At 43.2% G+C, this 57,671-nt stretch carries 50 protein-coding genes, 5 tRNA genes, 1 pseudogene and 1 riboswitch (1 of these 57 running past the window's edge); of the genes and pseudogenes, 33 read left to right on the top strand and 23 right to left on the bottom strand.

What is annotated here, in order from left to right; translation table 11 throughout:
- Positions 1 to 445, bottom strand: the 5' portion of a protein-coding gene (locus QZ106_RS09675) for a LemA family protein (protein ID WP_295976621.1). Its footprint begins 137 nt before the window's first position; 445 of the gene's 582 nt are visible here — the first part of the coding sequence; its start codon is at positions 443 to 445; the stop codon falls past the left edge of the window.
- Positions 446 to 547: 102 nt separating this feature from the next.
- Positions 548 to 1,603, bottom strand: a complete 1,056-nt coding sequence (ompA, locus tag QZ106_RS09670; protein WP_295976620.1) for a porin OmpA — start codon at positions 1,601 to 1,603, stop codon at positions 548 to 550.
- A 407-nt stretch (positions 1,604 to 2,010) separates the two neighbouring features.
- Here ompA and QZ106_RS09665 point away from each other — a divergent pair, with 407 nt between their 5' ends.
- Genes QZ106_RS09665 through tpx form a run of 4 tightly spaced genes read left to right on the top strand, consistent with a single transcriptional unit; the run spans position 2,011 to position 7,124 of the window.
- Positions 2,011 to 5,100: an FAD-binding and (Fe-S)-binding domain-containing protein gene (locus QZ106_RS09665; protein ID WP_295976619.1), complete on the top strand. Its 3,090-nt coding sequence runs from the start codon at positions 2,011 to 2,013 to the stop codon at positions 5,098 to 5,100.
- A gap of 7 nt (positions 5,101 to 5,107) precedes the next feature.
- Entirely contained in the window at positions 5,108 to 5,530 is a 423-nt protein-coding gene (locus QZ106_RS09660; RefSeq protein ID WP_295976618.1) for a hotdog fold thioesterase, read from the top strand.
- Positions 5,523 to 6,584, top strand: coding sequence for a ferrochelatase (hemH, locus tag QZ106_RS09655; RefSeq protein WP_295976617.1), 1,062 nt, complete (start codon positions 5,523 to 5,525; stop codon positions 6,582 to 6,584). The genes QZ106_RS09660 and hemH overlap by 8 nt, the downstream gene beginning before the upstream one ends.
- A gap of 39 nt (positions 6,585 to 6,623) precedes the next feature.
- A complete protein-coding gene (gene tpx, locus QZ106_RS09650; protein ID WP_295976616.1) occupies positions 6,624 to 7,124 on the top strand; it encodes a thiol peroxidase in 501 nt (166 codons plus the stop codon).
- Positions 7,125 to 7,474: 350 nt separating this feature from the next.
- On the opposite strand, the gene nagA is transcribed toward tpx, so the two are convergent.
- The 6 genes from nagA to QZ106_RS09620 all read right to left on the bottom strand — a co-directional run bounded on the left by nagA (position 7,475) and on the right by QZ106_RS09620 (position 13,005).
- Positions 7,475 to 8,620 (bottom strand): N-acetylglucosamine-6-phosphate deacetylase, encoded by a 1,146-nt coding sequence (gene nagA / locus QZ106_RS09645; protein WP_295976615.1) that lies wholly within the window; start codon positions 8,618 to 8,620, stop codon positions 7,475 to 7,477.
- Positions 8,621 to 8,670: 50 nt separating this feature from the next.
- Positions 8,671 to 9,474 (bottom strand): glucosamine-6-phosphate deaminase, encoded by an 804-nt coding sequence (gene nagB / locus QZ106_RS09640; RefSeq protein WP_295976614.1) that lies wholly within the window; start codon positions 9,472 to 9,474, stop codon positions 8,671 to 8,673.
- 147 nt (positions 9,475 to 9,621) lie between these two features.
- Positions 9,622 to 10,500, bottom strand: coding sequence for an N-acetylneuraminate lyase (gene nanA / locus QZ106_RS09635; protein WP_021615789.1), 879 nt, complete (start codon positions 10,498 to 10,500; stop codon positions 9,622 to 9,624).
- Positions 10,501 to 10,513: 13 nt separating this feature from the next.
- Positions 10,514 to 11,386, bottom strand: a complete 873-nt coding sequence (locus QZ106_RS09630; protein WP_295976613.1) for a MurR/RpiR family transcriptional regulator — start codon at positions 11,384 to 11,386, stop codon at positions 10,514 to 10,516.
- Between the two features lie 21 nt (positions 11,387 to 11,407).
- Positions 11,408 to 12,286 (bottom strand): N-acetylmannosamine kinase, encoded by an 879-nt coding sequence (locus tag QZ106_RS09625; RefSeq protein ID WP_295976628.1) that lies wholly within the window; start codon positions 12,284 to 12,286, stop codon positions 11,408 to 11,410.
- A gap of 17 nt (positions 12,287 to 12,303) precedes the next feature.
- Positions 12,304 to 13,005: an N-acetylmannosamine-6-phosphate 2-epimerase gene (locus tag QZ106_RS09620; protein ID WP_295976612.1), complete on the bottom strand. Its 702-nt coding sequence runs from the start codon at positions 13,003 to 13,005 to the stop codon at positions 12,304 to 12,306.
- 249 nt (positions 13,006 to 13,254) lie between these two features.
- Here QZ106_RS09620 and QZ106_RS09615 point away from each other — a divergent pair, with 249 nt between their 5' ends.
- From QZ106_RS09615 to nagE, 4 genes are all read left to right on the top strand, one after another.
- Entirely contained in the window at positions 13,255 to 14,241 is a 987-nt protein-coding gene (locus QZ106_RS09615; RefSeq protein WP_295976611.1) for a sialic acid TRAP transporter substrate-binding protein SiaP, read from the top strand.
- A gap of 69 nt (positions 14,242 to 14,310) precedes the next feature.
- Positions 14,311 to 16,161, top strand: coding sequence for a TRAP transporter large permease subunit (locus QZ106_RS09610; RefSeq protein WP_295976610.1), 1,851 nt, complete (start codon positions 14,311 to 14,313; stop codon positions 16,159 to 16,161).
- A gap of 115 nt (positions 16,162 to 16,276) precedes the next feature.
- Positions 16,277 to 17,410 (top strand): N-acetylneuraminate epimerase, encoded by a 1,134-nt coding sequence (locus tag QZ106_RS09605; protein ID WP_295976609.1) that lies wholly within the window; start codon positions 16,277 to 16,279, stop codon positions 17,408 to 17,410.
- A gap of 195 nt (positions 17,411 to 17,605) precedes the next feature.
- A complete protein-coding gene (gene nagE / locus QZ106_RS09600; protein ID WP_295976608.1) occupies positions 17,606 to 19,072 on the top strand; it encodes an N-acetylglucosamine-specific PTS transporter subunit IIBC in 1,467 nt (488 codons plus the stop codon).
- 129 nt (positions 19,073 to 19,201) lie between these two features.
- On the opposite strand, the gene QZ106_RS09595 is transcribed toward nagE, so the two are convergent.
- Positions 19,202 to 19,543: a carboxymuconolactone decarboxylase family protein gene (locus QZ106_RS09595; RefSeq protein ID WP_033002463.1), complete on the bottom strand. Its 342-nt coding sequence runs from the start codon at positions 19,541 to 19,543 to the stop codon at positions 19,202 to 19,204.
- A 113-nt stretch (positions 19,544 to 19,656) separates the two neighbouring features.
- On the opposite strand from QZ106_RS09595, the gene QZ106_RS09590 reads away from it, so the two are divergent.
- A complete protein-coding gene (locus QZ106_RS09590; protein WP_295976607.1) occupies positions 19,657 to 20,565 on the top strand; it encodes an AraC family transcriptional regulator in 909 nt (302 codons plus the stop codon).
- 79 nt (positions 20,566 to 20,644) lie between these two features.
- On the top strand, positions 20,645 to 22,489 hold the full coding sequence (locus QZ106_RS09585) for an ABC transporter ATP-binding protein (protein ID WP_295976606.1): 1,845 nt from the start codon (positions 20,645 to 20,647) through the stop codon (positions 22,487 to 22,489).
- A gap of 614 nt (positions 22,490 to 23,103) precedes the next feature.
- Here the strand turns inward: QZ106_RS09585 and QZ106_RS09580 are convergent.
- From QZ106_RS09580 to QZ106_RS09570, 3 genes are all read right to left on the bottom strand, one after another.
- Positions 23,104 to 24,093, bottom strand: coding sequence for an amidohydrolase family protein (locus QZ106_RS09580; RefSeq protein WP_290521519.1), 990 nt, complete (start codon positions 24,091 to 24,093; stop codon positions 23,104 to 23,106).
- Positions 24,094 to 24,348: 255 nt separating this feature from the next.
- Positions 24,349 to 26,088, bottom strand: coding sequence for a DUF3413 domain-containing protein (locus QZ106_RS09575; RefSeq protein ID WP_295976605.1), 1,740 nt, complete (start codon positions 26,086 to 26,088; stop codon positions 24,349 to 24,351).
- A 6-nt stretch (positions 26,089 to 26,094) separates the two neighbouring features.
- A complete protein-coding gene (locus tag QZ106_RS09570) occupies positions 26,095 to 26,316 on the bottom strand; it encodes a YejL family protein (protein WP_021615186.1) in 222 nt (73 codons plus the stop codon).
- 125 nt (positions 26,317 to 26,441) lie between these two features.
- Here QZ106_RS09570 and yejK point away from each other — a divergent pair, with 125 nt between their 5' ends.
- The 4 genes from yejK to cpxA all read left to right on the top strand — a co-directional run bounded on the left by yejK (position 26,442) and on the right by cpxA (position 30,149).
- Positions 26,442 to 27,464, top strand: a complete 1,023-nt coding sequence (yejK, locus tag QZ106_RS09565) for a nucleoid-associated protein YejK (RefSeq protein WP_295976604.1) — start codon at positions 26,442 to 26,444, stop codon at positions 27,462 to 27,464.
- A 65-nt stretch (positions 27,465 to 27,529) separates the two neighbouring features.
- A complete protein-coding gene (gene bamE, locus QZ106_RS09560; RefSeq protein ID WP_295976603.1) occupies positions 27,530 to 27,946 on the top strand; it encodes an outer membrane protein assembly factor BamE in 417 nt (138 codons plus the stop codon).
- A 31-nt stretch (positions 27,947 to 27,977) separates the two neighbouring features.
- Positions 27,978 to 28,676, top strand: coding sequence for a response regulator (locus tag QZ106_RS09555; protein WP_209363288.1), 699 nt, complete (start codon positions 27,978 to 27,980; stop codon positions 28,674 to 28,676).
- Between the two features lie 45 nt (positions 28,677 to 28,721).
- Entirely contained in the window at positions 28,722 to 30,149 is a 1,428-nt protein-coding gene (cpxA, locus tag QZ106_RS09550) for an envelope stress sensor histidine kinase CpxA (protein WP_295976602.1), read from the top strand.
- Between the two features lie 67 nt (positions 30,150 to 30,216).
- Here the strand turns inward: cpxA and galU are convergent, their stop codons facing one another.
- The 5 genes and pseudogenes from galU to uspA form a co-directional block, all read right to left on the bottom strand.
- A complete protein-coding gene (gene galU / locus QZ106_RS09545; protein ID WP_295976601.1) occupies positions 30,217 to 31,107 on the bottom strand; it encodes a UTP--glucose-1-phosphate uridylyltransferase GalU in 891 nt (296 codons plus the stop codon).
- Between the two features lie 165 nt (positions 31,108 to 31,272).
- Positions 31,273 to 31,546, bottom strand: a pseudogene (locus tag QZ106_RS09540) (phosphomannomutase CpsG); the annotation flags it as partial.
- 89 nt (positions 31,547 to 31,635) lie between these two features.
- On the bottom strand, positions 31,636 to 31,821 hold the full coding sequence (gene csrA / locus QZ106_RS09535; RefSeq protein ID WP_021615192.1) for a carbon storage regulator CsrA: 186 nt from the start codon (positions 31,819 to 31,821) through the stop codon (positions 31,636 to 31,638).
- A gap of 139 nt (positions 31,822 to 31,960) precedes the next feature.
- Positions 31,961 to 34,585 carry an alanine--tRNA ligase gene (gene alaS / locus QZ106_RS09530; RefSeq protein WP_295976600.1) on the bottom strand — a complete coding sequence of 875 codons (2,625 nt, stop codon included), beginning with the start codon at positions 34,583 to 34,585 and terminating at the stop codon, positions 31,961 to 31,963.
- Positions 34,586 to 34,797: 212 nt separating this feature from the next.
- Entirely contained in the window at positions 34,798 to 35,223 is a 426-nt protein-coding gene (uspA, locus tag QZ106_RS09525) for a universal stress protein UspA (RefSeq protein ID WP_021615195.1), read from the bottom strand.
- A 312-nt stretch (positions 35,224 to 35,535) separates the two neighbouring features.
- Between uspA and QZ106_RS09520 the strand changes: the two genes are divergently transcribed.
- The 11 genes from QZ106_RS09520 (at position 35,536) to QZ106_RS09470 (ending at position 42,163) form a co-directional block, all read left to right on the top strand.
- Positions 35,536 to 35,612: transfer RNA gene (locus QZ106_RS09520), tRNA-Met, on the top strand.
- A gap of 5 nt (positions 35,613 to 35,617) precedes the next feature.
- Positions 35,618 to 35,702, top strand: a tRNA-Leu gene (locus QZ106_RS09515).
- Between the two features lie 28 nt (positions 35,703 to 35,730).
- Positions 35,731 to 35,805: transfer RNA gene (locus QZ106_RS09510), tRNA-Gln, on the top strand.
- Positions 35,806 to 35,915: 110 nt separating this feature from the next.
- Positions 35,916 to 36,003: riboswitch (TPP riboswitch) on the top strand.
- 127 nt (positions 36,004 to 36,130) lie between these two features.
- Positions 36,131 to 36,940: a bifunctional hydroxymethylpyrimidine kinase/phosphomethylpyrimidine kinase gene (gene thiD, locus QZ106_RS09505; protein ID WP_295976599.1), complete on the top strand. Its 810-nt coding sequence runs from the start codon at positions 36,131 to 36,133 to the stop codon at positions 36,938 to 36,940.
- A 21-nt stretch (positions 36,941 to 36,961) separates the two neighbouring features.
- Positions 36,962 to 37,966, top strand: coding sequence for a thiamine ABC transporter substrate binding subunit (thiB, locus tag QZ106_RS09500; RefSeq protein WP_295976598.1), 1,005 nt, complete (start codon positions 36,962 to 36,964; stop codon positions 37,964 to 37,966).
- A gap of 8 nt (positions 37,967 to 37,974) precedes the next feature.
- Positions 37,975 to 39,618 (top strand): thiamine/thiamine pyrophosphate ABC transporter permease ThiP, encoded by a 1,644-nt coding sequence (gene thiP / locus QZ106_RS09495; RefSeq protein ID WP_295976597.1) that lies wholly within the window; start codon positions 37,975 to 37,977, stop codon positions 39,616 to 39,618.
- Positions 39,602 to 40,246 carry a thiamine ABC transporter ATP-binding protein gene (gene thiQ / locus QZ106_RS09490; RefSeq protein WP_295976596.1) on the top strand — a complete coding sequence of 215 codons (645 nt, stop codon included), beginning with the start codon at positions 39,602 to 39,604 and terminating at the stop codon, positions 40,244 to 40,246. Before thiP ends, thiQ begins: the two co-directional genes overlap by 17 nt.
- Positions 40,247 to 40,309: 63 nt before the next feature.
- Positions 40,310 to 40,618 (top strand): type II toxin-antitoxin system RelE/ParE family toxin, encoded by a 309-nt coding sequence (locus QZ106_RS09485; protein WP_295976595.1) that lies wholly within the window; start codon positions 40,310 to 40,312, stop codon positions 40,616 to 40,618.
- Complete coding sequence (locus tag QZ106_RS09480) at positions 40,615 to 40,905, top strand: addiction module antidote protein (RefSeq protein WP_021615201.1); 291 nt, start codon at positions 40,615 to 40,617, stop codon at positions 40,903 to 40,905. Before QZ106_RS09485 ends, QZ106_RS09480 begins: the two co-directional genes overlap by 4 nt.
- 15 nt (positions 40,906 to 40,920) lie before the next feature.
- Positions 40,921 to 41,925, top strand: coding sequence for a biotin synthase BioB (gene bioB, locus QZ106_RS09475; RefSeq protein WP_295976594.1), 1,005 nt, complete (start codon positions 40,921 to 40,923; stop codon positions 41,923 to 41,925).
- Positions 41,926 to 42,093: 168 nt separating this feature from the next.
- A tRNA-Cys gene (locus tag QZ106_RS09470) sits at positions 42,094 to 42,163 on the top strand.
- A 632-nt stretch (positions 42,164 to 42,795) separates the two neighbouring features.
- Here the strand turns inward: QZ106_RS09470 and QZ106_RS09465 are convergent.
- Together QZ106_RS09465 and typA are read right to left on the bottom strand one after the other, a co-directional pair.
- Positions 42,796 to 42,872: transfer RNA gene (locus QZ106_RS09465), tRNA-Ile, on the bottom strand.
- A 133-nt stretch (positions 42,873 to 43,005) separates the two neighbouring features.
- Positions 43,006 to 44,859, bottom strand: a complete 1,854-nt coding sequence (gene typA, locus QZ106_RS09460; RefSeq protein WP_295976593.1) for a translational GTPase TypA — start codon at positions 44,857 to 44,859, stop codon at positions 43,006 to 43,008.
- A 304-nt stretch (positions 44,860 to 45,163) separates the two neighbouring features.
- Between typA and glnA the strand changes: the two genes are divergently transcribed.
- The 3 genes from glnA to QZ106_RS09445 all read left to right on the top strand — a co-directional run bounded on the left by glnA (position 45,164) and on the right by QZ106_RS09445 (position 48,864).
- Entirely contained in the window at positions 45,164 to 46,573 is a 1,410-nt protein-coding gene (gene glnA / locus QZ106_RS09455) for a glutamate--ammonia ligase (RefSeq protein WP_295976592.1), read from the top strand.
- A gap of 169 nt (positions 46,574 to 46,742) precedes the next feature.
- Positions 46,743 to 47,276, top strand: coding sequence for a DUF5358 domain-containing protein (locus tag QZ106_RS09450; RefSeq protein WP_232209088.1), 534 nt, complete (start codon positions 46,743 to 46,745; stop codon positions 47,274 to 47,276).
- A gap of 67 nt (positions 47,277 to 47,343) precedes the next feature.
- A complete protein-coding gene (locus QZ106_RS09445) occupies positions 47,344 to 48,864 on the top strand; it encodes an iron ABC transporter permease (protein ID WP_295976591.1) in 1,521 nt (506 codons plus the stop codon).
- A 26-nt stretch (positions 48,865 to 48,890) separates the two neighbouring features.
- On the opposite strand, the gene murQ is transcribed toward QZ106_RS09445, so the two are convergent.
- From murQ to pssA, 3 genes are all read right to left on the bottom strand, one after another.
- Positions 48,891 to 49,805, bottom strand: a complete 915-nt coding sequence (gene murQ, locus QZ106_RS09440; protein ID WP_295976590.1) for an N-acetylmuramic acid 6-phosphate etherase — start codon at positions 49,803 to 49,805, stop codon at positions 48,891 to 48,893.
- Entirely contained in the window at positions 49,802 to 50,932 is a 1,131-nt protein-coding gene (locus tag QZ106_RS09435) for an anhydro-N-acetylmuramic acid kinase (protein WP_295976589.1), read from the bottom strand. Before QZ106_RS09435 ends, murQ begins: the two co-directional genes overlap by 4 nt.
- A gap of 100 nt (positions 50,933 to 51,032) precedes the next feature.
- Positions 51,033 to 52,400 (bottom strand): CDP-diacylglycerol--serine O-phosphatidyltransferase, encoded by a 1,368-nt coding sequence (pssA, locus tag QZ106_RS09430; protein ID WP_295976588.1) that lies wholly within the window; start codon positions 52,398 to 52,400, stop codon positions 51,033 to 51,035.
- 171 nt (positions 52,401 to 52,571) lie between these two features.
- Between pssA and QZ106_RS09425 the strand changes: the two genes are divergently transcribed.
- Entirely contained in the window at positions 52,572 to 53,648 is a 1,077-nt protein-coding gene (locus QZ106_RS09425; protein WP_295976587.1) for a tRNA/rRNA methyltransferase, read from the top strand.
- A gap of 59 nt (positions 53,649 to 53,707) precedes the next feature.
- On the opposite strand, the gene QZ106_RS09420 is transcribed toward QZ106_RS09425, so the two are convergent.
- Positions 53,708 to 53,968, bottom strand: a complete 261-nt coding sequence (locus QZ106_RS09420) for a YfhL family 4Fe-4S dicluster ferredoxin (RefSeq protein WP_295976586.1) — start codon at positions 53,966 to 53,968, stop codon at positions 53,708 to 53,710.
- A 66-nt stretch (positions 53,969 to 54,034) separates the two neighbouring features.
- Between QZ106_RS09420 and QZ106_RS09415 the strand changes: the two genes are divergently transcribed.
- The 4 genes from QZ106_RS09415 to QZ106_RS09400 all read left to right on the top strand — a co-directional run.
- Complete coding sequence (locus QZ106_RS09415) at positions 54,035 to 54,730, top strand: ribonuclease T (RefSeq protein WP_295976585.1); 696 nt, start codon at positions 54,035 to 54,037, stop codon at positions 54,728 to 54,730.
- A 137-nt stretch (positions 54,731 to 54,867) separates the two neighbouring features.
- Positions 54,868 to 56,031, top strand: a complete 1,164-nt coding sequence (pgk, locus tag QZ106_RS09410) for a phosphoglycerate kinase (RefSeq protein ID WP_295976584.1) — start codon at positions 54,868 to 54,870, stop codon at positions 56,029 to 56,031.
- Between the two features lie 125 nt (positions 56,032 to 56,156).
- A complete protein-coding gene (gene fbaA, locus QZ106_RS09405) occupies positions 56,157 to 57,236 on the top strand; it encodes a class II fructose-bisphosphate aldolase (protein ID WP_295976583.1) in 1,080 nt (359 codons plus the stop codon).
- A gap of 67 nt (positions 57,237 to 57,303) precedes the next feature.
- On the top strand, positions 57,304 to 57,671 hold a 368-nt coding region (locus tag QZ106_RS09400), incomplete at its 3' end, for a transposase (RefSeq protein ID WP_295976582.1).

Genomic DNA, 57,671 nt, shown 5'->3' with positions numbered 1-57,671 from the left:
CATTGAATTTATTACGCGCAACGTTAATGCGATTTTCGGTACCTTCCAATTGCGCTTGTAAGTTCATAAAACCTTCGTTCGCACGCAATTCAGGATAATTCTCTACGCTCACCAATAAACGGGACAAGGCTGAACCTACTTCATTTTGGCTTTGTTGGAATTGGGTTAATTGCTCTTCCGTTAAATGAGACGGATCAATTTTGGTTTGCGTTGCTTTTGCACGCGCTTCAACAACACCGGTCAAGGTTTCTTTTTCAAAGTTTGCCTGGCCTTTTACGGTATTCACCAAATTCGGGATCAAATCGGAACGACGTTGATAAGTCGATTCAACATTTGCCCATACGGAATTAATTTGTTCTTCCGCGGCAACCAAGCCGTTATAACTTGGAATTAAGGCCATAGCCGCAACAACGGCAACAATAATCAGAACAAGCCATTTTTTCATTTTTTTTCCTTACAATCATTAAACTTAGCTAAAAAACAAAAGACCTAAACATAGGTTTAGGTCTTTTTTATCTTTATCTGAAAATAATTAACAAAATGCTAATTATTTAGTACCGCTAACTGCGATTTCTACACGACGGTCATCAGCTAAACAAGCGATAAGCGCTTTACGGCCTTTAACTGCGTCACATTTGTTACCAGTAACTGGATTTGCTTTACCATAACCGGTTGCAGAAATATCGTGTTGAGAAACACCTTTGGACACTAAGTAGTTAGCAACGCTTTCAGCACGTTTTTGAGATAATTTTTGGTTGTAAGCGTCAGAACCGATACGGTCTGTGTAACCTGCAACTTTAACGTTCGCATTGCTAACTTGTGCGATTTCGCCGTAGATACCATCTAATACGCCACGAGCTTGTGGTTTTAAGTCAGCTTTGCCGAATGCGAAAGTCACATCAGAGTTCAAGTTGAAAGTTTTGTTTACAACTTTCGCTTCAGGTGCCGGCATAGGTGCTTGACCTTGACCGAAACGGTAAGATAAACCTAAAGCAACAGTACCCATGTTTGGAGAGAACTCTGCGTGACGTCCACGTGGAGCCGGACCATTTTTAACAAGAGCTTTACCTAAGTTACCTACACGAGCAGTCCATTGGTATTCTAAACGTGCTGCTAATTCTGGAAGAATTGCATATTCAACACCTGCTGCTAAAACCGGAGATACTTTGAAGTTGTGAGCTTTTAATTTACCGCCTGCCACTGGAGCTTTGTAATCGCTACGGATTAATGCTGCACCAACACGGCCATAAACGTCTAAATCGGCTAATACAGGGTAGCTTGCTTTAAGTGCTAAAGTAGTACCGTGAGCAGTGTGTTTAGCTTCAGTTTTGTCTTGGCGGCTTTTGATTTTAGAACCACCGAAATATTCATAGCCAACTTCTGCTGCTAAGTTATCAGTGATTTGGTAACCACCGAACACACCGTAGTTTACAGAGTGACGGTTTACATCATAACCCGCATTACGAAATTGGGTGAAACCGTTGTGGGAAGAAGTCCAACCGGCTTTTGCGCCAGTATAGAAAGTGTTAGCTTGTGGTGCAGCTTGTGCTACAGTTGCTGCTGCTAAACCAGCGATAGCTAATGCGATTGCAGTTTTTTTCATTTTGATGATCCTCTTAAATGTAGTCATCTATTTAAATTAAAACAAGTATCAGCTGATGTAGCTGAAAACCAACACAAAGGAATTGTGCTACCTGCTATCTTAACCTGTTCGATCTAAAAAGTCATCTCAAGGCAAAGATATTACATCAATAGAGCAAACTTGCTCTACTCTGTCTTTTGGCAATTCATATCCTTATGTGAAGGACTGTCCAAAAGTTCGCGTATTATCCTACCTAAAAAATGGAAAATCAAATCATCGATCACTCTTTTGCTCAAAATTTAAACAAAAAAGACCTTTTTATTGACAATTTTTTAATCAACTTCCTGATTTTATGACATAAATATCGTCGCCCTTGCGTTCTATGTTACACTTTGACGACTTTTAGCTTAAATAGAGAATGGTGCAACATGCTACCCCGCTTAACAAAGATCCCTCAACTTTCTCCATTAGTCAGTGATTATTTAGATGCGCTACGATTGCAACATTTTGAAGGAGATATTGCCTCAAATTATGCCGATCGTCTTAGCCTCGCCACCGACAACAGCGTTTACCAACAACTTCCGCAAGCCATTTTATTTCCGAAAAACATTGCCGATGTGGTACGTCTAACGAAACTCGCACAACAGGAAAAATACCTTTCGCTGACGTTTACGCCACGTGGTGGTGGCACCGGTACGAACGGGCAATCCATCAATAACAATATTATTGTTGATCTCTCTCGCCACATGACAAAGATTTTAGAACTCAATGTAAAAGAACGTTGGGTGCGCGTGCAAGCCGGCGTGGTGAAAGATCAGCTTAATCAATTTCTAAAACCGCACGGTTTATTTTTCTCGCCGGAACTCTCCACCAGTAACCGCGCCACCTTAGGGGGAATGATCAATACGGATGCGTCAGGACAAGGATCTTTACAATACGGGAAAACCTCCGACCACGTGCTCGGTTTACGCGCTGTGCTCATCAATGGCGAAATTTTAGAGACAAGTGCGGTCAAATCTGACGACGTTTTTCGCTATACAGAAGAAAGCTCTCTCTCTGCCAACGTGAAAAAAATCCATCAAGAGATTTTTCAACGTTGCAAAGACAAACGCTCACAAATCCTGAATGATTTGCCCCAATTGAACCGTTTTCTGACCGGTTACGATTTAAAAAATGTGTTTAACGATGATTTAAGTGAATTCAATTTAACCCGCATTTTGACAGGTTCTGAAGGCTCACTTGCTTTTATTTGCGAAGCCACATTGGATTTAATGCCGCTGCCACAACATCGCACATTAATTAACATTAAATACAATTCTTTTGATGCGGCATTGCGCAACGCGCCTTTTATGGTCAAAGCCAATGCACTTTCTGTAGAAACTGTCGATTCCAAAGTGCTGAATTTGGCTAAACAAGACATTATTTGGCACTCCGTCAAAGAACTGTTAACAGAAGACGCACAACATCCTATTCTTGGCTTAAATATAGTGGAATATGCCGGCAATAATCAGGCATTAATTGAAAAACAAGTGGCGCAGTTATGTGCACAATTGGATCAAAAAATTGCTGAAGGCAAAGATCATATTATCGGTTACCAAGTTTGCGATCATTTGCCGTCCATTGAACGTATTTATGCCATGCGGAAAAAAGCCGTAGGGTTACTTGGCAATGCCAAAGGCGCGGCAAAACCCATTCCTTTTGTAGAAGACACTTGTGTGCCGCCGGAAAATCTGGCGGATTACATTACCGAGTTTCGCGCTTTATTAGATAGCCATAATCTACAATACGGTATGTTCGGTCATGTGGATGCGGGCGTGTTGCATGTTCGTCCTGCATTAGATTTATGCGATTTGGAGCAAGTGAAATTATTCAAACAGATTTCCGACGAGGTGGCAGAACTCACCCGTAAATACGGCGGATTAATTTGGGGTGAACATGGCAAAGGAATGCGCTCGCAATACGGCGAAAAATTCTTTACACCCGAATTATGGCGTGAATTACGTTACATCAAATTCTTATTTGACCCACAAAATCGCCTCAATCCAGGGAAAATCTGTACGCCGTTAAACAGCGAACAAGCACTTTATTCCATTTTATCGCCAATGCGAGCCGACCTTGATCGCCAAATTCCCGTTCAAATGAAAGAAGAATTTATCGGTGCCATGAATTGTAACGGTAACGGGCTATGCTTTAACTTTGACGTCCACAGCACCATGTGCCCGTCTATGAAAGTGAGTAAAAATCGTGTATTTTCACCGAAAGGCCGCGCCGCCATGGTGCGTGAATGGTTGCGTTTATTAGCGAACGAGCAAGTTACCCCGGCGCAATTGGATTTCAAACAGTCCACGATAAAACTCACGGATATCGTGCATAAAATCCAAAACAGCTATCAAAAACGCCGTGGCGAATACGATTTTTCCCATGAAGTGAAAGCGGCAATGGATACTTGTCTGGCGTGTAAAGCTTGCGCCAGCCAATGCCCGATTAAAATCGACGTGCCGAGTTTCCGCGCGAAGTTCTTCCATTTTTACCACCAACGTTATCTGCGCCCAATCAAAGATTATGTAGTGTCCAACGTGGAATACGTTGCGCCGCTAATGGCAAAACAAGCGAAGCTCTTTAATTATTTTACAGCGACTAAATTTAGCCAAAAGGTGGCAGAAAAATGTTTAGGCATGACGGATTTACCCTTGCTCTCAACACCCAATCTGCAACAACAACTCATTCAACTTGGTCATCAAAACGCCTCATTAGAGCAATTAGAACGCTTAAGTGCGGTGGAAAAACAACGTGTTTTGCTTATCGTGCAAGATCCATTCACCTCTTATTATGATGCCAAAGTTGTTGCCGATTTTGTGGCGTTAACCCAAAAACTGGGCTTTAAGCCTGTGGTATTGCCATTTAAACCGAACGGCAAAGCACAACACATTAAGGGCTTTTTAACCCGTTTTGCAAAAACCGCAAAAAATCAGGCTGAGTTCCTTAATCGTATGGCAAAACTGGGTATGCCTTTGGTCGGTGTGGATCCCGCCATTGTGTTGTCGTATCGTGACGAATACAAAGAAATTCTTGGTGCTGAGCGCGGTAATTTCCATGTGCTGACCGCCCACGAATGGCTCAAGCAACAGTTGGATAACGGCATCTTGTTATCCGCACAAAACACTGAAAAAACCGACCGCACTTTTGAGTCGCATCAGTGGTATTTATTCCCACACTGCACAGAAACGACTGCGATGCCAAACAGTGGCAAAGAATGGCAACACATTTTTGCAGCCTTCGACCAGCAGTTGCAGGTTGAAAGTGTCGGCTGTTGCGGCATGGCTGGCACTTTCGGGCACGAAACCCAGCATATTGAAATGTCGAAAGCCATTTATGAAGCCTCATGGGAGAAAAAACTGCAATATAAAGATCCAAACTTCTGTTTGGCAACCGGGTATTCCTGTCGTAGCCAAGTAAAGCGTTTCACCCATTATCAGCCGAAACACCCTGTACAAGCTTTATTAACTTTATTGAAATAACAACACCATGAGCATTTGGAAGAAACACCTCACGCTACAACAACTAAATGACTTCTGCCAACACTGTGCCGTAGCACATTTAGGCATTGAATTTACCGCACAGGGCGATGATTGGCTGGAAGCCCGTATGCCGGTGGATCACCGTACTACTCAACCCATGGGATTTTTACATGGTGGCATTTCCGCGGCACTTGCGGAAAGCGTTGCTTCCACTGCCGCTTTTTGCTGTGTAGAAGCCAATCAGGCTGTCGTTGGTTTGGAGATCAATGCAAGCCATTTACGCCCGGTAAAACAAGGCTATGTTTGCGCTAAATCAAGCCCGATTCGTTTAAGTAAAAATGTACAGGTTTGGCAAATTGACATTCGAGATGCACAAGATAAACTGTGCTGCGTTTCACGTTTAACTCTTTCTATTATCACACATGACTAATTTAAAAATCGGCGTCATTCTTGCCAATTTAGGTACGCCAGACTCACCAAGTCCTAAGGATATTTCCCGTTATTTATGGCAATTTTTAACGGATCCCCGCGTGGTCGATTTGCCGCGTTGTAAATGGTATCCGTTACTTAAAGCCATTATTTTGCCGTTGCGTTCAAAACGTATTGCCAAAAATTATCGTTCAATTTGGACGGAACAAGGTTCTCCGTTAATGGTGTTCACCGAACAACAAAAACAAGGCTTAATCGACTTTTTCCAACAACAGCAACTGGATGTGGAAATCGAAATCGGTATGACTTATGGCAATCCGTCCATGCCAAGTGCGGTGCAAAAACTATTGGAAAAACAAGTGGAACACATCATCGTACTCCCGCTCTATCCACAATACAGCAGTAGTACAACAGGCGCGGTGTTCGACTCTTTTGCTGAAGCATTGAAACAACAACGTGGCATTGTGCCCTTTGATTTTATTCATTCATATCAATTAAATAAAGATTACATCGCCGCCTTAATCGAATCCTGCAAAGTGCGGTTAAAATCCGATGAGTTTTTGCTATTTTCCTTCCATGGCATTCCATTGCGTTACGAAAACACCGGCGATTACTACCGCACACATTGCCAACAAACCGCCGCCGCGGTGGCACAAGGGTTGGGCTTAAATGAAAAACAATGGGGTTTAACCTTCCAATCCCGTTTTGGTAAAGAAGTGTGGTTGCAACCTTATACCGATGGATTTATTTCTAATGCAGCACAACAAGGTATCAAAAAAATGGCGGTGATCTGCCCGGGCTTTGCGGCAGACTGCTTGGAAACCTTGGAAGAAATTTCGGAAGAAAACAAAACGTTATTTTTAACCCACGGCGGAGAAAGCTTTCAATATATTCCTGCCCTCAACGCAGAACCGGCACACATTGAAATGTTAGGCAAATTGGTGATGAGCCAAGTAGCGAAAATGAAATGCAATAACTGCAATTCGCCAAATATTGATGTGATTCCAACTATTTCTGTGCCAACTACAAGCCATTTAAGCAGTCGTTGTCATTAATCTTGACAACCTTTTTACTTCATATTTAAGGAGAGCATTATGAATAACGTCACTTTAGCAGGCAATCCAATCGATGTTGCAGGCCGCTTCCCACAAATTGGCGACCGACTCAATGAACTCACGTTAGTGAATAATGAATTGGGCGATGTAACCCTAAACACCTTTGCCGGTCAGCGCAAAGTGTTAAACATTTTTCCAAGTATCGACACCGGTGTTTGTGCCACCTCCGTGCGGAAATTCAACGAAAAAGCCGCAACATTGGCTAACACCGTTGTACTTTGCATTTCCGCTGACTTGCCTTTCGCGCAAATCCGTTTCTGTGGTGCTGAAGGCATCGACAAGGTACAAACCCTTTCCACGTTCCGCCACCACGAGTTACACAAAACCCTCGGCGTTGACATTACATCTGGCCTTCTCGCCGGCCTAACCGCCCGCGCCGTTATTGTGTTAGATGAACATAACAACGTGTTACACAGCGAATTAGTGTCTGAAATTAAAAACGAGCCGAATTACGACGCTGCACTTGCCGTGTTGGTCTAATCACGAATAAAGCAAAGTGCGGTGGTTTTCTCTGTGTGTTAAAAACACTTGGAAACTCCACCGCACTTTTGTTTTCAGAGCATTCGATGGCGCGCGCTTCACAGCGATGTCGATAATCCGTTGATATTAAAAGGCATGCGTCAGGAAACGCGTGCCATCAAAAAGGCGTAACTCACGATTTCATACGTAGCGTGTATCTTGATGCATGACCAGACCACGCAAGGAACGTTATTTAACCCTTTCGAATATTCACGATTTCGTGCAACAAGTTGCACGCTACGATTCTTTTGTTTTCAGAGCGTTATTTATAAAACGCTGTCCTACCCATTAGACAACAAGCTCATACCTGATTAATTCGCTTTCCACTCGCCGTTCACGACAGTACCAACGACGTGGTAATCGTTCGTGAAGACTGCAAGGTTAGCGACTTTGCCGGCTTCAACGGAACCCAAACGGTCATCGACACCGATGGCGCGTGCCGGATAAAGGTTACTCATACGAATCGCTTCGGCAAGAGGAATCTCAACATACTCCACCGCATTTTTGATGGATTCCATCATGGTGATAGAAGCACCTGCGATCGTGCCGTTACCGTCATAGCAACGGCCGTCTTTCACATAAATGGTTTTACCCACGAAGGTGAAGGTTTCTAGTTCAGGGCCTGCACCGGCAGCCGCTAAAGAATCGGTCACAATACAAAGTTTGTCGCCTTTCACTTTTTTATCCAAACGCACATTACCAAAATCCACATGTACGCCGTCCACGATAATGCCGGTGTAAACGTCAGAATCCAATACTGCACCCACCACGCCCATGGCACGACCGGAACTGATCGGCGACATGGCATTGTGTAAGTGCGTTGCGAAAGTTGCGCCTTTACGGAAAGCCGCTTTTGCCACGTCATAGGTGGCGTTAGAGTGACCAACTGAAACCACGATGCCACTTTTTACAAAATCAGGCGTGTAGTTGATGGTTGGGTTTTCCGCGGCAATAGTGAGTTTCGTGATCACATCGGCGTTTTCACACAAGAAATCTTTCATTTCAGGTGAAATTTCACGGATATATTCCGGACGGTGTACGCCTTTTTTCTCTACGCTCAAATACGGCCCTTCAATATGCAAACCCAGTGCTTGGTTTTTATGTTTATTCAAATATTCACGCATAACTTTCACCGCACTTTTGATGCCCTCATCCGGTGCCGTAATAAAGGTTGGCAAGAAGCTGGTGCAGCCGGATTTCAGGTTGGTCGCTTGCATGATTTCTAAGGTTTCTACACTGGTTTGGTCGTTGAACATCACACCACCACAACCGTTTAATTGCAAGTCAATAAAACCGGCAGTGAGGTTATGCCCCTCTAAATCAAGGGTCTTAATGCCGCTTTCCAATTCGCTTTGTGGAATCACTGCTTCAATGTGTTCGCCATTCACGACCACCGCGTAATCCCGAAGGATTTCATGTTTGGTGTAAATGACGGAATTAATTAATGCATATTTCATAATCGTACCTTTAAATAATCTAAAAATTCACCGCACTTTTGCGCTAAACATTACAACACGCTATGAATAGCGTGACTTTCCAAGTCGGTGAAATATTTCACGGTTTTCACTTTCAATTCTTGCAACGCCGGCTCATCACACACCAACACAAAATGGCGATGTAATTGCAATGCGCTGACCGTCCACATGTGATTTACTGCGCCTTCAACAGCGGCTTGCACAGCGAGCGCTTTGGAATGCCCTGTTGCCAAAATCATCACTTCTTCTGCGTCTAACAAGGTGCCAACCCCAATGGTTAAGGCATATTTCGGCACTTTATTGACATCATTATCAAAAAAGCGGGAATTGGCGATGATCGTATCCGGTGTTAAGGTTTTAATACGGGTGCGAGAGCTTAACGAAGAAGCCGGCTCGTTGAAGGCAATATGGCCATCTACGCCAACGCCGCCCATGAATAAATGAATTTTGCCGTAAGATTTGATTTTTTCTTCGTAACGGCGACATTCTTCATCATGATCGTCCGTATTGCCGTCTAAAATATTGATGTTTTGCGGCTGAATATCAATGTGGTTGAAAAAATTGTTGTGCATGAAGCTGTGATAGCTTTCCGGGTGTTCTTTCGGAAGGCCCACATATTCATCCATGTTGAATGTGACCACATGTTTAAAACTCACCTCACCGGCTTGATTTAAGCGGATAAGTTCTTGGTAAGTTTTAAGTGGTGTTCCGCCGGTAGGTAAACCCAATACAAACGGGCGTTCTTCGGTGGGATTAAAACGATTGATTCTCTCAACGATATGACGTGCTGCCCAACGGCTAACTTGTTGTTCGTTATGTAGAGGGATAAGGCGCATAATAAACTTCCTTTATTGTGACCGCACTTTACAATCATTTTGTAGGAACAGGCGTTATGCCTGTCCCATTTATGTCATAAAGAGAATTTAGGACAGGCACAACGCCTGTCCCTACACCAGAAAAGTGCGGTCTCTTTTTCCATTAAATTAAAGATATTTCGCTTTTAATTCTTTTGCTTTGGCTAATTGTGCTTCGGTCGCTTTTGCCGTCATGGGTTCACGACAATAGCCGGCATCCACACCTTCCAATTTCAACAATTCTTTGATGGTTAAATATAAACCATTCGCTAAGATACCTTCGATTAAATCGTTGGTCACATGTTGAATTTCACGCGCTTCAGCCAGTTTGCCTTGTTTGGTCAAGTCAAAAATTTGTCTTGCACGAACACCGTTTACGTTGAATGTACTACCGATAGCACCATCCACCCCTAAAGCCACCGCCGGCAACATCATTTCATCGAAGCCGGCCCAAATTAAGTGGTTTGGATAGGCTTTTTGTAAACGTTCTAATAAGTAGAAGTCACCTGCGGTAAATTTCACACCAAGCACTTTCGGGTTTTTGTAAAGTTCACCGAATTGCTCTACGCCCATGTTTACGCCGGTTAAGAACGGAATGGAGTAAACGATCATGTTGTTACCGGTTTCCGCAATAATGGTGTCATAGTAGTGTTTGATTTCAGGGAAGCTGAATTTGTAGTAGAACGGTGTTACCGCAGAAAGGCAGTCATAGCCTAATTCAGTAGCATATTTACCTAATTCCACCGCTTCGTGTAAATTCACGCTACCCACTTGTGCGATTAACGCCACTTGGTCTTTCGCTTCATCTTTTGCAATACGGAAGATTTGTTTTTTCTCTTCGGTAGAAAGCATGAAGTTTTCACCGGTAGATCCGCCGACATACAAACCATTGACTTTCATTTTGTCGATATTGTGGCGAATAATTTGGCGTAAGCCTTTTTCATTAATAGAGCCATCTTCGTTAAATGACACTAATAACGCACTGAAAATACCTTTTAAATCACGCATTGTTTTCTCCTGTTTAGTATTTAATACGTTGTTCTAAAATGACATTAAGAGTTTTCTCTTTTATCTTAATCGCTTTTTCATGCTCCGCTTGAACCAGCAAAGCATAAATTAAATCTAGAACGAATAATTGCGCCGTTTTGGTACCAATGGAATCCCCTTGCAGTTTCCCTTGTTTATTACCATTGACCAACACAAAATCCGCATATTCGGTTAACGGGGAACGCATACTATGGGTCAATGCTACCGTTGTTGCGCCGTTTTCCTTGGCAATTTTTAATGCATGCGCCGTTTCTTGCGAATAGCCGGAGTGACTGATGCCAATCGCCACATCATTGCGTTGTAATAACGCCACCTGCATATACATAAAATGGTTGTTGCCGCTCGCATCCACTTGAATGCCAATCCGCATGAATTTGTTCTTGGCTTCTTCTGCCGTTACGCCGGAGGATCCAACCCCAAAGAGAAAAACTCTGTTCGCACCTCGAATGGCGTTTACAACCACTTCTAACTGATGAAAATCCAACAAATTAATCGTTTCGTTCATCACTGAATTAATGGCTGACTGCAATTTATGTGCAATCGTTTGTGAATCATCGTTAGGCAAGATCTCCGTTTCTAGCACCGTATCATCTCGACCTTCCCGTGTTTTCGCCAGCTCAATCGAAAACGCCAACTTAAAATCACTAAATCCTTTAAACCCCAGTGTACGGCAGAAACGCACAAGTGTCGCCTCTCCGACATCTAAACGCTCGGCAAGCTGCGCCAAGGAATACTGCATAATACAATCAGGCGATTGGGTAATGACATCCGCAATTTTTTTCTCCGTCTTCGTCAGGCTTTGATAAAGCGAACTGAGGGAGTTAAGTACATTTCCGTTTCCCACCATAAACAACCCTAATCATGTAATTTAGCCATGTAATTGAGTAAGCGCCCATGCAGCCGCGCCGATAAGTCCGGCATCTTGCCCTAATTGAGCCGCATCCAACGGACAACGATAAATTTCCGGCATTTGCGCCAAATATTGTTTCACCAAAGGCAAATAGCCTTCAGCCAACCCAACGCTACCGCCAATGACCACGTATTGTACGTCCATACCAATCACTAAATCCGCCACTAAATTGGCAATCGCTTTTGCTGAACGAGACACAAGTGCGGTGGCTTTTTCATCCATTTTTCTAAAACGGGCAAAGACTTCTTTGGGATCGCAAGGATCGTCCCATTGTTTAGAAACCGCTTCAATGGCGCGTCCCGCTGCGATGGCTTCCACACAACCGACTCGACCACAGCCGCACACAGGGCCATTGGGATCCGCCAGGGTATGTCCAATATGACCGGCAATGCCGTTCGGTTCGGTGAGTAATTGGTGGTTTAAAACTAACCCGCCACCTACGCCCGTAGAGACGGTAATAAAAGCAAAGTTTTGAAGATTATTTTTATCTTGCAGTTGATATTCCGCATAAGTCGCTGCCTGCGCATCATTCAATAAATACACGGGCGTTGACGTATGCTGAGAAAGGCTTTGTTTTAATGGGAAATAAGCCAGTCCGCCTAAATTTTTCGGGTTAAGTGCGGTCAATATTCCTTTATTGATGATGCCTGTGGAGGCAACCGCAACATAATCAAATTGCCCCGCATAATCCGAAAGTAATTGTGCGAGCGTTTGATGCATTGCCTCCACTACGTTTTCTTGTGGTGTGTGGATTTGTTGACGTTGTGTCACTTGGTTCCCTGACACAATGGCTGAGGCGATTTTAGTTCCGCCGATATCTAAGGCTAAGCAACGCATCATGTTTCCCCTCTTAATTATTTATTTGCAGAATTAACCGCACTGGAGAACCAGCTAACGATATGTTCTAAACGGGTTAATGCGGAACCTACGGTCACGAAATCCGCACCGATCTCAATGGCGGTTTTGGCAAGTTCCGGTGTGTTGTAACGTCCTTCTGCCATCACTTTGCAACCGGCAGCTTTCAAATCTTTCACTAATTGATAGTCCGGTTCCTCCGGTACAGCGCCACCTGTGTAGCCTGACATGGTGCTACCCACAATATCAAAGCCTAATTTTTGGCAGTACAACCCTTCTTCTAAATTGGAGCAATCCGCCATGGCAAGACAGCCCATTTCATGAATTTTTTTGACCGCACTTTCAATATCAACAGGACGCGGACGATGGGTGCCATCCACTGCAATGATATCCGCACCGGCATGGGCTAAATCTTCAATGTCTTGTAAAAACGGCGTGATACGCACCGGGCTGTCCGGCAAATCGCGTTTTACAATACCGATAATCGGCACATTGACGGTTGGACGCGTTGCTTTCAAGTTGTCCACGCCTTCAATACGTAGTCCAGCCGCACCACCGATAACGGAAGCCTGCGCCATCGCGGCAACAATTTCCGGCTTATCCATCGGGCCATCATCGACCGGTTGGCAGGACGCAATCAATCCATTTTGAATTTTGGCAAAAACTTCTTGGTGGGATAATTTGTGCTGAGTGAATGACATAAAAACTCCTATTAATTTGCGGCTGCATTTGGCAGTCATTCTTGTCATCGTGCATTATATGATAACAATACTTCATTTTGAAATATATTTTTGAAGTGTTTTTCCAATGATGTGATCTACCTCTCATTTCTGAAATAAAACTTCATAATCTATTTGAAAATGATTTTTTTACTTTAGAATGGATACCGAGTTGTAATCTAACTATGTTTCAAAACATCAATTAACTTACTATCATTACAGGAGTAGCTTATGAAACTAGCAAAACTTTTCCTTGCCACTGCAATCGCATTAGGTGTGACTTCCGCTGCTAACGCTGCAGAGTATGATTTAAAATTCGGTATGAACGCAGGTACGTCTTCTAACGAATACAAAGCCGCTGAAATGTTTGCCAAAGAAGTGAAAGAAAAATCCAACGGCAAAATTGAAATTTCTCTTTACCCAAGTTCCCAATTAGGTGACGACCGCGCCATGTTAAAACAATTAAAAGACGGTGCGTTAGACTTCACTTTTGCTGAATCTGCACGTTTCCAATTGTTCTATCCAGAAGCGGCTGTGTTTGCTTTACCTTACGTTATCAGTGACTACAGCGTGGCACAAAAAGCGTTATTCGACACTGCATTCGGTAAAGACTTAATCCAAAAAATGAACAAAGATTTAGGCTTAACCTTATTATCCCAAGCCTATAACGGTACACGCCAAACCACCTCTAACCGTGCAATCAACAGCATTGCTGACATGAAGGGCTTAAAATTACGCGTACCAAACGCGGCAACTAACTTGGCGTACGCAAAATATGTGGGTGCATCCCCAACACCAATGGCATTCTCCGAAGTGTATTTAGCATTACAAACGAACTCCGTTGACGGTCAAGAAAACCCATTGGCAACCGTTCAAGCACAAAAATTCTATGAAGTGCAAAAATACTTGGCAATGACCAACCACATTTTGAACGACCAACTTTATCTTGTAAGTAACGAAACCTTTGCTGACTTACCGGCTGACTTACAAAAAGTGGTTCGTGATGCAGCACAAAAAGCCGCAGAATATCACACCAAATTATTCGTTGACGGTGAAAAAGAATTAGTGACTTTCTTTGAAAAACAAGGTGTAACCGTAACATATCCGGATCTCGCCCCATTCAAAGAAGCCATGAAACCTTTCTATGCTGACTTTGTAAAACAAACCGGAACAAAAGGCGAAGAAGCACTTAAAGAAATTCAAGCCATCAGCAAATAATACGCTTATTCGTGTGCCTGTTTCGGCAGGCACGCTTTTTCTCTCCTTTATTATTCAACGGAGTTGAATATGAAAATCTTTAATAAACTCGAAGAATGGATCGGTGGGGCACTATTCCTCGTGATATTCTGCATTCTTGTTTTGCAAATTCTATTCAGACAAGCTTTCCACTCCCCATTAATTTGGAGTGAAGAACTTGCCAAATTGCTGTTCGTTTATGTCGGTATGCTCGGCATTAGCGTTGCCGTCAGAAAACAAGAGCACGTTTATATCGACTTCTTGACTAACTTAATGCCACCGGCAGTCAAAAAAATCACCAATACATTCGTACAAATCGTGATTTTCCTCGGTGTGATTTTCTTTATCCACTTTGGTATCAAAACCTATTTAGGTGCCAGTTTCCCGATTGATGCGTTAGGCGGTATTTCTGAAAAATGGATTTATGCCTCTTTACCAATCATTGCCGTATTAATGCTCGTTCGCTTCTTCCAAGCGCAAGCAGACAACTTCAAACAAAACAAAAGCTATTTACCGGCAACCTTCTTTATCGTAAGTGCGGTCGTTTTATTGGGTATTTTGTTCTTAGCACCAGATTGGTACAAAGTTTTACGCGTAACCGAATATGTTAAATTTGGTTCTAATGCCGTGTATGTGGCATTGCTCTTCTGGTTAGTCATCATGTTCTTGGGCGTACCGGTAGGTTGGTCATTATTTATCACTACCCTACTTTACTTCTCCATGACCCGTTGGAACGTGGTAAATGCGGCTTCTGAAAAACTCACCATGAGTTTGAATAGCTTCCCACTCCTTGCTGTGCCGTTCTATATTCTTACCGGGATTTTAATGAACACCGGCGGTATCACCGAACGTATCTTTAACTTCGCCAAAGCCTTACTGGGTCACTACACCGGTGGTATGGGACACGTTAACATCGGTGCAAGCTTGTTGTTCTCCGGCATGTCCGGTTCTGCACTTGCCGATGCGGGTGGTTTAGGTCAATTAGAAATCAAAGCCATGCGCGATGCAGGTTATGATGATGACATCTGCGGCGGTATCACAGCAGCCTCTTGTATCATCGGTCCATTGGTTCCACCAAGTATTGCCATGATCATTTACGGTGTTATCGCAAACGAATCCATCGCAAAACTCTTTATTGCCGGCTTCGTACCGGGTGTATTAGTCACCATCGCCCTCATGGCAATGAACTACTACATTTCCAAAAAACGTGGTTATCCAAGAACACCAAAAGCGACCCGTGAAGAACTTTGCACGTCATTCAAAAGAGCATTCTGGGCAATTTTAACCCCATTATTGATTATCGGCGGGATCTTCTCCGGCTTATTCAGCCCGACAGAATCTGCGGTGGTTGCAGCTGCCTACTCCGTCATTATCGGTAAATTCGTCTATAAAGAATTAACTTTGAAAATGCTGTTCAACAGCTGCGTGGAAGCGATGTCCATTACTGGTGTTGTTGCATTAATGATTATGACGGTGACCTTCTTCGGCGACATGATCGCCCGTGAACAAGTGGCAATGCGTATTGCAGACGTCTTCGTTGCCGTGGCGGATTCTCCGTTAATGGTGTTAGTCATGATCAATGCCTTGTTATTGTTCCTCGGGATGTTCATTGATGCCTTAGCATTACAATTCCTTGTCTTGCCAATGTTAATTCCAATCGCCATGCAATTCGGTATCGACCTTGTGTTCTTCGGTGTTATGACAACCTTGAACATGATGATCGGTATCTTAACCCCACCGATGGGAATGGCATTATTCGTGGTCGCACGTGTGGGTAACATGTCCGTGTCCACCGTAACGAAAGGCGTATTACCATTCTTAATCCCGATTTTCGTGACCTTGGTGTTAATCACCATCTTCCCAAGTATCATCACATTCATTCCGAATTTGTTAATACCTTAGGAACCTAAAAGTGCGGTTGCAAAACGCAGTAAATTTGAACCGCACTTTCTTATACATATAAAAGACCTATTCTGCCGTTGACGAATAGCCCAAATCACTCCAAACGAGGTTTATTATGAAATTTCAAAAAACAACATTAGCTGCACTCTTCTTTGCTGCAACCACTTTTGCTGCGACAGCGCAAGCGGCTGCTTATCCGGATTTACCGGTGGGTATTAAAAGCGGTGCCGGTGCGTTAATTGGCGACACTGTTTATGTGGGCTTAGGTACAGGCGGTGATAAATTCTATGCGTTAGATTTAAAAAAACCGAACGCCCAATGGAAAGAAATCGCCGCATTCCCGGGCGGTGACCGTAACCAACCGGTGGCTGCGGCTGTTGACGGCAAATTATATGTATTCGGCGGATTACAAAAAAATGAAAAAGGCGAATTACAATTCGTCAACGATGCTTACAGCTATAACCCGGCTGATAATACTTGGAGCAAATTACCCACCCGTTCACCACGCGGTTTAGTCGGTTCTACCGGCGCATCACATGGTGACAAAGTGTATATCGTGGGCGGTTCTAACTTGTCTATTTTCAACGGTTTCTTCCAAGACATTGTTGCAGCCGGTGAAGACAAAGCGAAAAAAGACGAAATCACCAAAGCGTATTTTGAACAACGTCCTGAAGACTATTTCTTCACAACCGAATTGTTAAGCTATGAGCCATCTACCAATAAATGGCGCAACGAAGGTCTCGTCCCCTTCTCCGGTCGTGCCGGTGCGGCATTTACCATTCAAGGTGATGATTTAATTGTCGTGAACGGTGAAATCAAACCGGGCTTGCGTACAGCAGAAACCCACTCAGGTAAATTTACCGACAAAGGTGTGCAATGGAAAAACTTACCTGACTTACCGGCACCGAAAGATCAAAGTCAAGACGGTTTGGCTGGGGCGATGGCGGGTTATAGCCACGGTCATTACTTAGTCACCGGTGGTGCAAACTTCCCGGGTTCCGTAAAACAATTTAAAGAAGGAAAACTTCACGCTCACCAAGGCTTAAGCAAAGCCTGGCATAAAGACATTTATACGTTAAATAACGGCAAATGGAACATCATTGGCGAATTGCCGGTAGGCATCGGTTACGGTGTTGCCGTATCTTATGACAACAAAGTATTGCTCATTGGTGGTGAAACCGATGGTGGCAAAGCGTTAACCTCTGTTCAAAGCATAAGCTATGACGGCAAACAATTAAAAGTAGAATAATCTTCTTTGGGTTTCAAATTAACGGATTAAGCGTGCTTGATCCGTTATTTTGTTTTTAAGTTAAGCATCGTGCCAACAGATTCGTGATAGCTCTCACAAATACGAAAGTTTTCATTTGAAAAGCGAAATCCTCTCGCGCTATGCTAAGCAGACCTCAAAAATTATTTTATGAATCAAAAAATTAAAGGAGTTCTTATGAGTATTCTCAGTTATGCCCAAAAAATCGGGCAAGCCTTAATGGTACCGGTTGCCGTATTACCGGCAGCCGCTGTACTAATGGGGATCGGTTATTGGCTAGACCCGGACGGTTGGGGGGCGAATAGCCAACTTGCAGCCTTGCTCATCAAATCCGGGGCTGCCATCATCGACAACATGGGCTTATTATTTGCCGTGGGCGTGGCTTTCGGTTTATCCAAAGACAAACACGGCTCAGCCGCTCTTTCCGGTTTAGTGGGTTACTATGTCGTGACCACCCTACTCGCACCGGGTGGTGTAGCCCAATTACAACATATCGATCCAAGCCAAGTGCCTGCCGCTTTCGGTAAAATCAATAACCAATTTATCGGGATCTTAATCGGTGTGCTTTCTGCTGAACTTTACAACCGTTTCTATCAAGTAGAGTTGCCAAAAGCCCTGTCCTTCTTCAGCGGAAAACGTTTGGTCCCAATCGTGGTCTCTTTCGCCATGATTGCACTTTCTTTCATTCTGCTTTATGTATGGCCTTACATCTTCAACGCACTAGTGTCTTTCGGTGAATCCATCAAAGATTTAGGCGCTGTGGGTGCGGGTATTTACGGTTTCTTCAACCGTCTATTAATTCCGGTTGGCTTACACCACGCGTTAAACTCGGTATTCTGGTTTGACGTAGCAGGCATTAACGACATTCCTAACTTCTTAGGTGGTGCAAAATCCATCGCTGAAGGCACTGCTACGGTAGGCGTCACCGGTATGTACCAAGCCGGTTTCTTCCCGGTCATGATGTTCGGTTTACCGGGTGCGGCATTGGCGATTTACCAATGTGCAAAACCAAGCCAAAAAGTGAAAGTCGCTTCCATCATGTTGGCGGGCGCCTTTGCTTCCTTCTTCACCGGTATCACCGAACCGCTTGAATTCTCCTTCATGTTCGTGGCACCGATTCTTTATGTATTACACGCGCTATTAACCGGTATTTCCGTGTTTATCGCAGCAAGTATGCACTGGATTGCAGGCTTCGGCTTCAGCGCCGGTTTAGTGGATATGGTGTTGTCCTCACGCAACCCATTAGCCGTTGACTGGTACATGTTATTGGTACAAGGCTTAGTCTTCTTCACCATTTACTACGTTGTTTTCCGCTTTGCTATCCAAGCCTTCAACTTAAAAACTATCGGTCGTACCGAAGAATCTGAAGAGCCAAAAGAAGAAGCAAGCGAACACAATCACTCTCGTGAAGAAAGAGCGGTTAAATTTATCGACGCTTTAGGCGGTGCAGATAACTTTAAAACGATTGACGCTTGTATTACGCGTTTACGTTTAACTTTAGTGGATCGCAATAAGATCAACGAAGAACAATTAAAATCGCTCGGCTCTAAAGGCAACGTCAAACTGGGTAATGATGGTTTACAAGTCATTTTGGGAACAGAAGCGGAATTGGTTGCAGAAGCCATTAAGGCGAAAGTGAAATAGTGCAAATCATATTAAACAACGAACGTGTTTAAATTGATGTTGTAACACAATTTATCAGACGAGCGCTCTCTAAAAAAAATGGCACCCTTAACGGAAGGGTGCCAATCATATAAAGTTCCTAATAAATGCTTAGTCTTTTTGCGTATTATAAGCTTCTAATGCGCGTAAAGAATAGGTGTAAGCTGCACCTGCATTTAATGCGATAGACATCGCTAATGCGGCAGCCACTTCTTCTTCAGTTGCACCGGCTTTTACCGCTTCGGCAGCGTGTACACCGATACAGCTTTCGCAACGGGTGGTCACAGCTACGGCAAGGGCGATTAATTCACGGGTTTTCACATCTAAAACATTGCCTTCTGCTGCGGCTGCGCCTAGTGCACCGTAGGCTTGTAACATTTTCGGATGTTTTTTACCTAATTCGCCGAATGATTTTTTTACGTGGGCAACATCATTTTTCCAATCTGCAAACATGATTTTTCTCCTTAAGTTGGGTTGGAATCCATTTAAATTTCGCAACAAATTATAGGCAAATTCGTCTATCATACTTGTTCATTCGTCTTAACTTTTATGCGTAAAATCTCATTATGGACTGTTTAGATAAACTTATTCAGCTGGCACAGGTGAGCGGTGAAGTGAATATTCGCTGCCTGTTTCAAGGGCAGTGGCAAATTCAACCGAATATCGCCGAAAATCAATATGTGGGTGCATTTCACTTGATTGAGCAGGGCGAATGTTGGCTCACGCTAGATAAAAAACAAATTCATTTGCAAGCGGGCGATATCTTTTTTCTCCCGCAAAATCGACCGCACTTAATTGCCGGACAGGCACAGAATTTGTCGGAAAATAATGTGCCCCATGCCCAAGATAACCGCTCTACGTTGTTTAAAGTGTATAGCATTGGGCAGAATTCGGCAGATTTGAAAATGTTCTGCGGTTTGTTTTATTACAGCAAACCCTCCCTGCTTATTGATTCGTTGCCGGAATATTTGCATTTATCGCTTAATGACACCCCGGTGCAGCCGCTGATTCGCTTAATGCAACAGGAGGCGGATAATCATCAAAGCGGTGCAAAATCGCTGATGGATGCCTTAGTTACTGTGTTATTTATTTATATTTTACGCCACGGACTACAAGCCAATCTGCTTCATTGCGGATTATTTGCCGGGTTACAAGACAAGCGCTTAGGCAAGGTATTAGAGCAGTTATTTAATGCGCCGCAACAGGCGTGGAATATGGATGCTTTGGCAGCGTTGGCTGCGATGTCACGGGCGAATTTCATACGGGTATTTCAGCAAAAAATCGGTATGGCACCAGGCAAATTCTTAACGCAACTGCGTTTGCAAGAAGCAGCGTTATTGTTAAATAAAACACAAAAAAATATTTTGTCGGTGGCATTAGAGGTGGGCTATCAATCGGAAGCGCATTTTAGCAAAGCCTTTAAAGCACTGTATGGCATGACCCCAAGTCAATATCGAAAGGCCGAACAGGTTTAGGTGATATTGGCATTTTACGCTATAATGTATTCTATTGAGGCAACAGCGTGGTTGCCTTTTATTTTTAAGGAAAGAGGACATGTTAAATAAAATTTTTAGTTGGTTTGAGCATCGCTTGAATCCCTATCCCGACCAAGCGCCGAAAACACCGGATAAAGGGTTGTTCCGCTTTATTTGGTCGAGCATCGAAGGAATGAAAGGTTGGATTTTGCTGTTAGCGGTGCTGACGATCGGAAACGGCGTGATGGAAGCCATGTTGTTCCAATTTATGGGCTTATTGGTGGATTGGTTGGGGGCTTATACCCCAGCAACCTTATGGCAGGAAAAAGGCCATTTACTCATGGGGATGGGCGGCTTGTTGGTCTTTAGCATTATGTGGTTATTTTTAGCCTCTGCAGTGCGTTTACAAACCTTACAAGGCGTGTTCCCGATGCGTTTGCGCTGGAATTTCCATCGCCTGATGTTGGGACAAAGTTTAAGTTTTTACCAAGACGAATTTGCCGGACGGGTGTCTGCCAAAGTTATGCAGACAGCTTTAGCGGTGCGCGATACGGTGCTGACCATCGCCGATATGTTGGTTTATGTGGTGGTGTATTTTGTGACCTCAGGCTTGGTGTTGGCCTCATTAGATAGTTGGTTCCTTGTGCCTTTCTTCGTTTGGATTGTGCTGTTTATCACCATTTTGCGTTTGTTAATTCCCCGTCTTGCCAAAACTGCTGAACGTCAGGCAGATGCCCGTTCATTAATGACAGGACGAATCACCGATGCCTATTCCAATATTGCTACGGTGAAACTCTTTTCCCATGGTGATCGAGAAGCAAGTTATGCTAAACGTTCTATGGAAGAATTTATGGTCACGGTGCACGCCCAAATGCGTTTGGCGACATCGTTAGATAGCTTAACTTACATCAATAATGTCGTGCTGATTCTAAGTACCGCGATCATTGGTGTACTACTATGGCAACAAGGGCTGGTCGGTGTCGGCGCCATTGCCACGTCCACCGCAATGGCGTTGCGTGTTCATGGCTTGTCCCGTTGGATTATGTGGGAATCGGCACGCTTGTTTGAAAATATCGGTACGGTAAATGACGGTATGAATACGCTGACTAAGCCGCAGACTATTTTGGATAAGCCGAATTGCCTGCCATTAAAAGTGACGCAGGGTGAGATTAAATTCAATGACCTGAGCTTTGCCTATGATCCGGCAAAACCTTTATTGAGCCATTTTAATTTAACCATTAAACCGGGTGAAAAAGTGGGCTTAATCGGGCGTTCCGGCGCGGGTAAATCTACCATTGTGAATTTATTATTACGTTTCTATGAGGCCCAGCATGGCTCCATTACCATTGATGGACAAAACGTGTTAGATGTCAGCCAAGAAAGCCTGCGTAGTCAAATTGGCTTAGTGACGCAAGATACGTCGTTATTGCACCGTTCCGTGCGTGATAACATCGTGTACGGCAGACCAAGTGCCACCGAGCAGGAAATGTTTGATGCGGCGGCGCGTGCAGAAGCGGCGGATTTTATTCCGTTTTTAAGCGATGCGCAGGGACGCAAAGGTTATGATGCGCACGTTGGTGAGCGTGGCGTGAAACTCTCCGGTGGGCAACGTCAACGTATCGCCATTGCCCGCGTGATGCTAAAAGATGCGCCGATTTTGTTATTGGACGAAGCCACCAGTGCGCTGGATTCCGAAGTGGAAGCGGCAATCCAAGAAAGTTTGGATAAAATGATGGAAAATAAAACGGTCATCGCCATCGCGCACCGTTTATCTACGATTGCCGCGATGGATCGTCTGATTGTGTTGGATCACGGACAAATCGTAGAGCAAGGTACCCATGCCGAATTACTCGCACAAAACGGTCTTTATGCCAAATTATGGCAGCACCAAAGCGGCGGCTTCCTGAGTGGGCATACGGATTAAAAACATTTAAAAAAATGACCGCACTTTAAAAACAAAATACCGAGCATGATGGCTCGGTATTTTATTGCACAAATGATTATTAACATTAACCTCAATGTATAATTCGTGATTTCGTTTGTAGCGTGCATCTTGATGCACGACCAAATTACGCAAGGAACGTTATTTAACGCTTTCGGGCATTCATGATTTCGTGCAACAAGTTGCACGCTACGGTTCTATACCAAATTATGACAGCACCAAAGTGGTGGCTTCTTGAGTGGGCATACAGATTAAAAACATTTAAAAAAGCGACCGCACTTTAAAAACAAAATACCGAGTATGATGGCTCGGTATTTTATTGCACAAATGATTAACATTAAACTCGATGTATAATTCATGATTTCGTTCGTAGCGTGCATCTTGATGCACGACCAAATTACGTACGGAACGTTATTTAACGCTTTCTGGCATTCATGATTTCATGCAACAAGTTGCACGCTACGGTTCTATGCCAAATTATGGCAGCACCAAAGTGGTGGTTTTTTGAGTGAACATACGGATTAAAAACATTTAAAAAAGCGACCGCACTTTAAAAACAAAATACCGAGTATGATGGCTCGGTATTTTGTTTTGTATTAATCAATGCCTAATACTTTACGGCCGTTGATACTGGCAATATTCACCATGGCGTCTAAATCCGGGAAACGACAACCGGCAGCCAATAAGCTCAACTCCTGCCACATATCCCCTTCGCACAACGGCACCATGTAGTCACAAATATTATCCGTACCAATCGCCACCGTAATGCCTTCCGGAATCATTTCATCGGCCGGTGTTAACGCATTGTGGAACGGCATGAGTTCTTCTTTACGATTACTGTCAATCCATGCCATCGGGCAAGCAATCATCATCATTTGTGCTTGGCGCATTTTTTCATAGAGGCGATAACGATAGTCTTTGGAATGCGATCCAATGGAGATGCCGTGAATAGCAACCACGCGTCCTTGCATACCGTGTTCAATGGTTTTGTCACACAGTTGCTCCGTTTCAATTTCTGTCGGTGAATTAAATTGATCCACGTGAACATGACACATAATGCCGCGTGATTTGGCGGTATCCAATAAAATATCCATGGCTTCCAAACCACGTCCATAATCCAACTCATCACGGTATGGTAAGCCGCCAATCATATCCACCATCTCGGAACCGATGTCAAACCATTTACGTGCCGTTGGCTCAATCACGCCTTTTAAGGTTTGGTTAGCAAATTTCAATACGATGTCATGCTTATAGACTTCACGAGCCTTGTGGGCGGCGATAATCGCTCGGTCTTCACACACCGGGTCAATGTCCACAAACGTACCGAAAGCCGTCACTCCTTGGGAAATCATCAATTCAATTGATTGACAAAAACGGGCATAGTAGTCATCCACCGAAGAGGTACGCTTCACCTCATCCACCAAATCCCATTTTTGTTGTAAATTACAGCTTTGATAAATACCGATTTTTTCCGGTGTCATGGTAAAGGCACGATCCGCATGCGCATGCGCATTCACCCAGCCGCCTTTTTTAATAATCTCATCTCGAATATAAGTTTTAAAACTACGAACGTGACTTTTCGTCATAGTGACTCCATAAGTAAATTTAAAGGATAGGCAGGGAGCAAATAGAAAAAAATCCTCATAAAAGAGGATTTCGTATTAATTGAAAATAGGCAGGCGTTCAATGACAATGCATTGAAATAACAGATAATGTTATAAAAAATTCGCAGATTTTTAATTAATAACATCGTATTTGTCCTAATGAAATTGCGCGCTAGTATAAAACCCGGCGGCACAAAAATATAATTGATTCTGGCTATTAGTTAGGCACATTTTTAATCATTTCTCTAAAAATGATCGATCTTGATTAAACACTTCCAAGAACAAGCCTAATGGCGGTCTCTCCGATGAAATCTTCTGATAAGTGCGGTCATATTTTTGATAGTTTCCGCGCGTATCAATATGATATTGCGTGCCGTCCGGCTGAATAATCACATTCCAACGATAATTGGAGACTAAGACCCAATCCGTTGCCTGTTTCAAATCGAATAAATCACGCCCTTGCGCATAATCCCTGATCGGATTTTTCACGTTGAAAACGTGTTTCATCAATGCCGGCAATAAATCCACATGGGCAGTTAATTTGGTGATTTTTGTTGCCGGCAAACTCTGCCAGTGCACAATCATTGGCACCTGCACTTCATCACGAGAGAAATCATTGATTTCTTCTTTTTCTGTCAATGTGTTGAAACGATACCCATGCTCTGCAGTAATCACCACAATCGTGTTCGGCAAATCTAATTCCGGCAAGAGTTGCCCGAAGAGTTCGTCTAGTTTAGCAAGCTGTTGCTGATACTTATCTTGCGTCAAATTGGGTTCAATATTTAAACTCAAATAACCCCAAAATGGTTTTTCCTGTTTTTTAGCGGAATCCAACCAACGTTTAAAGGACTGCACCGCAGCTTGGTTGCTATTATCACCGCTTAATTTCGCTTTCGGATAAATCGCACGACGGAAAACCGCATTATCAAATTTATTCGCAGAAAATAAGCCTTGTACGTATTGTTGTTGTGCAAAACGTTCAACCAAAACGGAAGGGGTTTTATTGCTGAGCAGGCTGTCTGTATAGCTCGCGTTCAATCCGTAAAATAACCCGGTTAAGCCGGCATTGTTATTATTGCCGCTACTGTAATGGTTGGTAAATTGCGTTGAATGTTGTGCAAACGCCTCCAAATTCGGCATAGTTTCCATATCAACGGCATCATAACGTAAGCCGGAAACCGTAATCAGCAGCACATTGGTCTTTTCTTGCGGTGCCTCAAAAAGCAATGGGTTTCTCGGGTAGTTAATCGCTAATGCATCTAAACGCCCTTCTTGTTCTAAGCGTTGGGAATATTCTTGCTTATTGATAAAGCCATGTTTTTCCAAGAAAGAGCGCGCCGTCATCGGATAAGACAGCGGGAAATTGGAACGCTGCATCGTAATCGGACGATATAAATAAGCGTCCGCCCACGCATAAATCAGATGGGTGGCAATGAAAGTGCAAACAAAAAAGACACCAACACCTCTTAACCATTTTTGTCGCTCCAAACTACGCAACTTTTGCCAAGACCAGCGGGAAAACAACATTTGCACTAATAAAATCAACGGCATCGGCGTAAAGAACAGTTGCCAGTTGCGTGACAATTCACCGTTTTCCGGGTTCACCAACAAATTCCAAACAAGGGAAGACAAATGCAGGTTAAACCGCACAAAAACTTCTGTATCAACTAATAATAACGTGTTACCAATCGTAGCAAGAATGACTGTGAGTCCGCGAAAAGTGCGGTGGTTTTTCACGATAAAACTGAGGGGGAAGATCACCAACAAATAAAAGGCGAATACAATGAAACTAAAATGCCCTAATAAGCTGATGAAAAAGTAAATTTTGCCAAAGAGCGTATCCGGCCAGTCAATAATAAACGCATAGCGGGCACCGATAAAAATCGCCCAAAGAATATTAAAAAAAGCAAACCAGTGCCCCCACGAAATCTTTTGTGAGGTTTCTTCACGATATTGTCTGCTGTTGAATTTCCACATTGCCAATTATTTCGCTGTGTTAATGGAATTGAGTAGTGCCTCAGAAAAGGCTTGTGCCAGCACCTTTTGCTGTTGTTTCCCCAAGCTGCCGGTGAGCAAATTGGTGGTCATATTGCCTAAAACAATTAAGGATAAATCCAATGGCGCTTGGTGTTTTTCAAGCACTGCGATCATGTCGTTTAAAATTGCATCTATTTGTTTATCTTGATATTTTGATTGAATTGCCATGTTTGATTAGCCAATTAATGTAAAGCGTTACGTATATTAACCGATAATTGGGCTAATCCTAACATATTTTGTTAGTTCTGTTAAAAAGTGCGGTTATAATAGCAGGCGTTTTTTAAGGTGATTTTATGAGCATTACAGTTAAACAAATTATTCTTCATCAAATTATCAAGGCGGAACCGGAAGGCGACAATCTGCCACCATTAAGCTGTGTTCTGCGTGAACAATTATTAACCATCACCCCTGAAGTAGAGCAAATGATGTTGCAATTACATCAGGGTTATCAAAATAAAGCCAAAGCATACGGCGTGTTTCAAGAATCTTCGATGTTTGCCCAATGCCTTAACCGATTGTTGGAAAATGAACTGGATTTTCTGCCATTCAGCCATGAAGCAACTCATTTATTGCTTGCCGAATTGGGGAAATATCACTTTGCCGACAGCGGTACGTTAGTGTTATGCCAATATAATTTCTTGGCGACCGATTACTTATTTATTGCGCTGTTGGACAGTCGTGTCAGTATGTTAGTCAACGATCAACTGGAAATTCAACGCACGGAATATTTGGATATTACCCAATTTGACATTGCTGCTCGCATTAATTTGACGGATTTACAACTCAATGCCAATTCCAATCGTTATCTCACCTTTATTAAAGGGCGCGTAGGACGCAAGATCGCCGATTTTTTTATGGATTTCTTAGGCGCAGAAGAAGGGCTCAATCCACAAGTACAAAACCAATGCTTATTACAAGCGGTGAGTGATTACTGCGTACAAGGCGAACTCAATTCAGAACAAACCCAAGCCGTGAAAAAGCAGGTGTTTGAATACTGTAAAGATCAAATAAATAGCGGTGAGGAAATTACGTTGACGGAACTTTCCGATACGTTACCAACACTCAATCAGCAACCTTTTGTTGCATTCGCACAAGAACAAAACTATGGATTGGAAGACAGTATTCCACCAATTCGCACCGCACTTAAATCGTTAACCAAATTTTCCGGTTCTGGCAAAGGCATCACCATCAGTTTTGATGCGGAATTGCTAAATCAACGCATTCTTTGGGATGAAACTACCGATACGTTGACGATTAAAGGATTGCCGCCAAACTTGCGGGATCAATTACAACGCCGGCTAAAAGAAGAGAATTAATTTGGCAATTAATTAAACTTTCGGTATCATCATTTTTCATTATTTACAGAGGATAAAAGGCAAAAATGCAATTCAAATTTATTGTCACCACATTAATTTTTGCATTGAGCGTGACCGCTTGTTCCAGAATCAACAAAGTGGTCTATCGTATTGATGTGCCACAAGGCAATTACTTACAAGCCTCCAGCGTAGCACAACTCAAAACCGGTATGACAACTCAACAAGTTCAATATTTACTAGGCACGCCGGTGTTGGTTGATCCATACAGTAGCAATACTTGGTACTATGTTTTCTTACAACAAAAAGCCTACGAAACGCCGGAGCAACATACGTTAGTGGTTAATTTCGATCAAAAAGGCACCGTGAGCCACTTTGATTTAGATAAACCATTACCGAATGAAGAGCAAGCAGCCCCAAATAACACGATTATTAATGCGCCTGAAGCGCCGAAAAAACGTTGGTGGCAATTCGGCAAAAAATAATTCGCAATAAACCATGAATCAGGGGATTGTTATGGCAAAAATTTTACTTGTTGATGACGATGCAGAATTAACGGATCTTTTATCGCAATTATTAGAATTGGAAGGGTTTGAAGTTAATGTCGTACGCAACGGTAGAGAGGCGCTAACAGCACTTGATAGAACCTACGACTTAGTATTACTCGATGTCATGATGCCTGTTCTAAACGGCATCGAAACCCTACAACAAATCAGAAAAAACTTTTCGACGCCGGTGATTATGCTAACCGCGCGTGGCGATGAAATTGATCGCATAGTAGGACTAGAACTTGGTGCGGATGATTATCTTCCTAAGCCTTTTAATGATCGAGAGTTGATCGCACGAATTAAAGCGATCTTAAGACGCGTCGATCAAGCCAATAAAATGGCGACACAGACTGATGTTGAGAAAATTGAATTTGCCGGTATTACGTTATATCCGGGAAGACAACAAGTGCTCGCCGGTGATCAGGATTTAGAGCTCACCGGAACCGAGTTTGCCTTGCTGCTCCACTTGATTAAAAATCCCGGTATTATTGTGCCTAAAGAAGTCTTAAGCGTTGAAGTGCTTGGAAAAAAACTGGCTTCATTTGACCGCTCAATTGACATGCATATGTCTAATTTACGCAAAAAATTACCTCCCCGTTCAGATGGCTTACAATGGATGAAGACCTTAAGGGGGCGTGGGTATTTATTAATCACTGAAAAACAATAAATCCTCTAGGGCTATATTGATATAGCCTTTTTTCATTTTAAAATTATGCAAAAGCAAAAGTTTACATTTAATTCTCTGACTATCCGGATCTTTCTCTTTTTCTGGCTGACTTTATTTATCTTGTTACTTTTCATTTTTCTTCTTCCCTATTTTGATGCACATGTTTATTCCAATTTAAAAGAAAATGAAATTCATCGATATGAGAATAAAATTGAATCCGCCATTCAGCATGATCAATTTTCAAAATTACTCAATGGCGATATTATCTTTCCGGCTGAATTTTTTAGTGATCACCCGATATTAGTCTCTCATAGCGGTCAACTTCTAGGAATGTTACCGGAGGAAGAAAAAGCCATTAGACAATTCATGTTCAGTAACCCTGTTCAAGTAAAACCGTTAAAGCGGATTTATGGCAATTCCCAAATCGTAGGCCCTTTTCCGATTAAACTAAGCGAACAAGACGCAATGTATCAATGCTTTTTTATTAATCGAATCAGTGCACAAAAAGAAATCCTCACTTATGTTTTCGAACGTCCTATTTTTCTGATTATTTTAGTCATTCTGATTTCCTCGCCTCTATTGTGGTGGCTTTCACAAAGTATTGGCGGACCGATACGCAATTTACAACAAGCCGCAAATGCTGTTGCAATGGGATATTTAACCATCGATAAAAACTTAGAGAAGAAAGGGCTACTGGAATTACGTCAAGTTGGGCAAAGTTTTAATCGAATGACACAATCATTGGAAGACGTTTTAAATAACCAGCGCACATTACTTTCCTCGATCTCACATGAATTACGAACGCCATTAACGCGCTTACAGCTTGCAACTGCTTTATTGAGAAGACGATTAGGCGAAAATGAAAATATCCAGCGTATTGATACGGAAGCCCAACGCTTAGATAAAATGATCAATGACTTATTACAATTATCAAGACAACAACTCAATAGCCATTTAGGCAGAGAAATTTTTGAAATCGCTGCTTTATGGGAAGGCATACTAGAAGATGCAGAGTTTGAAGCCGAACAGAAAAAAATTCTATTTCTTAGCAATCTCTATATTTTCCATCCGGAGAATTATCGCATCAACGGCAATCTCGAACTCCTTCAAAGTGCGGTCGAAAATGTGATTAGAAATGCCTTAAAGTACACTTCTTCTAAGATTGTGATTCATTTCTATATTGAAAACCACGAATTAGTGATTCTCACAGAAGATGATGGCGCCGGATTACCCGCAGAAGAATACGAGAAAATTTTCAAACCCTTTTATCGAGTAGATGAAGCAAGAACACGAACCACCGGCGGAACCGGTTTAGGGTTATCCATTGTTGCACATACCATTAAAAGTCATCATGGACGTGTTCGGGCAAATCGAAGTCGGTTAGGTGGACTGACCGTCACCTTAAGTATTCCTCTTTGGCTCGGCGAAGTAAATTCTGCTACGACAAATAACAAAACCCAATCTGACGCTTAATTGACAACGGGCATCGGATTGGGTTAAGTATCTTCAGGATAAATCAATTTAGACGAAACAATACGGCTTATTGAAATGATGAAGTCAATGCTTTTAAGTAAGATTTAAACTCATTACCCAGTTTATTGTGATGTAAGCCATATTCTACGAATGCTTTCATATACCCAATTTTATCGCCACAATCATAGGAAATACCGGTCATATGGAACGCTTCCACCGTTTCTTTTTCAATTAACATATCAATCGCATCAGTTAACTGAATTTCATCACCAACACCAATCGGTGTTCTTTCCAATAAATCCCAAATGGCAGCGGAGAACACATAACGCCCCACGACCGCTAAGTTAGATGGCGCATCATCAACACTCGGTTTTTCCACAATGCTATTAATTTTCGCACTTTCACCCGGCGGAATTTCAACGCCACCGCAGTCGGCAATACCGTAGCTACTTACGGCTTCCGGTGCAACAGGGCTGACCATAATTTGGCTAGCTTTCGTTTGATTGAAGCGTTTTAACATAACTGCTAAATTTTCTTTTTTCTGATTCGCTGAAAATTCCGCCAATAACACATCCGGTAAGATCACCGCAAAAGACTCATCACCGACTAACGGACGACCACATAATACCGCATGCCCCAAGCCTTTTGCATTCCCTTGGCGAACATGCATAATGGTGACATCTTTTGGTACAATAGAACGAACTTCTTCTAAGAGCTGGCGTTTTACCCGTTTTTCTAACATGGTTTCCAACTCGAAAGAGGTATCAAAATGGTTTTCTATAGCATTTTTAGAAGAGTGGGTAACCAATACAATTTCTTTAATACCTGCAGCAACACATTCATTAACAACATACTGAATAAGTGGTTTATCCACCAGCGTTAACATTTCCTTTGGAATTGCCTTTGTTGCAGGCAACATACGTGTGCCTAAGCCGGCCACAGGAATAATTGCTTTCATATTTATTTTCCTTAATATAAAAAGACCGCACCTTTCCACTTCAAAAAAGTGCGGTAAGTTTTTTATGAATTTCTACTGGTGAAATAAAGCGTATCTTTCGTTTGCAAGTTGAGGTTAATTTACCTTATGAAAGTAATACTTCTAAACTACGATTAACGCATGACGCTTCACGCATTTAAGTCCGATATACTCAGTCGGATTGTTGTTTTATAGTCAGTTTAATACCGCCATTGTTTTTTCAAAATGATGTAGCAAAATAGACTTCCTCTGTCCCCGTTTCACCAAAATCAATTACATTAACACCGGAATTCAATAATCCATTTGTCACCGTATTTTTTAGTTCTTCGCTCGTTAAACGAACATCACCGGCAACGACAATAATTTTGAGCCTAAAAAACCACCCACATACACGACCTATACGATAAACAATATCCTATGAAGTTCACTTGAACAAACATAGACGCCGCAAGCTCTTGGCAAGTCAATTGACTTATCACCGACTGACTTCAACTACCCATAAAATAAAAATTACGATACTTTGTTTTCATCCTTAGTTTGATGAATACGCTGGTAAATTTCTTCTCTATGAACAGAAACATCCTTCGGGGCTTGCACGCCAATTTTTACTTGGTTGCCTCGTATATTAAGAATCGTGATAGAAACATCATCGCCGATGAGCAAGCTCTCGCCAACTTTACGGGTTAAGATCAGCATATAAACTCCTCACCTTTTATAGTTTATTTCCAACTTCCCTATTTTGCTTCCAACATCCCTATCAAACATTAAACAATACTTTGTACTTTGGCACTCATGAAATCATAAGTGCCGACAATTAATTAACAGGAAACAAAGATTATAAATTTGCTTTTAACCAATCAGAGCAAACAGATAATGCTTTGTTGATATTTTGCGGTTCAGTACCACCGGCCATCGCCATATCAGGTCGACCACCGCCTTTACCACCGACTTGTTGAGCCATTAAATTCACGAGCTCACCGGCTTTCACTTTGGCTGTTAGATCCTGCGTTACGCCAACAATTAAGTTAACTTTTTCATCCAACGCGGAAGCAAACACCACGACGGCAGAGCCTAATTGATTTTTCAGACTATCAACCATTGCGCGTAAAGACTTCGCTTCGATACCATCAAGCTGTTGCACAATCACAGAAACACCATTAATTTCGACCGCACTTTGCGCCAACTCATTACCGGCTTGAAGTGCAGCTTTCTCTTTTAACGTGTGTAACTCTTTCTCAACTTTCTTACATTTATCTTGCAACAGAGAAATCTTATCCACAATAGAATTCACATCGGATTTCAGTAATTCGGCGCTTTGATTCAATAAAGTTTGTTGATGTTGCAACCATTCAATCGCAGTCTCGCCGGTAATCGCTTCAATTCGACGAATACCTGCTGCTACAGCGGTTTCTGTTACGATTTTAAATAATCCGATATCTCCCGTGCGTTTTGCATGAATACCACCACACAACTCAATAGAGAAATCACCCATCGTTAAGACACGAACTTGTTCGGAATACTTCTCGCCGAATAACGCCATCGCACCTTTTGCTTTTGCGGCTTCCAACTCCATAATGTCGGTTTGGATTGGATTATTTGCTCTCACTTGCTGGTTCACAATACGTTCAACCTCAGCTAATTGTGCTTTGCTGATGGCTTCATGTTGAGCAAAGTCAAAACGTAACAACGTATCGGAAACAAGTGAACCTTTTTGCGCGACATGTTCACCTAATACTTGACGTAATGCAGCATGCAACAAGTGTGTTGCGGAGTGATTTAACGAAATACGTTGACGGCGAACATCGTCAACAACTGCATTTACAGACTGCCCAACAGATAAACTCCCTTGTGTGAGTTCACCAATGTGGCCAAACACTTGACCATATTTTTGCGTGTCTTTTACGTCAAAACAAAAACCATTGCCTTCTAAACGACCGATATCACCAATTTGGCCGCCGGATTCTGCATAGAACGGCGTATTATCTAAAATAACTACTGCGCTTTGACCTGCTGAAATCGATTCCACCGGATTTCCCTCATGGAAAAGTGCGGTCACTTTTGCCAGTGTTTCTGACTCGGTATATCCTTCAAAACGGGTTGTCCCATCAACACGGATAACGCTGTTATAGTCCATGCCAAATTGGCTTGCCGATTGTGCGCGAACTCGTTGCAATTCCATTTCACGCTCAAAGCCCTCTTCATCAATCGCAATGCCACGCTCACGGCAAACATCTGCGGTTAAATCCAGTGGGAAACCATAGGTATCATATAACTTGAACGCCACTTCACCGGACAGGATATTCTCTTTTACATTGGCCAACGCGTCATCCAACAAAGTCAAACCACGTTCTAATGTGCGAGCAAATTGTTCTTCTTCTAAGCGCAAGAATTTTTCCACTGTCGCTTGATGTTTTTTCACTTCTTTACCGGCTTCTGCCATCACATCAATCAGTGTTGGGACGAGTTTATAGAAGAATGCTTCTGTTGCACCGAGTAAATGCCCATGACGTACGGCGCGACGAATAATACGGCGAAGCACATAACCACGACCTTCGTTAGAAGGCACGACACCATCAGCAATTAAATAAGCGCAAGAACGGATGTGGTCAGCAATAACACGTAATGATTTATTGGTTAAATCTTTCACACCGGTTAACTCTGCCACTTTGGCAATTAAGGTTTTAAAAATATCAATATCATAGTTGGAGTTGACGTGTTGCAATACCGCACTAATTCGCTCCAAGCCCATACCGGTATCCACGGATGGTTTTGGCAATTTCTCCATTGTGCCGTCAGCATGGCGGTTAAATTGCATGAACACGATGTTCCAAATTTCAATATAACGGTCACCATCCTCTTCAGGAGAGCCAGGAGGTCCACCCCAAATATGATCGCCATGATCGTAGAAAATCTCCGTACAAGGACCACAAGGACCGGTATCACCCATTTGCCAGAAGTTATCCGAAGCATAAGGCGCACCTTTGTTATCACCGATACGAATAATACGTTCTGCCGGAATACCGATTTCCCGATGCCAAATGTTATAGGCTTCATCATCGGTTTCGTACACGGTTACCCATAATTTTTCTTTTGGTAACCCCAGCCACTGTGGAGAAGTCAAAAACTCCCAACCGTAATGAATCGCATCATGCTTAAAATAATCACCGAAACTGAAGTTCCCTAACATTTCAAAGAAAGTATGGTGTCTTGCGGTATAGCCCACATTTTCTAAATCGTTATGTTTTCCCCCGGCACGTACACAACGTTGTGCAGTGGTTGCTCGGGTATAAGGGCGTTTTTCTAATCCTAAAAAAACATTTTTAAATTGGTTCATCCCGGCGTTGGTAAATAATAATGTCGGATCATTATCCGGAACGAGAGAACTGCTTTCTACAACCTGATGCCCTTTACTATGAAAGAAATCCAGATATGCTTGTCGAATTTGTGCTGTTGTTTTCATGTATAAGCCTTAAACTTTAACGTCTTTACTTAATTATTTACAAATTACTGCGTAACTTCCTATTCTTGCATATTTTTTATATTTATAGAAAAACTTTTTACGAAACCATTTCTCTTTTCTTAAAAATGAAGAAAACAAAACCGCACTTACGCTCTAACTTCGTGAAGTGCGGTTCTTTTTTTCTGCCTTTAATAACAGGTGAGCTTTAACAATTATTCTTCACGAAGAGGAACAACAAGCATATCAATCTTAATGGAATTCATCACTTGGCGAGTTGAAGACATCAACTTACTCCAAAAATCTTGGTGATGTCCGGTCACAAGCAAATCCACATCATATTGTTCAATCGCATCTGATAGAACTTGCCCTAAATCACCACTTCCACTTAATTTCTCACTCACCGGATACCCTGCTTGTTCAGCTAATTGCAACAATGTTTGTTGAGTTTCGCTGGAAATTCGATCCTGCATGGAGACCATATTGACATCGATCAAACCTGTATAAAGATCCGAAAAGTTTACATCTACGTGGATGATGGATAATTTCGCATCATGCCGCCGTGCAACACCCACTGCTTTTTTCAAAAGAACCGGACTTTCTTCTGAAAGATCTACTGCAACTAATACATGTTTGTACATAATCGACTCCTTATCTGATCAGGGTTATTTTTTGTCATTCACATAATAGCACCGCCATATAGGAAAAAATATGCGTCAGATCACATTTTGAGAAAAACATTGATTTTTAATTAACTAAAAACAACCTTACTGCTTTGAATCTCCTCTAAAATAAGGTCAGTTATCTACCTACAATGAACAAAACTAATACGATTTGCTTAATCTCTATTCGAATACGCCAAAAATAGTTTTTTTCATAAAAAAAGAGTTGACGAGCAAAAGCAATATCCGCATAATACGCCGCGCAAAGTCAATGAGATAATGCAAATGAATGGCTATGTAGCTCAGTTGGTTAGAGCACAACACTCATAATGTTGGGGTCACAGGTTCGAATCCCGTCATAGCCACCATTATTGCGGGACTGGCGAAATTGGTAGACGCACCGGATTTAGGTTCCGGCGCCGCGAGGTGTGTGGGTTCAAGTCCCTCGTCCCGCACCATTTATTTCATTGATATCAACATAGTTGTTGGGGTATCGCCAAGCGGTAAGGCACCGGGTTTTGATCTCGGCATCCCTAGGTTCGAATCCTAGTACCCCAGCCATTTTCTTCATTATCTTCTGATTCATACTCTTGCTTCCGACTGTACGTTGTCGCTTGTGCATATCTGATAAATCCCTTGCCCTCTCACTACAAAATAGATAGACTGAACCCTATTATTAGTCGGGGTGCTTTGTGCTGAGATCATACCCGTGAACCTGATACAGTTAATACTGACGTAGGGAACTAACGAGAAAATCATACTTCCTTTCTTTTTCTCCACATCTTCTTCATTCGTCATTATTGCTGATTATCTTTTTTTATTAAAAAAGGAACAATGATGCAATATGCGTTTTGTCGTTCTGTGCCGGTAAATGGCGGAGGACTTCATGAGTAAAGTCGCGCAGGCGTTGACCATTGCTGGGTCAGATAGCGGCGGTGGCGCCGGAATTCAGGCAGATTTAAAAACCTTTCAAATGCGAGGTGTGTTTGGTACTTCGGTGATTACGGCCGTCACGGCGCAAAATACCTTAGGCGTCTTTGACATTCACGCCATTCCTCTTCAAACCATTCAAAGCCAGCTGAAAGCGATTGCTGATGATTTCACGATTAGCGCCTTTAAAATCGGTATGTTAGGCACAGCAGAGATTATCGAATGTGTCGCTGAGGCATTAAAGCAGTATCACTTCGGCATGTTGGTGTTAGATCCTGTCATGATCGCCAAAGGCGGTGCGCCATTGTTGCAACAAAGTGCGGTCGATTCTTTGAATACATTTTTATTGCCGTTGGCAGATGTGATTACGCCGAACTTGCCGGAAGCCAAGGCACTGACAGGTGTGGAAGTCATTGACGATCAAACGGCGCAACACGCGGCGCAAATTTTGCAGGCGCGTGGTGTGAAAACCGTGGTGATTAAAGGCGGACACAGCGCGCATTCACAAAGTGCGGTATGCCGTGATTGGGTTTTTACTCCTGACGCGCAATTGACTTTAGAAAGTCCACGTTATGCAACAGCGCAAACCCATGGCACGGGTTGCACGTTCTCCGCTTGTATGACGGCGGAGCTTGCCAAAGGCGTTTCCCTGGAACAGGCGATTAAAACCGCAAAAGACTACATTACGGCAGCAATTAGCCATCCGTTAAATATCGGTCATGGACATGGGCCGACCAATCATTGGGCTTATCAAAATAAAATGTAATTTAGACTGAGGAACAGACACATGAAAAAAACAACGTTAATTTTGACCGCACTTTCTTTATATACCGGTATGGCATTGGCGAATCATTATGAAGAAACCGTGAATATTTATACTTACGATTCTTTTACGTCTGATTGGGGCGCCGGCCCGAAAGTGAAGCAGGCATTTGAACAGCAATTTCCACTTTGCAAGGTGAATTATATGCCATTTGAAAGCGGCGGCACGTTGTTTAACCGCGTGCGTCTGGAAGGGCATAAAACCAAAGCGGATATCGTGTTAGGCTTGGATAATTTTGTATTGGATGAAGCGAAAAAAAGCCAATTATTTGATTCAAATAGCATCGACTTAAGCCAGCTTTCTTTACCAAATCAATGGACGGATAACACGTTCTTGCCTTACGATTTCGGCACGTATGCCTTTATATATGATAAAAATAAAGTGAAAAATCCACCGAAAAGCCTAAAAGAATTGGTTGAGCGGGAAGATTTACGTGTGATCTATCAAGATCCTCGCACCAGCAGCGTGGGACGGGGGTTGTTAGTGTGGATGAATACGGTTTATCCGGCAGACCAAGTGGCGCAAGCCTGGCAACAACTCGCCAAACACACAGTTACTGTGGGCAAGGGCTGGTCGGACACTTACGGTGCTTTTCTAAAAGGAGAAGCGGATGTTGTATTGAGTTACACCACCTCGCCGTTATACCATCAATTATTTGAAAATAAAGAGAATTATGCGGCAACCACGTTTGCTGAAGGCAATGTGATGCAAGTGGAATTGGCTGCGCGAATCGCAGAGCATAAAAATCAATGTGCTGATCATTTCATGGATTTTTTAGTGACACCGGAAGCGCAAAAGCCGATTGTCACGGCAAATGTGATGTTCCCGGTGATCCAAGCGCCGGTTGAACCGCACTTTGATGCCCTAAAAGAAACTGTATTGAAGCAGTCTTTCTTGAATACCTCCAATGTTAGCCCGGAAATGTTGCGGAGTTGGATTAATCAATGGCAAACCACATTAACTAAATAATTCGAACGATGTTTTGGTTGTCTCGTTCATTGTTTACCCGTTTGTTTTTTTCTAGCCCGCAATTCCGCCCGCGTCATCATGTGGGCGGAGTTAGCGTTATTTTGCTGATTTCGTTGCTTTATGGTTTTGCCATGCGTGCCGTGTTGGCGCAGGGCTCTGAATTTCAGTGGCAACAATTCTTTTCCGATCGCTATTTGCATCACGTTATCGCGTTTAGCTTCGGACAAGCGTTGCTTTCTGCGTTGTTATCCCTGTTCTTCGGCATGCTACTCGCTCGCGCTTTTTATTATGTGGAATTTGTCGGCAAAGCCTTTTTGCTGAAAATCATGTCGCTAACTTTTGTGTTGCCGGTGTTGGTGGCGATTTTCGGCTTAATTGGCATTTATGGCGCCTCCGGTTGGATTGCACAACTCTTGCATTTTTTTGACCGCACTTGGACGGGCAGCATTTACGGCTTGTCGGGGATTTTAATTGCGCATCTTTTCTTTAACATTCCGCTGGCAACCAAACTGTTTTTACAAAGTTTGGAAAGCATTCCTTATGAACAGCATCAGTTGGCGGCACAACTGAGTATTCGTGGTTGGCGTTTTGTGCGATTGGTGGAATGGCATGCACTGCGTCGTCAGATGTTGCCGACTTTCAGCTTGATTTTTATGCTCTGTTTTACCAGTTTTACGGTGGTGCTCACCTTAGGCGGTGGGCCGCAATATACCACGCTAGAAACGGCGATTTATCAGGCGATTTTATTTGAATTTGATTTGCCGAAAGCGGCAGTGTTTGCCTTGTTGCAGTTTGTGTTTTGTTTGTTGCTATTTACGTTTAGCAGTCTGTTCAATAACACTTCACAAACCACGTTAAGTAGCCCGTATCGTTGGCTGAGCCCATCGAAAAGTGCGATCAAAATTTTCCATGTTTTTTTGCTCGGCATTTTTGTGTGTTTTATGTTGTCGCCGTTGTTAAATATTTTGTTTAGCGCACTGACATCCGGAAAATGGCTGACGGCGTGGCACAATCCGCAACTGTGGAAGGCCTTAACCTACTCGTTAACTATTGCGCCTGCGTCTGCTTTGCTGGCATTGCTCATGGCGGTGGCATTGTTGTTGCTCTCACGTCGTTTGCAATGGCTGTATTATGTAAAAACCGCCCAATTTATTCTCAATGCCGGCATGGTGATTTTGGCGATTCCCATTTTGGTGTTGGCGATGGGTTTATTTTTATTGTTGCGTGACGTGGATTTTACCAATACCCATTTATTTGCCATTGTCGTTGCGTGTAACGCCTTGAGCGCCATGCCTTTCGTACTGCGTATTTTAACTGAACCGTTCAATAACAATATGTTGTATTACGAACGTTTGTGTAATTCCCTTGGGATTATCGGCTGGCAACGTTTTCGTCTGATTGAATGGCATTCACTTCGTACACCGATAAACTATGCGCTTGCCTTGGCATTTGCGCTTTCCTTGGGGGATTTCACGGCGATTGCGTTGTTCGGCAACCAAGAATTTACCTCGTTGCCCCATTTGTTATACCAACAATTAGGCAGTTATCGTCACCAAGAAGCCGCTGTCACTGCCGGTATTTTGCTGTTATTATGCGGCGCTATTTTCGCCTTAATTGAAAATCAAAAGGAACAACATGATTCGCTTAGATAACGTATTTTTAGCGGATGATACCCTGCCAATGACATTTGACTTGCAAGTGGCAGCAGGGGAGCGTATTGCCATTATTGGTCCAAGCGGTGCAGGTAAAAGCACGTTGTTAAATTTAATTGCCGGTTTCGTGTTGCCGACACAAGGCAATATTTGGTTAAACGGTGAAAACCATACCCGTAGTGCGCCGTATGAGCGGCCTGTGTCCATGTTGTTTCAAGAGAACAATTTATTTCCGCATTTAACCGTGCAACAAAATTTGGCATTGGGTTTAAAAACAAGCTTAAAATTGACCGCACTTGAGCAAGATCAGATCGAACAGGTTGCTGATGCGGTAGGATTAACATCCTTTTTATCCCGTCTGCCAAACAGTTTGTCGGGAGGACAAAAACAACGGGTCGCATTGGCGCGTTGTTTATTGCGAGATAAACCGATTTTGCTGTTAGACGAACCGTTTTCTGCGCTTGATCCTGAATTGAGAATGGACATGCTCAATTTGATTGATGCACTTTGCCACAGTAAAAACCTAACATTGTTGCTTGTGACCCATCAACCGTCAGAGCTGACGGGCAAAGTGGATCGTATGCTTCGTATTGAAAATGGTCGGATAAGCGCATTAGCAATGAATTGATATGATGGGAGGAATAAAAAGTTGTAATCTCTAGATTACAATAAAGTAAAATTAAGGGATAATATGAACGTACTTTTAACCAGTGAAAAATTTGATAAATGGTTAAGTCATCTAAAAGATAAATTGGCGGTTGCGATGATCACACGTCGATTAGATCGTGCGAGATTAGGCAACTTCGGCGATTGCAAGTTTGTTGGGCAAGGTGTTTATGAAATGCGCATTGATACCGGAAAAGGTTATCGAGTTTATTATGCTCGGCAAGGCGAAATCACTTATTTTTTAATTAGTGGTGGCGATAAACGCAGCCAGCAACAGGATATTGATGAAGCAATTAAATTATGGCTTGAATACCAACAAGGAGAAGTCTCATGAAGTTTATCGAATATGATGCTGCAAAATATCTCACAGACGAAGAAACCATTGCATTTTATTTAACGGATGCATTGGAGAATGGTTCAGAAGCGGAATTTTTACTTGCTCTAAAAAATGTAGCCAAGGCAAGAGGTATGACGCAGCTGGCTAAAGATTCCGGGGTTCCCCGTGAAAGTTTATATAAAACCTTGTCCGGCGAGAGTAAACCTCGCTTTGAAACAATTACTAAAATTGTCAATGCATTAGGTGTGAATCTTGCGTTCACACCGAGAAGTACCAGTATTTAATTTATCGAGAAACCTATGTCAACCAGTACCTTACAAATTTACTCCATCACACCGCATCCAACCGCAGAATATTGGTCAGTGTGCAAAGTAGAAGCCCTATTTGAAACACCCTTTTTAGATTTGATTTATCGCGCAGCACAAATCCATCGCAAAAATTTCAATCCACGCGCGATTCAGCTTTCTACCTTAATGTCGATTAAAACCGGTGGTTGTCCGGAGGATTGTGGGTATTGTCCGCAATCAGCGCGTTATCAAACGGGCGTGCAAAATCAAGAATTGTTAAACGTGGAAGACATCGTGGCAAAAGCCAAAATCGCGAAGGCACGTGGTGCCGGTCGTTTCTGTATGGGCGCCGCATGGCGTGGACCGAAACCGAAAGACATCGCAAAAGTGACAGAAATCATCAAAGCGGTAAAAGCGCTTGGGATGGAAACTTGCGGTACTTTCGGTTTATTGCAAGATGGCATGGCGGAAGAATTAAAAGACGCGGGCTTGGATTACTACAACCACAACCTAGACACCGCACCGGAACATTACAGTGAAGTGATTGGTACACGCCGTTTTGACGATCGTATCAGTACCTTAGGTAAAGTGCGCAAAGCCGGCTTGAAAGTGTGTTGTGGTGGCATTGTGGGTATGAATGAAACCCGCAAAGAACGCGCAGGACTGATTGCCAGCCTGGCGAATTTGGATCCGCAACCGGAATCCGTGCCTATCAACCAATTAGTGAAAATCGAAGGCACACCGCTTGCCGATGCAGAAGAACTAGATTGGACAGAATTTGTGCGCACCATTGCCGTAGCACGTATTACCATGCCAAACAGTTACGTCCGCCTATCCGCCGGTCGTCAAGGCATGAGCGAAGAAATGCAAGCAATGTGTTTCATGGCGGGGGCTAACTCGATTTTCTACGGCGACAAGCTGCTTGTGACGGGTAACCCGGAAGAAGATGGCGACCGTTTATTGATGGAAAAACTTGATTTAGAACCGGAGACGGAAGAGAACAAGCGTTTACGTTAATGACTCGCCATATCATGCAATCTGCAATATATGATTAAATCAAACATAAAAACAGGTAATTTGTTTAGGTTTATTGTGTATTAAGATCACTCGCCCTGTGGTGTTAATAGAGATTAAGAAATGCATTTGACTTTGTTTTAGCTGGTATATAGGGTGGTGCACAGTAATGCGTTGTGTAGACTAATGGTAAGTCAGCGAGCAATCGCAGTATTGTGGGTTCAACTCCCACCACAGCGCGTTACAACCTTTGTTTCAATATAATTTTGTCAATCGTCTTTTCTTCGATTTCGTGCAACAAGTTGCACGCTACGAGGAGCATTATTTCATATTGTAGCGTATATCTTGAGGCACGAGTGAGTCCACCTCGGTGCGTGATTTGCGATTTCGTGCTTAATGCACGATCGAACCACGCACAAAACGTTATTTACCCCTTTCGAGCATTTACAATTTCGTGCAACAAGTTGCACGCTACGAGGAGCATTATTTCATATTGTAGCGTGCATCTTGATGCACGAGTGATTCCACCTTGGTGCGTGATTTGCGATTTCGTGCTTGATGCACGATCGAACCAGGCACGGTACGTTATTTAACCCTTTTGAGCATTTACAATTTCGTACAACAAGTTGCACTCTACGAGGAGCATTATTTCATATTGTAGCGTGCATCTTGATGCACGAATGATGCCACCTCAGTGCGTGATTTGCGATTCCGTACTTGATGCACGATCGAGCCACGCACGGTACGTCATTTAACCCTTTTGAGCATTTACAATTTCGTGCAACAAGTTGCACGCTACGGTGATTCGGGGAATGCCGTGGAGTAGATTTTTTATCTATCGTTTGGAAATAAAATGATGCGGTATAGCAAAAGTGGTGCCCCCAACAGGACTTGAACCTGTGACCAATCGATTATGAGTCGACTGCTCTGACCGACTGAGCTATGGGGGCGGAAAAAGCGTTGCGGATTATAGAGAATTTTGTCGTTAAAGTCTAGGATGACAAGATTTTTAGCCGCAAAAAGTGCGGTGGGTTTTACAAAACTTTTGAAAAACGCACCGCACTTTTTAGATTTTAAAACGAATTAATGTGTACTTGTGCTGGTTGTGGTTCGATTTGCACGTTTGCGATCCATTTCCGTTAATAATTTTTTACGGATACGGATAGATTGTGGCGTAATTTCCACCAATTCGTCATCATCAATAAATTCGATGGCTTGTTCAAGGCTGAATTTGATTGGTGTGGTTAACGCAATGGCATCATCTTTACCGGAAGCACGCATATTGGTGAGTTTCTTCCCTTGCAAGCAGTTCACGGTTAAGTCATTAGAACGGCTATGAATACCGATGATTTGACCTTCGTACACTTCGGTACCGTGATCGATCATCAGTTTGCCACGCTCTTGCAAGCCCCATAACGCATAAGCTAAGGCTTTACCTGTCGCGTTGGAAATTAATACACCATTTTTACGCTGACCGATTTCTCCCGGTTTTACATCGTCATAATGACTAAAACTGGAGTAAAGCAGACCGGTTCCTGATGTCATGGTCATGAATTCATTACGGAAACCGATTAAGCCACGACTTGGGATCACATATTCTAAACGCGTACGTCCTTTACCATCCGGTACCATGTCTTTCACTTCACCTTTGCGGATACCTAAGGCTTCCATTACCGCGCCTTGGTGTTGTTCTTCAATGTCGATGGTAACTTGCTCAAACGGCTCTTGTTTGTGTCCGTCAACTTGTTTGAAGATAACTTTCGGGCGGGATACGGCCAATTCGTAGCCTTCGCGACGCATATTTTCGATTAACACGGATAAATGCAATTCACCACGACCGGAAACACGGAATTCATCCGGGTTTGGGGTTTCTTCTACGCGCAATGCGACGTTATGCACAAGCTCTTTGTTTAAGCGCTCTAAAATCTGACGGGATGTCACGTATTTGCCTTCTTTACCGCAGAATGGTGAGGTGTTTACGCAGAAGAACATGGTCACAGTAGGCTCATCAACGCTTAATGCCGGTAAGGCTTCCACGTTATTGATATCGCAAATGGTATCGGAAATATTGAGTTCGCCAAGACCGGTAATCGCCACGATATCGCCTGCGCTGGCAATGTCTTCTTCATAGCGTTGTAATCCAAGGTGGCCTAATACTTGTCCGATTTTTCCGGTGCGGGTTTTACCGAAACTGTCGATGATTGTCACACTTTGGTTTGGTTTTACCGTACCACGTTTAATACGACCAATACCGATAACGCCCACATAATTGTTGTAGTCAAGTTGGGAGATTTGCATTTGGAACGGTGCATCAAGTTCCACTTTTGGAGGTTCAACATGTTCAACAATGGCTTCAAATAACGGTGTCATGTCGGCGGCTAAATCTTCGTGATCTAGACCAGCTACGCCATTTAAGGCGGACGCGTAAATAATCGGGAAATCTAACTGTTCATCGGTAGCACCAAGATTAACGAATAAATCGAACACTTGATCGACCACCCAATCAGGGCGTGCACCGGGGCGGTCAACTTTGTTAATGACCACGATTGGTTTTAAGCCATGAGCAAAGGCTTTTTGCGTCACAAAACGGGTTTGTGGCATTGGACCGTCAAAGGCATCCACCACCAATAATACGGAATCCACCATGGAGAGTACGCGTTCAACTTCACCACCGAAGTCTGCGTGTCCCGGAGTATCCACAATATTAATGCGGTAGCCGTTCCAATTAATGGCGGTATTTTTCGCTAAAATAGTAATGCCGCGCTCTTTTTCTAAATCGTTGGAATCCATCACGCATTCATCGGTATCACCGCTACGAGAGGCTTCCAATGTGCCGGATTGTTGTAATAATTTATCCACTAAAGTTGTTTTGCCGTGGTCAACGTGGGCAATGATTGCGATATTACGCAGTTTGTTAATGTCTATTTGATCTGTCATTGAGAATTCTTAAGCCTAAGCTAATAATAAAAAATAGGTAATTTTCTGACCGCACTTTTACTGCCAAAAATGCGAAAGGCGCAGATTATACAACTTTTTATGAGGGGCTGCTATGCGTAAATGGGAGAAAATTTACACAATAAACGACCTGACTTTATGAAAAATAAAAAAGGGGGTTTAATAAAGAAAATTCAGCTGAATGTATGAAATACTTTTATGAAATTGAGGCGGAATATGCTATTTTTATGCGCATTCTTTTCCCCTTTTTATCTTAATTAACCCACGTCTTAGAGGATTTACTAGTATGTCTAACGCGATTGACAATGTGTTTAAACTCATTGAAGAAAACGACATCAAATTTGTGTTACTTCGTTTTACCGATATTCAAGGCAAAGAACATGGTGTTTCTTTACCGGTGAATTTGGTTGACGAGGATTTATTTGAAGACGGCAAAATGTTTGACGGCTCTTCTGTGGAAGGTTGGAAGGCCATCAACAAAGCAGATATGCTTTTAATGCCGATTGCCGAAACAGCCGTTGTCGATCCGTTTGCACAAATTCCAACTTTATCCCTCCGTTGTAGCATTTTTGAACCGACCACCATGCAAAGCTATGATCGCGATCCGCGTTCTATTGCACTTCGTGCAGAAAATTATATGCGTTCCACCGGTGTGGCAGATCACGTCTTTTTCGGGCCGGAACCGGAATTTTTCCTCTTTGATGATGTGCGTTTTGACGTGTCAATGAACGGCAATGCTTATCATGTGGATGATGTTGAAGCCGCATGGAACACCAACAAGCGTTATGAAAACGGCAACAATGCCTATCGCCCGCTGAAAAAAGGCGGCTATTGTGCGGTGGCACCGATTGATACGGCACATGATATTCGTTCCGAGATGTGTTTGTTAATGGAAGAAATGGGCTTGGTGATTGAAGCGCACCATCATGAAGTCGCCACTGCCGGTCAAAATGAAATTGCGACCAAGTTCAATACGTTAACGTTGAAAGCGGATGAAACCCAAATTTATAAATACATCGTGCATAACGTGGCAAAAGAATACGGCAAAACCGCTTGTTTCATGCCGAAACCGATTACCGGTGATAATGGTTCGGGCATGCACTGTAATATGTCCTTGAGCAAAGACGGCAAAAATATTTTCCAAGGGGATAAATATGCGGGCCTTTCAGAAACCGCACTTTATTACATCGGCGGTATCATCAAACATGCGAAAGCGTTAAATGCCTTTACCAATCCAAGTACCAACTCTTATAAACGTTTGGTGCCGGGGTTTGAAGCGCCGGTATTATTGGCGTATTCCGCAAGCAACCGTTCGGCGTCCATTCGTATTCCGGCTGTCACCAGCCCGAAAGCCATTCGTGTGGAAGCACGTTTCCCGGATCCGTTGGCTAACCCTTATTTAGCCTTCGCAGCATTATTAATGGCGGGCTTAGATGGGGTGGTGAATAAAATTCATCCGGGCGATGCGATGGACAAAAACCTCTATGATTTACCACCGGAAGAATTGAAAGATATTCCTGCTGTCGCAAGTTCATTAGAAGAAGCGTTAAACGCTTTAGAAAACGATTTTGAATTCTTAACACAAGGCAATGTTTTCACAAAAGATTTCATTCACGCTTTCATTGGTATAAAACGCAAGGAAGTTGAACGTTTGAACATGACACCACATCCGGTCGAGTTTGAAATGTACTACTAATTTGAAAACGCGCCTTGAATATTTTCGAGGCGTCGTTTTATTCTAACGACAATAACGATTATCATAACAACATGAAATCGCCACGAATAGGGCGATCTTTTTCACGGAAACGCAATATTAAACTCACGTTAAAGGTGTCATTATGTTAAAGAAATACCTTATTTTGACAATGTCATTCTGTTTGGTCGGTTGTGGCCTTTTTTCCTCAAAAGAGGCACCAATCCCAGCGGAATATGCCGGCGCAGGTTATTATTTGTCAGATGCAGATGCACAACGCTGGGCGTTTGACAGCAAACAGGTTGAACAATGTATTTACCCGAACTTAACACGGATTTTACAACAACATTTTCCGAAAGAAGATGCGTATATTCATTCACAATATGTGCTTTTCTATCCGCTTGAAAAAATTATCGGCGAGAAATATGTCAAAATTATTCAAAGTGATGAAAAATCCATGAATTACGCCATTTATCAATATAAAAAATTCAAATTAGATAAAGTGGATGACTTAGATAAAGCGCAGTGTAACGTTTTACGCAGAAATGCGTTAGATGATTTGGAAGTGGTTAAAGGACAATATAAAAATGGGATGTTAGAAGAGAAAAAAGCAACCGAAGAAAATAAATCTTCCGATGGTGTTGCTACAAATCAAAATAAATTCTTTTTTGACATTATTAAATGGGGTTCAGCACTCCTGCTTTAACGAAAGCCATTCTCATCGGATAACAAACATGAGAACCTAATTCCCTCAATTTCAATAGGATACACAGGTGAACCGCAATCCCCCATTTTGGCTGACCGCCTTGATTATTCTCATCAGCTTACCGCTGATTTTGCCTTTTCTATACGTCATTGTGAGAGCCATTGAGGTGGGTTGGGATCGCAGTATTGCGCTACTTTGGCGACCGCATATGTGGGAGCTGTTGCGCAATACCCTGCTACTGATGGTTTGTGTCACCTTTAGCGCCATTATTCTCGGCACGGTTTGCGCCTTTTTATTGGAACGCTATCGTTTTTGGGGGAAGCCGTTTTTTCAAGTGGCGATGACATTGCCTCTGTGTATTCCTGCCTTCGTCAGTTGTTTCACTTGGATTAGCCTGACTTTTCGCGTCGAAGGCTTTTGGGGCACGATCGGCATTATGACTTTAAGCTCCTTTCCGCTTGCCTATTTGCCGGTTGCTGCCACCTTAAAACGACTAGATCGCTCATTAGAAGAAGTTAGCCTTTCTCTCGGCAAAAGTCGTCGCGACACCTTTTGGCACGCCATATTTCCGCAGTTAAAACCGGCTATCGGCAGCAGCGTTTTATTAATCGCATTACATATGTTGGTAGAATTCGGCGCTGTGTCGATTTTGAATTATCAAACCTTTACCACCGCCATTTTCCAAGAATATGAAATGGCCTTTAACAACAATACGGCGGCATTGTTGTCCGCCGTATTAATGGCAATTTGCGCCTTGATTGTATTCGGCGAAATTTTCTTTCGTGGGCAACAAACCCTGTACAACAGTGGCAAAGGCGTGAGCCGCCCTTATCCGGTAAAAAATTTAACGGTTGGCAAACAAGGCTTGGTGGTCATTTTTTTCCTGACTATTTTTATTCTGAGCATCGGTGTGCCGCTCACCATGTTGATTTACTGGATGATCGTGGGGAGCTCTCTTGAAAGTGCGGTAGATTTTTCCGCCTTTTTTGAAGCCTTCAGCAACTCTTTGTTAGTTTCCTGTTTAGGGGCTGGGCTCACCGTGCTTTGCGCTTTGCCACTCGTTTGGAGCGCAGTACGCTATCGTAGCCGCCTTACCCTGTGGATTGATCGCCTGCCGTATTTATTGCACGCCGTGCCGGGCTTGGTTATCGCCTTGTCATTAGTGTATTTCACCATTAACTATGCATATTCTTTCTACCAAACGTTCCTCATGGTGGTGGTCGCCTATTTCATGTTGTATTTGCCGATGGCGCAAACCACGTTGCGTAGCTCGTTGGAACAAATTTCCGACAATGTCGAAAAAGTGGGACAAAGCCTTGGGCGTAGCCATTTTTATATTTTCCGCACACTCACCATTCCCGCCATGTTGCCGGGGATTGCCGCTGCCTTTGCGTTGGTGTTTCTAAACCTGATGAAAGAACTCACCGCCACCTTATTACTCACCCCGAACGACATCAAAACCTTATCTATCGCCGTTTGGGAATACACCAGTGATGCCCAATATGCTGCTGCCACACCTTATGCCGTGATGTTAGTGCTATTTTCCGGCATTCCGGTATTTTTACTCAAAAAATATGGCTTTAAGTAAAGGTTATGTAGGATGGGTTGGTGTTTTTACTCTGCCAACGCATCCTGTAATCGTCCTTTGTTCTGTGTTAAAACGGCTTCTGCTTGGTCTTTATCTAATCCGCTCAACAGCATCATAATGGCCAATTTGGCATTGCCATGGGTTGTTAAGAGGGTTTGTTCTGCCGTGAGTTGGTCGCACTCGGTAGCTTGCATGACAATCCGGATAGCGCGTGCTTTGAGTTTTTGATTGGTGGCTTGCACGTCCACCATGAGATTTTGATAGCACTTGCCGAGACAAATCATGGCGGCGGTGGTGAGCATATTCAGCACCATTTTTTGCGCCGTGCCGGATTTTAAACGGCTGGAACCGGTGAGGGCTTCGGGGCCGACTGCGGTGGTGATGGCAATGTCTGCGATCTCACTCATGACGGCGTTTGGGTTGCTGACCAAAGAAACCGTGGTGGCGCCGAGCTGTTTGGCATACTGCAATCCGCCGATGACATAAGGTGTACGCCCACTGGCTGCGATTCCGACTAACACATCTTTGCGACTAAAATGAATGTGACGTAAATCCTGTTCGCCTGCTTCGATATTGTCTTCCGCACCCTCTACCGCGTTACGCAATGCGGTTTCGCCACCGGCAATTAATCCCACCACCATGCTTGACGACACGCCAAACGTTGGTGGGCATTCGGACGCATCTAGCACACCCAGACGACCGCTGGTGCCTGCACCCATATAAACCAAGCGTCCGCCAGATTGAAATGCCGCCACGATGTGTTCTACTGCCTGTGCGATTTGTGGCAGATTTTTCTCCACGGCGAAAGCCACTTGTTTGTCTTCATGATTTAACAGCGTGACAACCTCTAACGGTGACAAAGCATCAATGTGCAAGGTGTTTGGGTTGCGTTGTTCGCTTAACATTTTTTCAAGACTATTTAATAAATTGTGTTCGCTCATACCTGTTTCTCCGCAGGAAAAATTGCGCCTAAACTGACCGCACTTTTGGCGCCTGTCACACTTGGTAAGTTGGACGGTTGGTTATGCATACGGCGATAGGCAAGCCAAGCAAAGGCGGCAGCTTCCACATAGTCTGCATCCAATCCTTCATCATTGGTTGGGCGGCATTGCCATTGTGGTAATAACGCTTGTAATCGCGTCATCAGCAAGCCATTTTTTGCACCACCGCCGCAGACTAACAACCGGCGTGGTAATGGCGTTTCAAGTTGATTTAATGCGAGTGCAATGCTCTGTGCGGTAAATTCCAACAAGGTGGCCTGTACGTCTTGTGGTGGTATCTCACCTAAAAGTGCGGTGGTTTTTTCTAATGTTTTTTCAAGCCATGCCAGATTGAACAATTCGCGCCCGGTACTTTTCGGTGGTGGCTGTTGGAAATAAGGCTCTTTCAACATTTCCGCCAATAATGCCGACCGCACTTTGCCACTTCGCGCCCATTGCCCGTCAGCGTCATAAGATTTTCCGAAATGGCGTTCGATCCAACCATCCATCAGCGCATTGCCAGTGCCGGTGTCGTAGCCAATAATCGGTTGATGAGGAAAGAGGACGGAAATATTGCTGATGCCGCCAATATTCAGTACCACCGTCGCCCAATTCTCATCATAAAACCAGGCTTGATGAAACGCCGGCACTAACGGCGCGCCTTGCCCACCAAATGCCATATCTTTACGTCGAAAATCCCCGACCACATCAATGCCGGTGCGCGCAGCAAGCAGATTCATGTCACCTAATTGCATGGTGAACGGAAAATTGCCTTGCGGTGCATGCCAAACAGTTTGTCCGTGACAGCCAATCGCGCGAATTTGCTGTGATTGCAGTTGGTGACGGGTGAGAAAATGATTGACCGCCTCGGCGTAGAGTAAGGCTAAACGCTGATCTAATTCGCCCAGCTTTTGCAAGGTAGCGCTGCCTTGTGAAATTAATTGCAATAAATCTTGGCGCAAATCTGCCGGCATTGGCGTGAATTGTGCCGCGATAAATTGCGGTTTTTCGCCAAATGTCATCAGCGCGATATCCACACCGTCCAAACTGGTGCCGGACATAATGCCGAGATAATAGTCTTGTTGCATGGCGGTGTCCTCATCGAAGATAAAAACAAAATGGGGAAGAAGATTTTCACTTCTTCCCCACCGGTGTTCAAATGTTCCACAAAACGAACGGGACGACAGATTACAAAATCATCTTCACTAACTTATCCGCTTTAATGCGGGCAAATTTTTTCAATAATTTTTGCACCGGTGCCGGATATTGCTTCATTTCCTCCAACTCAGTGTAATGTTGAAGCAACGTGGTATGTTGGCGAATATAGGCTAACTCCTGAATGACTTGAGGCAAAAGTTGTTGTTTCGGATCATGGATAAATAGGCCATTCTCCGCATCCAAACGCCATGCGCGCGGGTTCAAATTATTGCCGGTCAACAAAATATAATTATCGTCAACCCAAACGCCTTTCAGATGATAGGTGTTTGTACCGTCTTTCCATGTACGAATAATCAGTTGACCTTGTTCCATTTCACGTTGGAACTTTTTGCTAAAACGGCGAAGATTGTTTTCATACAAATACGGCAATGCCCCAGCCATTTTGAACGGTTGTTCCGGTGGAATGTAAAAATCATTTGCCACTTTATCGCCCACAATAATTTCGATTTTTTTGCCTTTACTTAGCAAATGGCGGATTTTTTGTTGTAATGTCCGCGGGAAATTAAAATACGGCGTACAAATCGTTAGCTTTTCATCAACCAGCTGGAATAAATCTTCGATCGTGCAATTTAATACATTGCCCGTGCCACCTAAACCAAACAACGGCGTTACCGTCAATTCATTGCCAAAATCAACCGCACTTGGCAGTTTATATTGCCCATTAAGGGCAAGATTTTTTCTGAAATGACGGATATTTTGTCGAATTTCTTTGGTTTTCGGGCGATTAACGCTATCCAACGGCGACACCACATCGCTATTCAACAAAAACTCGCGAATAAAAGCCACCATGCTGTCGGCTAATTGCGGATGGGTGATTTTTTGATAGCGGTCGTAACGGTATTTTTCATTTTGTTGCAAATACACGTTATTGATACTGGCGCCACTGTAAAGCACGGTGTCATCAAAAACAAAGCCTTTGATATGCAACACGCCGAACACTTCGCGCGTATTGATCGGCACACCGAAAAATAGATTCGGATCATCGGCAAGTTGATATTTTTGGCGTTGTTCGCAATACCAATCGGCATTGGTCGCACTCTTTTCCGCCCCTAATAAATTACGTTGCGCACGATGCCAATCAATTAAAATTTTCACTTCAAGTTCAGGCTTATCTTGTTTCGCACGGTAAATTTCATCGAGAATTTCTTGTCCGGCTTCGTCATTTTGCCAGTAAAGTGCGGTCACAAAAATACGTGTTTTCGCCTGTCTAATCAGTTGAATAATTTCATTTTTAAATGCCATTGGGCTGTAAATAAACTCAACTTGTTCCGCCTGTAAAGCTAAACATGGCAAGCTTTCAAGACGCTTTTGAGCCCGTTTTGTCTTATCTCTAAACATAAAATTTGTTCTCTGTTGTACTCAATGAGTCGGAACCTAATTGGGGCGATAGTTTACAATATTTATCGCCCCCCTTGGTAGAAAAAAGGCTGGTTTTCGTTATAATGCTCACAAATTTATTGCCTACAGCGCAAATTTATTCCATTCATCCACCCTATCGGCAACACAACTATGAACCAAAATTCAAACAAACCGACTTTCAAATCAAACAACCGTACTTTTTCCGAACGCAGTGTCGGTGACGACCGTCAAAAACGCGATAAAAGTCGACCGCACTTTTCCTCCTCAAAAAGCGATTCGCGCCAAGAATTTCGCAGAGAGCGAGATAACGACAGAAATACTAAGCCGAAATTTAAACGTGCTGAAAGCCAAGAAAAAACCTTACACATTGCCGAAAGTACGATGAAAAAAGCCGGTGGTGCGGAAGGCAACGTAAAAGTGACCGTCAAAAGCAGTCGTTTCGATGATAAGCCGAGAGAGAAAAAGACCGGCCCATTGTCACCACGCGCACCGGAAAAAATCAAAAAGAATCGCGCAGAAGAAATGAAAGTGTATGGTGAAAATGCGTGTTTAGCCTTATTTCAACAACGCCCGGGAAGCATTGTGCGCTTGTGGGCAACTGTACAAATGGCGCATAAAATTGGGGATATTTGCAGTTATTTAGCCACTAATAAAAAGGTGTATCATATTGTGGACAACGACGAGATGATCAAAGTCAGCGGCACAGAACACCACGGTGGCATTTGTATGTTGGTGAAAAAAGCCCATCCGTTTACCTTGCAAGGCTATCTCGATGTGCCACATCAAGAAGATTGCTTGGTGTTGTTAGATAATGTGAACAACGCACAAAACATTGGCGGTATTTTACGTACTTGCGCCTTTTTCGGTGTGAAAAATATTGTGGTGGAAAACGCCGAAAGCCTCAATTCTGCCGTGACGTTACGTGTCGCAGAAGGCGGCGCAGAATACGTGCGAGTGTTGGAGACCAATGACTCCCGCAATGCGCTTTCTCAATTACGCCAAGCCGGTTATCAAATCCTTCACGTGAGCAGCGATGAAAACGCCACAGCATTGGATAAAGTGAGGTTAAAAAATAAAACGGTTTTTGTGCTGAGCGAAGGCACGACAGAGGCTTTATCAGAGAAAAACGATGAGCAGGTTCGTTTAGCGTTTGCCAGCCCAGTGAAAAATGGGTTAAACGTATCGGTCAATGCCGGCATTTTACTGGCAAAATGGTATTTTAGATAAAACGAGAAAAGTTAGGGCGGGTAAAAACGCCCTCTTTTTTCACCGCACATCCAAATGCGTTACAGTTTGTCCCCATGGTGAATTAACACAAAGCGCTCCCATAGCTGTTCTTCACTTTCCACATGATTTGGGTCGGTAATAATACATTTGCTGATAGGGCAAACTTTTTGACAGGTGGGCGTGTCGTAGTGACCGACACATTCGGTGCAGAGTTCGGGATCGATGACATAGATCTCATCGCCGATTGAAATTGCTTCATTCGGGCATTCCGGCAAGCACATATCGCAATTCGTGCATTTGTCAGTGATGAGTAAAGCCATAGCGTCCTCGGTGAAAATGAAAGGGTCGGATTATAATCAATACATTAACAAAGTGAAAGGAATTTTATGAACGAGAAACGTATGTTGCTACTGTCTTTTTTTGTGGTGGCATTTTTAATGTTTTTACTTGCCGGTTGGTATTATTTTTCTCAACAGAAACAAGCGGCGGAGGTGGTGGTTGATCGTAATTACGATTACGTCATGAAAAACGATCCTATCGGGCAAAATAAACAGGCACAAACCGATTATTACACCCTCGTGTTGTCTTGGTCTCCGGCATTTTGTGAACGGCAGCGTCAACAATACGGTGATAATTTGCCGACCTCTTTGCAATATCAATGCGGCTTAACCCAACAATTCGGTTGGATTGTGCATGGATTATGGTCACAAAACAAACAAGCCCGAAGAGTCTCCGATCACCCGCGCTTTTGTCAAGGCGATTTACCGCAATTACCGCAAGAGCTTATTGAACGCTATTTGCCTGAGATGCCGAGTGCCGGCTTATTACAAGGCGAGTGGGAAAAACACGGCGCGTGTATGTTTAACAATGCACAAGATTATTTTGAAAAGATCAAAAATTTATACCGCACTTTGAAGCTACCGAACTATGAATTAAGCCGTACCGAACTGTTTAAATGGATGCGAAAAAACAACCCGCAATTAAAAGATGTTTACCTGGGCGCCGCGCGTAATGAACTCTTTATTTGTTACGATTTAGACTGGCAAATTATGGATTGTCCAAGCAGCCGAACCGGTTATTAATCCAATAATTCGACATGGATCAATGAAATGTATAATCCTGAATTTGTCCCCTTGAATTCAGGTTACAAGCTACTCAGTTACGGGTATAATGCCAACAGTTTTTATTTTTAATTTTAACCAGTAAAAAGAGGTAAATTATGTCAGTAATTAAAATGACCGATTTAGATTTGAATGGTAAACGCGTATTTATCCGTGCCGACCTAAACGTACCGGTAAAAGACGGTAAAGTCACATCAGATGCGCGTATCCGTGCCACCATCCCAACCTTAAAATTAGCCTTAGAAAAAGGCGCAAAAGTGATGGTCACCTCTCACTTAGGCCGTCCGACCGAAGGTGAATTCAAACCTGAAGATTCCCTCCAACCTGTTGTTGATTATTTAAACGAACATCTTGATGTCCCGGTACGCTTAGTACGCGATTACCTTGACGGTGTTGAAGTGAACGCTGGTGAAATCGTGGTATTAGAAAACGTGCGCGTCAACAAAGGCGAAAAGAAAAACGATCCTGAATTAGGTAAAAAATACGCCGCACTTTGTGATGTGTTCATTATGGACGCATTCGGTACCGCACACCGCGCGCAAGCCTCTACTTACGGCGTTGCAGAATTTGCACCGGTTGCCTGTGCAGGTCCATTACTTGCTGCAGAACTTGATGCACTTGGTAAAGCATTAAAAGAACCTGCACGTCCAATGGTAGCTATCGTAGGCGGTTCTAAAGTTTCAACGAAATTAGAAGTATTAAACTCACTTTCCAAAATTGCCGACCAAATTATTGTAGGTGGCGGTATCGCTAACACCTTCATTGCTGCCGCAGGTCATAACGTGGGTAAATCCTTATACGAAACCGATTTAATCCCGGTTGCTAAAGAATTAGCGGCAAGCACAGACATTCCTGTGCCTGTGGATGTTCGCGTGGGTACCGAATTCTCCGAAACCGCACCGGCAACAGAAAAATCCGTGACCGAAGTGAAAGATGACGAATCTATTTTCGACATCGGTGATAAATCTGCAGAACAATTAGCAGAAATCATCAAAAATGCGAAAACCGTTTTATGGAACGGCCCGGTGGGCGTATTTGAATTCCCGAACTTCCGCAAAGGAACAGAAATCATTTCTCACGCCATTGCCAACAGCGATGCGTTCTCCATTGCGGGCGGTGGTGATACGCTTGCTGCTATCGACCTGTTTGGTATCGCAGATAAAATTTCCTATATCTCAACCGGCGGCGGCGCTTTCTTAGAATTCGTTGAAGGTAAAGTGTTACCGGCAGTAGAAATCCTCGAAAAACGTGCGAAAAACTAACTGCACTTTTTCTACGTAAGATCGTCATAGCGCGTGTCTGCTGACGCGTGCTATCAATCAAAAACGTAAAACAAATTCTTCAAATGGTGGGAGCAACCCACCCAACACAAAAGGAAAAAACGAAAATGGCTAAATTATTAGATATCGTCAAACCGGGCGTGCTTACCGGTGAAGATGTTCAAAAAGTATTCGCATACGCAAAAGAACACGGCTTCGCACTTCCTGCCGTAAACTGCGTCGGCTCCGACTCCGTGAATGCCGTATTAGAAACGGCTGCCCGCGTGAAAGCGCCGGTAATTATTCAATTCTCTAACGGCGGTGCGGCATTCTATGCAGGCAAAGGTATCAAACCGACCAGCGGTGCACGTCCAGACGTTTTAGGTGCCATTGCAGGTGCAAAACACGTTCATACTTTAGCCAAAGAATACGGCGTACCGGTGATTTTACACACCGACCACGCAGCAAAAAAATTACTTCCATGGATCGATGGTTTACTTGAAGCCGGTGAAAAACACTTTGCTGAAACCGGTCGTCCATTATTCTCTTCCCATATGCTTGACCTTTCCGAAGAGCCAATGGAAGAAAACATGGCAATCTGCCGTGAATACCTTGCTCGTATGGACAAAATGGGTATGACCCTTGAAATCGAAATCGGTATCACCGGTGGCGAAGAAGATGGCGTGGACAACTCCGGCATTGATGAATCTCGTCTTTACACCCAACCGTCTGATGTGCTTTATGTTTATGACCAATTACATCCGGTCAGCCCGAACTTTACCGTTGCAGCCGCATTCGGTAACGTACACGGCGTGTACAAACCGGGTAACGTAAAATTAAAACCGTCTATCTTAGGTGCAAGCCAAGAATTTGTTGCGAAAGAACGCAACCTTCCGGCGAAACCAATCAATTTCGTGTTCCACGGTGGTTCCGGTTCTTCCCGTGAAGAAATTCGTGAGGCGATTAGCTACGGCGCAATTAAAATGAATATTGACACTGATACCCAATGGGCGGCTTGGAATGGTATTCTCAACTTCTACAAAGCAAACGAAGCGTATTTGCAAGGTCAATTAGGTAACCCGGAAGGCCCTGATGCACCAAACAAAAAATACTACGACCCACGCGTTTGGTTACGCAAAATGGAAGAATCTATGTCTAAACGCTTAGAACAATCTTTCGAAGACTTAAACTGCGTTGACGTTTTATAATTGAAAAAAACACATTAAAATGTGATCTGCACCCCAAAACCTGGACACCTATTTTGAGGTGCAGATTATGTCTTACTCTTATCAATTTCGTTTAGAAATTATCAAACTGGTCACCGAACAGGATTATGGTATCCGTGAGGTGGCTAAACTTCATAACATTCCCCATTCTGCCGTCATCTATTGGCTAAAAGCATTTCGGGAAAGAGGGATTGATGGCGTAAAATCGCCTTATACAAACCTTCAAACACCGAAAATAGTGAAGTCAAAAATGAAAAAGAAAGACATTGAAATCCCGGAAACCACAGACTTTTCACCTAAAGCGTTTAAAAAGTTACAACGAGAACTCGCCTTGGCTCGTGCGGAGATTGCTTACCTAAAGGAGTTGGAGAAGCTCGACCGTCAAAAACAACGACAGAAAAAAGAAAAATCATTGAA

This window comes from uncultured Aggregatibacter sp., from assembly GCF_901873365.1.
Lineage (GTDB): Bacteria > Pseudomonadota > Gammaproteobacteria > Enterobacterales > Pasteurellaceae > Aggregatibacter.
This window is presented reverse-complemented; position numbering and strand designations above follow the sequence as displayed.

Bases quoted from the DNA above. Each gene is read 5' to 3' on its own strand.
- ompA (WP_295976620.1), bottom strand. From the start codon at position 1,603: ATGAAAAAAACTGCAATCGCATTAGCTATCGCTGGTTTAGCAGCAGCA.
- QZ106_RS09665 (WP_295976619.1), top strand. From the start codon at position 2,011: ATGCTACCCCGCTTAACAAAGATCCCTCAACTTTCTCCATTAGTCAGT.
- QZ106_RS09660 (WP_295976618.1), top strand. From the start codon at position 5,108: ATGAGCATTTGGAAGAAACACCTCACGCTACAACAACTAAATGACTTC.
- hemH (WP_295976617.1), top strand. From the start codon at position 5,523: ATGACTAATTTAAAAATCGGCGTCATTCTTGCCAATTTAGGTACGCCA.
- tpx (WP_295976616.1), top strand. From the start codon at position 6,624: ATGAATAACGTCACTTTAGCAGGCAATCCAATCGATGTTGCAGGCCGC.
- nagA (WP_295976615.1), bottom strand. From the start codon at position 8,620: ATGAAATATGCATTAATTAATTCCGTCATTTACACCAAACATGAAATC.
- nagB (WP_295976614.1), bottom strand. From the start codon at position 9,474: ATGCGCCTTATCCCTCTACATAACGAACAACAAGTTAGCCGTTGGGCA.
- nanA (WP_021615789.1), bottom strand. From the start codon at position 10,500: ATGCGTGATTTAAAAGGTATTTTCAGTGCGTTATTAGTGTCATTTAAC.
- QZ106_RS09630 (WP_295976613.1), bottom strand. From the start codon at position 11,386: ATGGTGGGAAACGGAAATGTACTTAACTCCCTCAGTTCGCTTTATCAA.
- QZ106_RS09625 (WP_295976628.1), bottom strand. From the start codon at position 12,286: ATGCGTTGCTTAGCCTTAGATATCGGCGGAACTAAAATCGCCTCAGCC.
- QZ106_RS09620 (WP_295976612.1), bottom strand. From the start codon at position 13,005: ATGTCATTCACTCAGCACAAATTATCCCACCAAGAAGTTTTTGCCAAA.
- QZ106_RS09615 (WP_295976611.1), top strand. From the start codon at position 13,255: ATGAAACTAGCAAAACTTTTCCTTGCCACTGCAATCGCATTAGGTGTG.
- QZ106_RS09610 (WP_295976610.1), top strand. From the start codon at position 14,311: ATGAAAATCTTTAATAAACTCGAAGAATGGATCGGTGGGGCACTATTC.
- QZ106_RS09605 (WP_295976609.1), top strand. From the start codon at position 16,277: ATGAAATTTCAAAAAACAACATTAGCTGCACTCTTCTTTGCTGCAACC.
- nagE (WP_295976608.1), top strand. From the start codon at position 17,606: ATGAGTATTCTCAGTTATGCCCAAAAAATCGGGCAAGCCTTAATGGTA.
- QZ106_RS09595 (WP_033002463.1), bottom strand. From the start codon at position 19,543: ATGTTTGCAGATTGGAAAAATGATGTTGCCCACGTAAAAAAATCATTC.
- QZ106_RS09590 (WP_295976607.1), top strand. From the start codon at position 19,657: ATGGACTGTTTAGATAAACTTATTCAGCTGGCACAGGTGAGCGGTGAA.
- QZ106_RS09585 (WP_295976606.1), top strand. From the start codon at position 20,645: ATGTTAAATAAAATTTTTAGTTGGTTTGAGCATCGCTTGAATCCCTAT.
- QZ106_RS09580 (WP_290521519.1), bottom strand. From the start codon at position 24,093: ATGACGAAAAGTCACGTTCGTAGTTTTAAAACTTATATTCGAGATGAG.
- QZ106_RS09575 (WP_295976605.1), bottom strand. From the start codon at position 26,088: ATGTGGAAATTCAACAGCAGACAATATCGTGAAGAAACCTCACAAAAG.
- QZ106_RS09570 (WP_021615186.1), bottom strand. From the start codon at position 26,316: ATGGCAATTCAATCAAAATATCAAGATAAACAAATAGATGCAATTTTA.
- yejK (WP_295976604.1), top strand. From the start codon at position 26,442: ATGAGCATTACAGTTAAACAAATTATTCTTCATCAAATTATCAAGGCG.
- bamE (WP_295976603.1), top strand. From the start codon at position 27,530: ATGCAATTCAAATTTATTGTCACCACATTAATTTTTGCATTGAGCGTG.
- QZ106_RS09555 (WP_209363288.1), top strand. From the start codon at position 27,978: ATGGCAAAAATTTTACTTGTTGATGACGATGCAGAATTAACGGATCTT.
- cpxA (WP_295976602.1), top strand. From the start codon at position 28,722: ATGCAAAAGCAAAAGTTTACATTTAATTCTCTGACTATCCGGATCTTT.
- galU (WP_295976601.1), bottom strand. From the start codon at position 31,107: ATGAAAGCAATTATTCCTGTGGCCGGCTTAGGCACACGTATGTTGCCT.
- csrA (WP_021615192.1), bottom strand. From the start codon at position 31,821: ATGCTGATCTTAACCCGTAAAGTTGGCGAGAGCTTGCTCATCGGCGAT.
- alaS (WP_295976600.1), bottom strand. From the start codon at position 34,585: ATGAAAACAACAGCACAAATTCGACAAGCATATCTGGATTTCTTTCAT.
- uspA (WP_021615195.1), bottom strand. From the start codon at position 35,223: ATGTACAAACATGTATTAGTTGCAGTAGATCTTTCAGAAGAAAGTCCG.
- thiD (WP_295976599.1), top strand. From the start codon at position 36,131: ATGAGTAAAGTCGCGCAGGCGTTGACCATTGCTGGGTCAGATAGCGGC.
- thiB (WP_295976598.1), top strand. From the start codon at position 36,962: ATGAAAAAAACAACGTTAATTTTGACCGCACTTTCTTTATATACCGGT.
- thiP (WP_295976597.1), top strand. From the start codon at position 37,975: ATGTTTTGGTTGTCTCGTTCATTGTTTACCCGTTTGTTTTTTTCTAGC.
- thiQ (WP_295976596.1), top strand. From the start codon at position 39,602: ATGATTCGCTTAGATAACGTATTTTTAGCGGATGATACCCTGCCAATG.
- QZ106_RS09485 (WP_295976595.1), top strand. From the start codon at position 40,310: ATGAACGTACTTTTAACCAGTGAAAAATTTGATAAATGGTTAAGTCAT.
- QZ106_RS09480 (WP_021615201.1), top strand. From the start codon at position 40,615: ATGAAGTTTATCGAATATGATGCTGCAAAATATCTCACAGACGAAGAA.
- bioB (WP_295976594.1), top strand. From the start codon at position 40,921: ATGTCAACCAGTACCTTACAAATTTACTCCATCACACCGCATCCAACC.
- typA (WP_295976593.1), bottom strand. From the start codon at position 44,859: ATGACAGATCAAATAGACATTAACAAACTGCGTAATATCGCAATCATT.
- glnA (WP_295976592.1), top strand. From the start codon at position 45,164: ATGTCTAACGCGATTGACAATGTGTTTAAACTCATTGAAGAAAACGAC.
- QZ106_RS09450 (WP_232209088.1), top strand. From the start codon at position 46,743: ATGTCATTCTGTTTGGTCGGTTGTGGCCTTTTTTCCTCAAAAGAGGCA.
- murQ (WP_295976590.1), bottom strand. From the start codon at position 49,805: ATGAGCGAACACAATTTATTAAATAGTCTTGAAAAAATGTTAAGCGAA.
- QZ106_RS09435 (WP_295976589.1), bottom strand. From the start codon at position 50,932: ATGCAACAAGACTATTATCTCGGCATTATGTCCGGCACCAGTTTGGAC.
- pssA (WP_295976588.1), bottom strand. From the start codon at position 52,400: ATGTTTAGAGATAAGACAAAACGGGCTCAAAAGCGTCTTGAAAGCTTG.
- QZ106_RS09425 (WP_295976587.1), top strand. From the start codon at position 52,572: ATGAACCAAAATTCAAACAAACCGACTTTCAAATCAAACAACCGTACT.
- QZ106_RS09420 (WP_295976586.1), bottom strand. From the start codon at position 53,968: ATGGCTTTACTCATCACTGACAAATGCACGAATTGCGATATGTGCTTG.
- QZ106_RS09415 (WP_295976585.1), top strand. From the start codon at position 54,035: ATGAACGAGAAACGTATGTTGCTACTGTCTTTTTTTGTGGTGGCATTT.
- pgk (WP_295976584.1), top strand. From the start codon at position 54,868: ATGTCAGTAATTAAAATGACCGATTTAGATTTGAATGGTAAACGCGTA.
- fbaA (WP_295976583.1), top strand. From the start codon at position 56,157: ATGGCTAAATTATTAGATATCGTCAAACCGGGCGTGCTTACCGGTGAA.